The sequence below is a fragment of the Halomonas sp. TH-94 genome (assembly GCF_057473365.1).
In genome coordinates, this window is record NZ_JBYCKL010000013.1 from 1 (window position 1) to 54,814 (window position 54,814).

Here is a 54,814-nt window from a genome sequence, read left to right on the forward strand (position 1 = left end):
ACCTAACACAGCCAGGAATGCCCCAACATCATGCAGCTTCGAATCGACGAACCAAAGCGGTTGATCTAGGTGGAGTGGGGGCAGAGCGCGCGCACCCAGTATCCGGTGTATATCGAGATCAATGCATGGGACCGCTCCGGCCTGCTGCGTGACGTGACCGGCATCCTCAGCAATGAGAAGGTCAACGTCCTGTCGGTCAACACCCTGACCGACACCAGCGATGGCATCGCGCGAATGCGCATTACGGTGGAAGTCGATGGGCTGGAGACCCTGGGCAGGCTTTTCTCACGCATTCAGCAGCTGTCCAACGTGATCGAGGTGCAGCGTCTGCGCACCGGCGCCAAGGGCATGAAACGCAAGGGGAGCGGTTGATGAGCGAAGCTCGCCACGGTATCGAAGATCTACTGACGTTGATGAAAGTGCTGCGCGACCCCGAGCATGGCTGTCCCTGGGATCTCAAGCAGAGCTGGGACAGCATCGTGCCGCACACGCTCGAAGAGGCGTACGAAGTCGCCGATGCCATCGAACGCCAGGCCTGGAACGAACTTCCCGGCGAGCTCGGCGATCTGCTCTTTCAGGTGGTGTACTACAGCCAGTTTGCCGACGAGGAAGAACGCTTCGACTTTCACGACGTCGTGCATGTCCTGACGGCCAAGATGATACGCCGCCACCCCCACGTCTTTCCCGACGGCACGCTGGCGTCGCGCCGGCCACCCGGGGTAAGCGCCGAAGAGGCCGAAATACAGCAGGCTGAACTTGAAAACGTGAGCAGCCGCTGGGAGTCGCTCAAGGCCGAGGAGCGTGCCGACCGGGCCGTAGAGCCGGTATCGGCATCAGTGCTCGACGATGTGCCGCGCACGCTGCCGGCGCTGTTGCGTGCTGCAAAGCTTTCCAAGCGTGCCGCCCGGGTCGGCTTCGACTGGCCCGATACCCATGGCGTCATTGCCAAGATTCGTGAGGAGCTCGACGAGGTCGAGCAAGCCCTGGCCGAAGGTGACCGGCAGCATGCCGCCGAGGAAGTCGGCGACCTGCTGTTCGCGGTGACCAATCTGGCCCGCTCCCTCGAGGCCGATCCCGAACGCTGTCTGCGCGACACCAATGCCAAGTTCGAGCGGCGCTTCAGGCATGTGGAAAAGGCCCTGGCTGAGCGCGGCATGACGACACGTGACGTCGACCTGAACACCATGGAGCGGCATTGGCAGGACGCCAAGCGGCTCGAGAGCACCGTTTCCCCAATGTCTGTCGAACCAACAGAACCGTCTTAAGGAGGAGATCGACCATGAGCGGCGATCTGCATGAGTCTCTACGCGACAACGTACGCATTCTCGGCGACAGCCTGGGCCGCACCATCGCCGATGACCTTGGCCAAGGCTTCGTCGATCGTATCGAGACCATTCGCGGCTTGGCCAAGAGCGGCCGTCAGGGAGACGTCCAGAGCAGTCGCGATCTGATCGAATACCTGCGCAAGCTGCCCGACCGTGACCTGCTGCCGGTCACCCGCGCCTTCAATCAGTTTCTCAATCTGGCCAATATCGCCGAGCAGCACTACCGGGCCCGCTTTCGCCGCGTGGAGGATTACAAGCCCGGCTCCCAGCCGGTGCTCTCGGAGCTCATGAAGCGCGCCCGCGGCGCCGGCCACACGCCACGTAAGCTGGTCGAGAGCCTCGCCGGCATGCGCGTCGAACTGGTTCTCACCGCGCATCCCACCGAGGTCATTCGGCGTACGCTGATTCAGAAGTACGACGCCATCGACGAATGTCTCACCGTCATCGAGTCGTCGCTGGACTATCCCGAGCGGGCCAGCCGCGCTCGCGGACGTCTCGAGGAGCTGATCAGCCAGGCCTGGCACACCGACGAGATTCGCCATGAGCGGCCCACGCCGGTGGACGAGGCGAAGTGGGGCTTTGCGGTCATCGAGAATTCACTGTGGCAGGCGGTGCCGGCGTTCCATCGCGATCTCGACAACCTGCTGCTCGAATCCGCCGGCGAGCGGCTGCCGCTGGATGCCGCGCCGATCGTGTTCGCCTCCTGGATGGGGGGCGACCGTGACGGCAACCCCAACGTGACCTCGAAGGTGACACGGGAAGTGCTGCTGCTGGGCCGCTGGATGGCGGCGGACCTCTACCTTCGCGATCTGGAACAGCTCAAAGCCGAGCTCTCCATGTGGAAGTGCAACAGTGCACTGCGCGCCGAAGTGGGTAACGTCGCCGAACCCTACCGCGAGCTGCTCAAGCGCCTGGTGCAGCGGGTCGAGTCGACTCGCGACTGGGCCAAAGCGCAGCTCGACGGACGCAGCTACGAAGCCGGCCCGATCATCGAGAGCAGCGACCAGCTCTATGCGCCGCTGCTTACCTGCTACCGTTCGCTGTGTGACGTAGGCCTCGACACCATCGCCAACGGGGCGCTGCTCGATACCCTGCGCCGTGTCGCGGTGTTCGGCGTCACCCTGACCAAGCTCGACATCCGCCAAGAGGCGAGTCGTCATGCGATGGTCATGGAGGAGCTGACCCAAACCCTGGGGCTCGGCCACTATCGTGAATGGAGCGAAGAGCAGCGTCAGACCTTCCTGCTGGCCGAGCTCGAGTCGCGCCGACCGCTCATCCCGCGGCGCTGGGAGTGCTCACCCGAGACCCGCGAGGTGCTGGACACCTTCCTGGTGGTTGCCAATGAGCAGTCCGAGGCGCTCGGCACCTACGTCATTTCCATGGCCGGCCAGCCTTCCGACGTGCTCACCGTGGCGCTGCTGATGAAAGAGGTGGGGGGCGTGGTCACGCTGCCCATTGCCCCGCTGTTCGAGACGCTCGACGATCTCAACCGCTCCGGCGACGTCATCGATCGCCTGCTGGCGCTGCCGGGCTACCGCGCCCTGGTCGGCGACCGTCAGGAAGTGATGATCGGTTATTCCGACTCGGCCAAGGATGCCGGTCAGCTGGCGGCGGCCTGGGCGCAGTACCGTGCCCAGGAGCGCCTGGTGGAAGTGTGTCGTAGCCATGGCGTGGACCTGACGTTGTTCCATGGCCGTGGCGGTGCCGTCGGTCGCGGTGGCGGCCCGGCCTACGCGGCCATCCTATCGCAGCCCCCGGGGTCGGTGAACGGCAGTCTACGGGTTACCGAACAGGGGGAGATGATTCGGTTCAAGTTCGGTCAGCCCGATATTGCCCTGCGCTCCATGGAGATCTACGCCTGTGCCGTGCTCGAGGCGAGCCTGCTGCCACCGCCGGCGCCGGAGCCCCACTGGCGAGAGGAGATGGACCGGCTGGCCGGCATCGCTCACAGCGCTTATGTCAATGTGGTGCGAGAGGATCCCGACTTCGTGCCTTATTTCCGCGCGGTGACGCCGGAAGGGGTGCTCGGGCACTTGCCATTGGGTTCGCGCCCGACCAAGCGTCGTCAGGATGGCGGCGTCGAGACCCTGAGGGCGATTCCGTGGATTTTTGCCTGGACCCAAATCCGTCTCATGCTACCGGCCTGGCTGGGGAGCGGGGAGGCTTTCGTCACTCGGCTGGAAGAGGGGGGGGGACTCGAGGTGCTGCGTGAAATGCGCGACCGCTGGCCCTTCTTCGGCACCTATCTCGATATGCTCGAAATGCTGCTGGCCAAGGCCGATGTCGGCATCGCTTCCTACTATGAACAGCGGCTGGTCGACGAACCGGCGCTCAAGGAGCTGGGAGCGCAATTGCGTGAGCGTTTTACGCGTCTGCAATCGGTACTGTTGACCATTCTCGATCAGCCTCAACTGCTGGATCAGACGCCATTGATCCGCCAGGCCATCGAGGTGCGCAATCCCTATATCGATCCGCTGCATGGCCTGCAAGCGGAGCTGCTGCAGCGTAACCGGGATGCCGATGGCGCCATCAGCGGCGAGCTGTCACGTGCCCTGATGGTCACCATGGCGGGTATCGCAGCGGGTCTGCGCAATACGGGTTGAGCGGGTGGTGCTGCCGTGACGCACCGTCGCCTGAAATGGCGGCGGTGGGCGTCGCGGCCGGTACCGGCTCTGCGACATTGGCGAGTAGGAGGAAGCGGGTTAGAAAGTGAAGTGCAGTGACGCCGTGATGAGATTCAGGTGAGCCATGTTGGGTGCGTCGATCTCTTCGAATTCCAATCGACTGACGAAGCGGTTGTGCTGCAGGCGTGCGCCAAAGCCCTGGACTCTTGCGGTACCGGTAGTGGCCATGTACAGCGATTCGCTCTGAGTGACCGGGTCGCCTTCCCACTCGGCAATACCCGACTTGGCATAGAGACCGAGCTGGCCAAGTCGCACCCCGGCTACCAGGCTGCCGCCCAGCGTGGTGGTATTGACCAGCAAAGCCTGATCGGCATGTTGGGTCGGTACCTCATCGCTTTCGCGATAAGTGAACTCGGCGCCAAGGTCTAGCTGCGGCATGTTGGCAGGGGAGAAGCCCGCCGTGACTCGAAAGCCGGTGGTATAGCCATCCGGCGTATGGAGGTCGCTGCCCTCAAGTACCACGCCATTGTCGAGGTACATCAAATCGCTGGTCTTTCCGGCATAGGAAGGGGCCGTCAAGGGAGATAACGTCAAAGAGGCCAGCAGATCTTGTGATGCCTGGGACTAGGCAAGCGGCTGCTCAATGGGAGATATAGGAGACGTGCGTGTTTCGGCCATGGCCGAGAGTGGCAACAGCGTCAGGCTGGCAGCCATGCCGATGACAACACTGAAACACGTTTTCATCCCCTTTCCATAATCCCTTTAGATGGTATTTCGTCAATCAAGCCTAGCAGCATGACCAGCCCATCGCCAGGCCGATCATCAACGCCGGGGCTGCGTGGCGCCGCGTAGATGTTCGTCGAGTTGCCTGAGGCATGGGGCGTCGAGATCATGGCGGCGGGCCGCTGCCAGCAGCGGCGACAGTATCGCCTCGCCTTCCGTGGGCCTTCCCGCCAGCACGTCCTGCAGCATCGAGGCACGATTGTTTGCGGTTCCCTTCACCACCTGCCATACCAAGCCATGCCAGCCAGGAGGGGGTGGAGAAATGCCCTCTTTTTCGAGGATCTCGGCGACTTCATCGACGATACGCTCCACCATGGGGCGAAAGGGAAGGTCGCGTAACTGGCCGTTGCGGATACGAAAGCGTGCCACCAGAGGATTGATTGCGGCGTTGATCGCGACTTTGTGCCATAGCCGCGTCTCGATATCTGCCACCGCCTCGGCAGCCAGGCCTGCCCGGTTCAGTAAATCGGCAATAGCCTGGGAGTCCTCGCCCGCGCGGTCGGTCAGCGGGCCAAGATAGGTCATGCCGCGGCCGGCATGGGTCACGCCGGCATCGTTCTCCAGCCAGGCTCCTTCGGTCGTGGTGGCGCACACCACAGGCCCGGGATGCCGGCGGTCGAGCTCGGGCTGTATCAGGAAACCGTTTTGCCACAGCACCAGCGTGGGTATGGCGCTCAGCCGAGCCATGGCGCTCTCGTAGGCGGCGACGGCGTCATAGGCTTTGGTGGTCAGGTGAAGATACGTTGGCGAGCTCAAGGGCATGTCGGTAAGTGTCGTCACGCTCAACAGCCTGGAGTGCCGTGCTCCTTCCGGAGTCACCAGCGTCTGCTCGCTGGGTAAAGGACGCCTGCCGGCCAGCACGACCGGGGCCATGCCCGCCAGATGAAGGGCCAGAAGCCGGCCCAGGGCGCCGGGGCCGACGATCAGGTGGGTCTGCTCGTTCATGGTACGCCTTGATAGTGGAGTAAGGCAGCATACCGATGCCGTGCCAGTGGGCGCCAGCCTGCAGCTGCTCATGCCTGTGTACGCGGCTTGCGCTGCCTGCTCCTCTTGGTCGTCCGGCTGCGCTGCGGCTTGCGTTGCGGTGAGCGCGCGCTACTTGCGGCCTCACCCTGGGCGGTCGCCATGGCCTGGCGCAACCGGTTCGCATCGGCACTGCCCAGCAGGCCGCGAAGATCGTCGACAAGAGCCGCCAGGAAGGGGGCCGGGTCATCGGCGCGTTCGGCGATGGCGGTCAGCCGCTGTTCCCAGACCGCCGTGCGTTCGGGCCGAGCGGCAGCCTCGGGCAGCGAGGCAATCAGGCCGCTGCCCAGCCGAGTGGCGCGCAACGCCTTGTTCTTTCGCACCAGGTAGCCACGTTCGAGCAACGTCTCGATGATGCCGGCCCGGGTCGCTTCGGTACCCAGACCGTCATGCTCACGCAAGGTGCGCTTGACGTCGGGGTCGTCGACGTAGCGTGCAATGTTCATCATCGCCTTGATAAGGCTGGCATCGGTGAAGGGCTCTGGAGGACGAGTCTCACGGTCTTCCACGGCACTTGCCGTCACGCGACAGCTTTCCCCTTCGCTGAGAGGCGGAAGCGGCGGAGCTTCGTCGCGGGTAGTGAAAAGCGGCTTCCAGCCAGGCTGGAGCAGTTCCTGGCCGCTGGCACGGAAACGCTCGTCCAGAATCGTGAATTCCGCCTTGACCTCGCAAGTGATCAGCGACGGGTAGAACTGCGCCAGTACATTGCGAGCAATCAACCGGTATACGTCGGCCTCTGCACGTTCCAGCCGTTCCAGCTCGGCCGGTTTGCCGGTGGGGGCGAGGGCATGGTGGGCGCCGACTTTCTTGTCGTCCCAAGCCTTGGAGTGCAGCTTGAAATCGGCACCGGCCAGCCAGCCGCGCAGTGTCTCGTCCAGAGCGCAGGCGCTCGTCAGTACGGAGCGCGCCTGGGTCAGGTGCTCTTCGGGCAGGTAACGACAGTCCGAACGCGGGTATGTGATCAGCTTGTGGCGTTCGTATAGACGCTGGCAAATGTCCAGCACCGCTTTGGCGGAGAGGCCGAAGCGTCGGGCGGCATCTACCTGTAGCGCCGAGAGTGAGTAGGGCAGCGGGGCGGCCTGGCGCTTCTGTCGGCTTTCGAGTGACGTCAGCCGCCCCTCGGCGCCCGGCAGGCGTGCCGCCAACGCCTCGGCCGGGGCGCGCTCGAGCAGGCGGCCCTGTTCGTCGAGGCGGTGCTGCTCGCCGGGCTGCCACCAGGCGCGCAGGCTGCCGTTGGCGACCGCCAGATCGGCCCACAGCACGTGAAAGGGGTAGGGCTTGAAGTTACGGATCTCGGCGTCGCGACGTACTACCAGGCCAAGCACCGGGGTCTGCACCCGGCCCACGGACAGGACGCCGTCATGGCCCGCCTGACGGCCGGTCAGGGTCCAGGCGCGGGTGAGGTTGATGCCATACAGCCAATCGGCCCGGGAGCGTGACTCGGCGGCACGATAGAGCGGCTGGTAGCGGGCGTTGTCTTCCAGGCGAGACAAGGCGCGCTGAACGGCGGGGCGGTTGAGATCGTTGATCAGCAGGCGTGATACCGGCCCCTTCCAGCCCAGATGTTCGATTACCTCCTGCACCAGCAGCTGCCCCTCGCGATCCGGGTCGCCGGCGTGGACGACCTCGCGGGCCTGTTTGAGCAGCTTGCGTATGACGGCGAGCTGGCCTCTGGCCTTGGGGCGCGGGGTCAGCCGCCACCGTGTCGGCAGGATGGGCAGGTGGTCCAGTCGCCACTGCTTGTAGGCGGGGTCGTAGGCATCAGGAGGCGCCTGCTCCAGCAAATGGCCCAGGCACCAGGTAACGACGGTGTCGCCGCTTCGCAAGGCGCCATCCTCGCGCTGGGCACCGCCTGGCAACGCGTCGGAAATGGCTCGGGCGAGGCTGGGTTTCTCGGCAATGATCAGACGCATGTGAAGATCTGGCCTTAAGAGATACTGTAATGGATATTCTTACAGTAACGTGCCGACAAGACCAGATCCTGCTGACGGAAAAAGCTGTACAATTCCTGTATCGTGGTAGGCCATGGCGGGCAAGGGAGAGCAGTGACATGCGTGAACGAGGAAGAACGCGACGCCTGTTCGGGCTCGGTGCGCGGACCGGAGGAGCCATGCTTCGCAGCCGTCTTGGCGGTGAGGCCGACTGGCGCGCCCTGGGGGAGGCCTTGTTCGAAGGGCTCTCGGAACTCAAGGGCCCCGCCATGAAGCTGGCGCAGATCGTGGCTCAGTGGGACGATCTGCTGCCCCCCGACCTCGTCGATGAGCTGGCACGCCTGCAGCGCCAGGCCGAACCGATGCCTTGGGAGGGCATTCGTCGCACCCTGGTCGAGCAATATGGCGAGCTGGAACGCCATTTCAGCGAGATCGAGCCCCGTCCCTTCGCCAGCGCCTCCATGGGGCAGGTGCACCGTGCGGTGACCCATGACGGCGTCCCTCTGGTGCTCAAGGTGCAGTATCCGGGCCTTGCCGACACCCTGGAAAGCGATCTGGTACAGCTGCGTCGCATCATGCGCCTGGGGCGCTGGTTCAAGGTGCCTCAGGCGCGCCTGGATGCTCTGTTCGAGGAGCTCGCGGCCAGCTTGCGTAGCGAACTCGACTATCACGCCGAGGCCAGGGCGTTGGCACGCTACCGGTTACGCTATGCGCATCTCGACGACCTGCTTGTGCCGGAACCTTTGCCCGAGCTTTGCGGGCCGCGGGTACTGGCCATGCGCTATGTCGCCGGCACGCCATTGCGTGAGCTGGAAGCAGCCAGCGATGCCGTGCGCCAGCGTGTCGCTGCCACCTTGGCCGACTGGCTCACCGAAGAGCTTTTCACCCATGGTGAATTGCACGCCGACCCCCACGCCGGAAACTTTGCCGTGGATGACGAGGGGCGGCTGGTGGTCTACGACCTGGGCGCCGTGATTCCGGTACCTGAAAGGCATCTCCAGGCGATGATGCAACTGCTCGACGCCACCCTGGCGGGCGATCCGATGGCCATGGACGACGCCATGCGTCGGCTGGGCGGCCGCCAAGGGCAGGGGGCGCCGCTGGCGCTCTATCGTGAATCCGCCGAAGCGGTGGCGCCGCTGTTCGAACCCGGCCCGCGGGATTTCTCCGATGTCAGAGTGCACCGTCGCCTACGCGATCTTTCGCCGAAAGTATGGGCGGCCATGGACCGCCTGCAGCCCCCGGCCGACGTTTTACTGCTCTCCCGCACGCTCAACGGGCACTACTGGAACCTGGTGCGACTGGGCGCCCGCCTGGACATGCACGCTAGAACCAAGCCGTTGCTGGAGGGAGTGCGCCGCTGAGCCCTGACCCACATGCCGAGCGTTCTTGCGCACAACACCAAATCACGCTTCCCTGTTACTATATGCGCCATTTGAACTGGCGGAGAGAGTGAATGCTGGCAGTATGGGTCGAGCAGCTGCTGGGCTTTGCTTCGGGTGCCTTGGCAGCCATCCGAGAGGAAGAGCGCTATCCGGCGTTCATGGCCTGGGCGCGCGACGAGGGAGTCGAGCTGATGGGGGGCGACCTGGCCATGGCCCAGGCGCTGGCGCCCATCCTCTGGAGCCAGACCCCGCTCGAGCGTGCCGGCTTCACCAGTGAGCCCTTGGCGCGTCCCGGCCGCAATGAACCCTGCTGGTGCGATTCCGGCCTCAAGCTGAAGCACTGCTGCGGGGCCGTCTCGATGCCCGCCGAAGTTCCCGATCATCTGATGTGGATGCTCTCGCTGCGTGACTGGAAGGGGCCGACCCTCAAGGGGGCGCTTGAGAGTGGCAATGCCCCCGCCCAGGCCCTGCTCGAGGCCGGCCTTATCGCAGCCGAGACGGGCCAGCGCGGGCGTGCGCAACAGATCCTGGAATCGCTGTTTCAACGAGCCGACTGGTCGCGACTGCCGGTTCAGGCCGAGCCTGCATTCGAACTGCTGATCGATCTGTACCAGGAGCGCGGTTTCATCCGCAAGCGGGCCGAGCTGCTCGACGAGGTGCTCGATCGCGGCCCGCTGTTCCTGCGGGGGGTGGCGCTGGAGCGCCTGTGTCTGATGCACTTGGACAGCGACGATCTGGACAGCGCCCGGGCCGCCTTCGTGCGCGCTCAACAGGCGCTTCCCGACTCGCCGACGCTGGCCTATATCGAAGCCATGCTGCTGCTACACGAAGGGCACGAAGAGGAAGCCGCCGAGCGAGCCCGCTTCTGGTTCCGCCGCCTGTCCCGCAAGGGTGAGCTGGAACCCGATCAGCTACAGTTTCTGGCCGATCTGGCGGAGAACCCCGGGGCTACCCTGGCCGACCAACTGCTCAATGCCGAAGAGGACCTGGCGGAGCCGCTGGCCTCGCTTCAGGCGCTTTTGGCGGAGCTCCCGCCGGCCCCCGGGCTGAACGTGAGCCTGACGGATAGCGGAGAGCTGGAGTATCACAGCAGCGCCAGGGAAGACACTTTGTTTGCCGCCTGGCACAAGCAGTTTCAGGTGGATGTGGACGACGAAAGCGCGCTTGGCCTCAAGGGCGACCCGTGGATGCAGGCCGGCGACTGGCTGCGTGAGCTCTGTGCTCACCCGGAATGGCTTGACTCGCCACGGGTGGTTCAGGCGCTCACCCTGGCTCTGACCAGCCGATTCGGCAGCCTGCCGTGGATGTCGCCCAGCCTGTTCGAACCGCTGTCCAACCGCCTGGAGAGGTGGCTCGAGCGAATTCGTGGCGAGGGCGATGGACCCTTCCTTTGGGACAGCGCCGACAATGCCGTACTGCTGCGTACTGGCCTGGCACTGGTGGTCGGCATGGAGCGGGGCGCCCGCGAACGCTCTCGGCGACTTGCCGAACGGCTGCTGACGCTCGACGACCAGGATAGCCTGGGCCTGCAGGAGCTGGTTCTGGACCAGCTCCTACGCGAAGGGCGCGACCGTGAGGCGCTGGCAGTGACCGAAACCCAGCGCGACGACGGCCCGGTGCTGGGCATTCTGATGGGAAGGGCGCTGGCGCTGTTCCGCCTCGAGCGCATCGACGAGGCCAACGAAGCGCTACGCGACGTGTGCCGCCACAACCCTCATGCGCTTGCCATGCTGTGTGCCGAGCAGACCCGGCCGATCCACGTCGGTGGGGATAACGTCGCCGAGCCCGGCACCCGCGCCGAGGCCTGGCAGTATCGCACGCTGATGCGCGACCAGTGGCGTGCCACATCGGGTGCGCTGAGCTGGCTGCAGAGCCAGATCGATCGCTGACGCGAGGTCACACGGTGCGCGGGGTGGGTGGTGGCACCAGTTCCTTGTCGCGGCTGATCCAGATCGCCAGTGCGATGGCCGGCAGTCCCAGCGCGGTGGCAATGACGAAGAAGGTCGCGTAGCCCTCGGCAGCCACCACTAGCCCGCCGAAGCCGCTCAGGAACTTGCCTGGAAGCGTCATCAACGACGAGAACAGCGCGTACTGGGTCGCGGTATAGGCGCGCGACGTCAGGCTCGACAGGAAAGCGATGAATACCGCGCTGGCCAGGCCATTGGCCAGGTTGTCGCCGACGATGGCCATGATCAGCATCGGCAGGCTCTGGCCCGCCAGCGCAAGCGCGGCGAACAGCAAGTTGGTCAGGGTCGCGGCTGCCGCCCCCAGTACCAGTATCGGGCCGATGCCGTAGCGGGCCACCAGCAGACCGCCGAGAATCCCACCGCTGATGCTCATGGCAATGCCGAAGACGTTGGTCACATTGGCGATGGTGGCCAGCGAGAAGCCCAGGTCGATGTAGAGCGGATTGGCCATCGAGGCCATGGCCAGATCGCTGATTCGGAACACGGCGACGAATACCAGCAGCCACAGTGCCTTGAGCCGATGACGCGAAAGGAAATCGGTGAACGGACACACAACCGCACCGATCAGCCAGGCCCCCAAGCGCCGCAACGCCCGCGGCTTGCCGCGGCTGGCGCGGATGAAAGCGCGCACCTTGGGCTCATGAATCAACTGGGTAGTGAGTGACAGCCTCTCGGGCTCAGGGCGCAGTAGCACGGTAATCACCCCGATGCCGACGAGCAGGGCCATGGTCAGGTAGGCGGCTTGCCAGGAGATCCACGACGCGACGTAGAGCGCCCCGGCGCCGGCGGCCAGCAGGCCACCGCGATAGCCGATGATATAAGTGGAGGCCATGGCGGCCTGAATGTCATCGGGTGCCGACTCGATGCGAAAGGCGTCGATGGCGATATCCTGGGTCGCCGAGCCGAAGGCGACCAGCAGAGCGAAGGCGGCCACCATCGCCAGGTTCTGCTGTGGGTCGAGGGTCGATAACCCCACCAGGCCGCAGGCGATCATGGCCTGGGCCAGCAGCATCCAGCCGCGGCGTTGGCCAAAGGTGCGGGTCAGCACCGGCAGGGCAAGACGGTCGACGATGGGGGCCCAGAAGAACTTGATCGAATAGAGTATGCCGATCCAGGAGAAGAAGCCGATGGCGGCGACTTGAACACCGTCGCTGCGAAGCCAGGCCGACAGGGTCGAAAACACCAGGAGAAAGGGCAGTCCGGCCGAAAAGCCCAGGAACAGCATGGTAATCACGGGGGCTCGCAGATAAATGGCCAGGGCGGCTCCCCAGCTGCGCTGAGCGGTTGGGATGGACATGCGTGGTGTGACTCCTCGATGGTCGATGTCCGAGAGGCGGCTCGGGGCCGGCAACGATGTTAGAATGGCCCCGCAAGGCGCTGGTGGGCGGTCCAGGAGGACCCATCGTCCGGCCGCTCGATTGTTGCAGAGCACCGGCAGCGATGCCAGCAGGTTATTCTCGATCAGGAGGCCTTCATGAGCCACGGCGAACGTCAGCCGTACGAAGACAAGGACGATAACCTGCCACGCTGGTACGTCGTTCAATGCAAGGGCGGTGAGTCCTTTCGCGCCGCGCAGCATCTGGCCAACCAAGGCTATGAACTCTTCCACCCGATACTGCAGGTGCAGAAGAAGCGCGGTGGCAAGCTGGTGTGGATCGATGAGCCGCTGTTTCCCCACTATCTGTTCATTCGGCTCGACCGAATAGCCAGCAACTGGCGACCGATTCGCTCCACTCGAGGCGTGCTCAAAATCGTCACCTTCGGCAACCGTCCGCTGCCGGTAGATGACGAACTGGTTGCGCTGTTGCGTGAGCAGGGCACCGTCGAGCTGGAGAGTGCCGCCAATGTCTATTTTCGCGCCGGGGAAAAGGTCGAGATCACCGAAGGGCCGTTCAAGGATCTTCAAGCCGTTTTTGCCGGCCACAAAGGCGATGAGCGCGCGGTCGTGCTGCTCAATCTTCTCAATCGCCAGCAGCAGCTGGAAATGCCCGTAGCAAGCTTGCGCCCGGGCACATGACTGCTGGCTGCCTCGTCATTCGTTCACGGGAGTTCACATGAACATTGCCCCGCAGCGGGTCGTGACCCTGCATTACGTGCTCAGCGACGCCCAGGGCCAGGTGCTCGACGATTCGCGGGCACGTGCCACGCCCCTCGAGTATTTGCATGGCCATGACAACATCATGACCGGCCTGGAACGTGAGCTGACGGGCCACGTGCCGGGTGACAGGCTGACCGTTACCTTGGCGCCTGCAGATGCCTATGGTGAGCGTAACGAGAACCTGATCCAGTCGTTCGGTCGCAGTGCATTTCCTCAGCGCGATCTGGCACCCGGTATGCGCTTTCAAACGCCGGGAGATGACGGTCCTCAGGTCATTACCGTCATCGAGGTGCGGGATGACTCGGTGATGGTCGATACCAACCACCCCCTGGCTGGGCAAACCCTGAGCTATGCGCTCGAGGTGTTGCAAGTACGCGAGGCAAGTCGTGCCGAGCTGGCCAAAGGCCACCCCCTCCCCGCCGATGTCGCGCCATCTCAGGTGGAAGATCGCAAGCTTCCTTGACCCGGCAGTACATCGAACTCCCCGAAAAACTGACCTGCATCAATTTGCCGAACTCCTTGCAACGGGCCCGAGGCGAAATTTGATGCAGGTCAGTTTTCCCATGTCTTCAACAGGCTAGAGTGAACTCATCGCATCAGGTGACGGGGAGAAACCACTATGTACTGGGATGACGCAGTAATTTTCGGGCTGGTAACCGTCGCGATGATGATCGCATTCATGGCAGGTTGGGTCGGCTTCGTGGTCCGCGACCATCGTCGCAAGCGCAAGCACTGAGCCAGCCTAGCTAGCAAGTCGTCAGGGGAGGGGGGAGTTTTCCCCCCAGTAGCCGGCCCAATTGGGCCGGCATTTTTTCGTGGTAGACTCCGCTTGAAATACTACGTCGATGGTGCAGTCGACACCATAAGAAGAACGAGGGGGTCTTGACCATGCTCAACCTTGGTCACAAGGTGCGTTTCCCTGCTCCAGGGCTACTGCTTACGGGCTTGCTGCTGGGTTCTACCGCCCAGGCCAATCCTGACACACTGCAGCTGCGCGACGGTGACAGAGACATTACGCTCTCGGTCGAAGCGCTGCGAGAGCGAGCGGATGTCGAGTTTCGCTTCTACGAACCTTATCTGACCGAAGACACCGAGATACGGGGGCTGGTCTTCCGCGACTTGCTCATCGAACATTTCGGCCGTGTGCCGCCTCAGCTTCATTTCCAGGCCTGGGATGACTACGACGTGACCCTGGAAGGCTGGGACGACCCCAACTGGATTCTCGTGACCCACCAGAACGGTGAGCCCATCAGCCTGCGCGACCGTGGCCCTCTGCGTCTGGTCGAACGTGATTACGGCAATCGCGACCCCGACAACCTGCGCAACTTCAACGACTGGGTTTGGATGATCCGCAGCATCGAGGCGGTATGGTAGAACCGGGTCGCCCATGGCGGCGTCATGTGCATTGGCTATGGCTCAGCCTGATGAGCTTCACGGCCTTGATGCTGCTGATCGCATATCAGACTCGCTGGGTCTATCCCGAAATACAGGCTTACTTCAGCCAGTCGGGCAACTTGACCGGTCAGCAGTTGGCGACGCGTTCACGTGATTATCTGCAACTGGGGCTCGACCAGCTGTTACAGGCACCGGATGAGCCCGAAACCCGTGAAAGTGCGCACTTTCAGATAAAGCTTGCCTACAGCCTTTTCGATATCGGCCTGTATCGTCGCGAGTACGATTGCACGGTGCCGAGCCTGGCAGCCATCGATGACCTGCTGCTGCGTCTCGAAGGAGCAGCGCCCGTGACAGCATCGCACCTTCGCGAGAGCCTGCTGGCCCCTATGCGTTGTCTCACCAGGATCGAAATGCACCAGTTGGACCGGCGTAGCGCCATCACGGCAGAGTTCGTCGACAAGACGCGGCGTCATCAGGGGCAGGTGCTGGCCGGTAGTCTGGTCATTTTCGTGCTGGGGCTGGGCTTCTGGCTGATGCACGAGCTTCAGCGGCGCCGTGCCGTCCGTTCCGCTCGCGAAAGCCTGGAGTGGATGAGTCGCGCCCTGCGCGATCCTCTGACCGGGGTGGGCAACCGCAGCGCCCTGCATGATGACGTAGTGGCGGCACGGGGTCGCTCCTTGGGCCTGCTGCTCGTCGATATCGATTATTTCAAGCAGTACAACGATAGCCTTGGGCATCCCGCAGGCGATCAACTGCTGCGTCGACTCGTCGAGTTGATCGAATTCAATCACGGCCAGAAGGCGAGCCTCTATCGGCTGGGTGGCGATGAATTTGCCGTGCTGTTCGAGTGCCAGGATGACCAGATCCTGTTCGACAGTTGTCGTCAGCTCGTCGAAGCGCTGCGTTCTGCCGCCATTCCTCATCCCTCCCACCCCCATGCAGACCACGTTACCTTCAGTGTGGGAGCCGCGCGATTCATGGCGGGGCATGCCAGGTTCGAAGCCGGTTATGCCGCCGCCGATGCAGCGCTCTATGAAGTCAAGGCACAGGGGCGTGACGGGTGGCGAGTGGCCAATATGGATACGTCAATCGTCGCTGGCTAGGATGGTAAGAGCGCGTCGGCGCAGCTTGGCGTAAAGATCAACGTGCGAGCCACCAATTGTCGCTCCAGGCCCGCATCACCCGTTCGGGATACCAGGTCTGCCCCAAGCTACCGTTGTAGCGAGCGAGTGCACGGGTGAGGTCGCCGCTTTCCACTGCAAGGTAGTGGGCGAGTATCGTGCAGCCGTAACGCAGGTTGAGCCAAGGGTCCATGAGATCGTCGGCGCTGCGGCCCAGTTCATCGATCCAGAATGGCATGATCTGCATCAGCCCCACGGCACCGGCCGAAGAAACGGCTTGCGCTTGGAAAGCGCTCTCCACCTGAATGACGGCAAGCACGATCTCCGGGGCAAGCCCAGCCAGGCGGGCCTCATGATAGATACGGGTAAGGAGTTCACCGCGCATGGCGTCATCACGCACGAAGCGCGCCAGGCGCGGTTCCATCTCGCTCTTCCAGTGACGCGCTGCCCATACCTGATCCGGAGAAGGCGGTGTGGCCACCAGCGTATCGAGGGTTTGGCGCAATGACGAAGGGATATCGGCCTCCCCCCGCATGCGTTGAGCAGGGGAGGTTTGCAGAGCAACGGGAAGGGCGCCAAGCAAGTGCGCTCGCTCGGCGCTAGCAGGGACGTTCGGGCGCTCTTGGCCCGCTACCGGGGCAGCGAAAAGGCAGGCTGCCGCCAGCATGGCGGCAGCCAGCCGGTGCTCAGGCGTTGATCTGCGCCAGTAGGAATTCGACGATGCTATCGGCCGGAACCATGGTCGCCTCACTGTCACGCCGCCCTTTGTACTCCAGTTTGCCATTGTCCAGTCCCCGGTCTCCCACCACCAGCCGATGAGGAATACCGATCAGTTCCTGATCGGCGAACTTCACCCCCGGGCGCAGGTCGCGGTCGTCCAGCAGCACGTCGATGCCGGCCGCCGTCAGCGCCTGGTAGAGACGCTCTGACTCCTCGCGCACGCGCTGGGACTTGTGAGCGTTCATCGGCACCAGGGCGACCTGGAAGGGGGCGATGGCGTTGGGCCAGATGATGCCGCCAGCGTCATGATTCTGCTCGATGGCGGCGGCTACCACGCGGGTTACGCCGATGCCATAGCAGCCCATCCAGGTGTGGGCGGCCTTGCCGTTATCGTCGAGCACCGTGGCGTTCATTGCCTCGGAGTACTTCTTGCCCAGTTGGAAGACGTGGCCGACCTCGATGCCGCGTTTGATCGAAAGCGTACCCATGCCGTCCGGTGACGGGTCGCCCTCCACCACGTTGCGGATGTCGGCCACCTTGGGCAGCGCCACGTCACGCTCCCAGTTGATCCCGAAATAGTGCTTTCCATCGGTATTGGCACCGGCGCCGAAATCGCTCATCAATGCCACGCTGCGGTCGACGATGATCGGCATGTTCAGCTTCACCGGGCCCAGCGAGCCGGGGCCGGCACCCACCGCGGCACGGATCTCCTCTTCCGTGGCCATGGTGAGAGGAGCGGCTACCTCGGCCAGGTTCTCGGCCTTGATCTCGTTCAGCTCGTGATCGCCGCGCACCAGCAGAGCGATCAGGCCGCCTTCGGTGGCACGCACCATCAGGGTCTTGATGGTCTTTTCGATGGGCAGGCCGTGCTGCTCGACCAGAGCCGCGATGGTCTTGGCGTTGGGCGTGTCGACCAGGCGCAGCTCCTCGCTGGGGGCAGCGCGCTCCAACGAGGCGCCCAGAGGGGCGGGCAGCGCCTCGGCCTTTTCGATATTGGCCGCGTAGTCGGACTCGGTGGAGAAGACGATATCGTCCTCACCGGAATCGGCCAGCACGTGGAATTCATGGGAGCCGGTGCCGCCGATGGCGCCGTTGTCTGCCAGCACCGGGCGAAAATCGAGGCCCAGACGGGTGAAGATGCGTACATAGGCGTCGTACATGGCCTGGTAGGTTTCCTTGAGGGATTCCTGGTCCAGGTGGAAGGAGTAAGCATCCTTCATGATGAACTCGCGTGAGCGCATCACGCCGAAACGCGGGCGGATCTCGTCGCGGAACTTGGTCTGTATCTGGTAGAAATTGGCCGGCAGCTGCTTGTAGCTGGAAAGCTCGCGGCGCATCAGGTCGGTGATCACTTCTTCATGGGTGGGGCCGACGCAGTAGTCGCGCTCATGGCGATCCTTGAGGCGCAGAAGTTCGGGCCCGTACTGCTCCCAGCGGCCGGACTCCTGCCACAGCTCGGCGGGCTGTACTGCCGGCATCAAGACCTCCTGGGCCCCGGCGCGATCCATCTCTTCGCGCACGATACGCTCTACCTTGCGCAGGGTGCGCAGACCGATCGGCAGCCAGGTGTACAAGCCCGAGGTGAGGCGGCGGATCATCCCGGCACGCAGCATCAGCTGGTGGCTGATGACCTCCGCGTCGGACGGAGTTTCCTTGAGAGTGGCGATCAACAGTTGAGTGGCGCGCATGGGTCCGGCGTTTCCTTCCAGCATGGGCTGACATGAGTCGAGGTGCCGCGGCGAGCGGCGTTCGGGGCATTGTACGGCCAACGACGAATTGCAGCAAAAGCGTTGCCAAACGCTGGTATGGCGTTTCCCGACGCCCCTCGTGTGGCAGTTATCTCAATGTCTTCAGCCAGAACACCATCGGCTTGTCGCTCTCCGCCGGCTCGCCGATGTCCTTCCAGCGAAAGGTGGTGGCAAGCTGGGGATGGCGCTCATAACCTTGGGAGCGCCAGAAACCGTGCAGCGGCACGTAGCCTTCGGGTTTCAGCGCATGGTCGTCTGGACGCTCAACGGCACAGAAGGCCACGGTGGAATAGCCATGCTTGGTAGCGTGAGCCTCACGCTTGGCAAGAAACGCCTTGCCGATACCGCGGCCGCGATAGCTCGGCAGCAGTACCGATTCGCCGTAATAGAACACGCTATCGATATCGAAGCCGGCTTCCTCGAAGGGAGCGCGGAATTCCGCCACATCTTCACTTAGCGGCATGCCCGTTGCGGCTCCCACAAGGGCATCGCCATCCTCAGCCAGTACGAACAGGCTGGCGGGGCATTCGGCATAGCGGCGCAGATAGCTGGCTTCGTACTCGAGGCTGCCGTCGTAGAGATAAGGAAAGTCTCGGAAGACGGTGATTCTCAGGTGGGCCAGCTCCTCGAGTCGCGGGGCGATGGCATTGCCCTGACAGGTGTGAAGTGCAATCTCGCTCATGGCCACTCCTTCATTTCTTCCATCCAGCTCGTGACTACCCGCGAGCGCATGGCTGCTTACGTGAGAAATGTAAACGTTCGTATCACTCTGCGCTGTGGTAATCTCCCGCCATTCTCCATGGCGGTGTGCGAGGCGACAATTGCTCGATACCGATACCTCTATCTTAACCGGAGCAACCTTTTCATGAGGACTCGATTCCGTCGTGCCCTGACAGGACTGGTGCTTGGTGTGTCCATCACCGCCCTGGTGGGCTGCGGTACCGTCTTTCACCCCGAACGCAAAGGCCAGATGAGCGGACGCATCGATCCGGCGGTGGCAATTGCCAATGGCGTGGGTCTGCTGTTCTTCATTTTACCGGGCGTTATCGCCTATGCCGTGGACTTCTCCAATGGCACGATCTATCTACCTGGCACCCAGGACCATGCCAGTGTCGACACCCTCTACCTGGAAGAGGGTATGGACGTTGCCACCCTCGAAAAGCTGCTCTCCGAGAAGACCGGCAAGCGGGTCCGTCTGGACAGTGAGCTGCTACGGGTCGAAGAGGTAGAAAGTCTCGACGAAGCTCTGGCGCTGGTGCGCATGGCCGGGATCAACGATCAGGAGCGATTGGCCACCCTGTAATCCCTTCACTGCTCGCTAGGTTGCCGGTTCGGTCGTCGCCTCCGCTAACCGTTCCATTTCATGGGGGCGGTACTTTTCCAGCAATGCCCAGAGAATGGCGGCAGACTCGGTGTCGGGGTTGCCGCGATAGTCGGCGGGCCGGAAGCGCATCTGGAAGGCACGCAGCACGGCACGTGTTTCACGATCCAGCTCGCCCGTTACCTGCTGCGGATACCCCCACGTCTTCAGCGCCTTCTGCAAGGTGGCGAGTGCCGGTGGCTGCATGTCGAATTGAGCCTGCCAGCGTGCCACGGCGTCTTCTTCCGGCCATACGCCGATACCGGCCTCATACAGCTCGCGCCAGGGAAAGCGAGGGCCGGGGTCGACTTTGCGTGAGGGTGCGATGTCGGAGTGGGCTACCACGTCGGTAGGGTGAATGCCGTGGCGCTCGATGATGTCTCGCGACAGCGCGATCAGCGCTTCTATCTGCCCCTGGGGATACGGTGCCCAGTCGATTTCCACCACCGCTTCAGCGTTGCGTTCCAGCAACCGCTCCACCTCGGCGTAAGGGCGGTCGGGACCGAGATTGACTATCTCGATGCCGATCGAAGTGTCGTTGATGTTGGTACGACTCTTCCAGGCGCTGGCACCGGCATGCCAGGCCCGGCGCTCCTCGTCGACCAGTTGGTAGACCCGCGGCGAACCGTGGTGGTCCTGCGGTGGCAGTGGCAGCACGTAATGGGCGCTTACGTGGGGGCCGGTAAGCACGGCCAGCGATTCGGCCTCGTCGATATCGGTGTAGTGAATCACCAGGTGGCGTACCCGGCTATTGTGCGATGGGGCCGGGTATGAGCGATCTACCACATAGCCCTGGCGCCGCTCCAGCGGTTCCGGAGCGGCACAGCCGGCCAGCACGAGAGCAAGGGTGAGTGCGACGATGAACGGATGCCACATTGAATCAATATCCCAACAGCAGTCGTAGAATCAGACCCAGCACCATGGCGGTCGAGACGCTGAGCAGGGTGCCCATCAGCACGTATTCGGTCAGCTTGCGATCCTGTGCGCCCCGTAGTTCACCGAAACGCAGCACCGACTTGGCGGCCAGCAGGAAGCCGATGGCGGTCAACTGATCGAACAGCACCAGGGTCAGTACCAGAATTCGTTCGGCCATGCCGATGCGCGCCCCGGCAGCAATCAGCGTTCCGGGATTGTCGATCTGGGCGCTCCAGCGCTGAATGATCAAGGCAATGACGATGGATAATGGCCGGCTCACGATCAGATAGGCAACGAGGATGCCGAGCACCGACGGTGTGAAAGACCTCTCCCAGAATTCAATCAGCGGCTGCCAGGTACCCAGCCAGGCCAGCCAGATGCCCAGCAGCACCAGTAGATGCAGCATCTGGTCGAGCATGAACCAGCGCAGCCTGGCCGGTGACAGGTAGGATTTTCCCAGATCGATCAGCGCATGGCTCACCGCCACGGCAGCCGCAGCGAGAAGCACCAGCATCCATGACGGCGGGGTGGGATGGGTGAGCGCGGCCGCCCCCAGCACCAGGAAGGCCAGTACGCCGTGTATCGAGGCGTGCAGGTAGAGCTGGGGGGAGTGCACCTTGTCCACGAACCGGGCTTCGACCCAGTGCCTCGGCTGCAGCACGAAGTCGCCAATCAGATGGACCAGCACCAGTCCCAGCAATAGCGAGAGGTCTACGTTCATCACGGATCATCCTTGAGCCGCTGTTCGACATGGCTCAGATAGGCTTCGAGCAGCGGCCAGCGGGCGGCCCTCAGGCGCTTGTGTATGCTGGGCTGGCTGATGCCGAGTCGTTTGGCCAGCGCCTGCTGAGATTCCGAGTACCACAGGCAGAGATAAACGGCTTCGGCAGAATAGCGCGACCAGCCGTCGATCAGGTTGTCGACAAAGCGTGACAGCAGGGTCAAGCATTCGCTCTCGCCTTGCTCGCCCAGGCTCAGACGCAGGTGTTCGGTACCATCGCTCATGGTGTCCAGGGCTTGACCGGAGCGCACGAAGACCTCGCCACTGGACTCGGTCACCTTGTGCTGGGGTTGCCAGCTGCTTTCGCCGATAGCTACCGCGATACGCGCGTCCCAGCGCTGGTGCTCCTCTGAATGGCGAATCAGTGAGGCGCGCAGCAGCACTGCGACGAGCGGTGCCTTGGAGGGGTCGGGCAGGGCAATCTGGAACCCGTCGCCACGGTAACGCTCGCCTTGGCCACCAAAGCGTTCGCTGAGCGCCTCGAGTGCATTGTCGAGCACCGAGAAGAGTCGCTGCGGGTCGTTGGCCTTGCGGGATTCGACAAGGTCGCCCGTGAGTACGGCAATACGCTGCGCCATTGGCCTGTTCTGCAAGAGGGTATGGGAAGAATAATAGCCCCGTAGGGTTATTATTCAAGAAAATAACCAGAAAGGGCTATGCAAGCCGCTCTCTGCCACTACCGCACTGAGCGAGGTCACCTTTGATACTGTTTATATGTACAGTATAGGGAGCCGTAAAGCCCTGGGCAAGTCCATCGCTACCAGAAAAAGCGTTACCGTTGGCTACCTTCGCGCCAGCTCGCGCATGGCATTTTCCAGTCCTGTCAGGGTCATGGGATACATACGGTCATCGATCAACTGGCGAATCAACTGGGTCGAGTGAGTGTATTCCCAAGCACGTGGGGGCATGGGGTTGAGCCAGGCCAGGCGAGGGAATTTGTCGACCAGACGCTTGAGCCATACGGCACCGGCCTCTTCGTTGAAGTGCTCCACGCTGCCGCCGGGATGCGTCACTTCATAGGGCGACATGGCGGCATCGCCGACGATCACCACCTGATAATCGCTGCCGTAGGTGTGCAGGACATCCATAGTGGGCATGCGCTCGCTGGTACGCCGGTGATTGTTGCGCCAGACACCTTCATACAAGCAGTTGTGGAAATAGTAGTGTTCCAGGTGCTTGAACTCGGAGCGAGCGGCGGAGAACAACTCCTCGCAGACGCGAATGTGATCGTCCATGGAACCGCCTACATCGAGGAACAGCAACACCTTTACCGCATTGTGGCGCTCCGGTCGCATGCGCACGTTGAGCAGGCCGGCATCCCGGGCGGTATCGCGGATGGTGGAATCGACGTCGAACTCCTCGGCCGCCCCCTGGCGGGCGAACTTGCGTAGCCGACGCAGCGCCATCTTGATGTTGCGCGTACCCAGCTCGAGCGAATCGTCGTAGTCGCGGAAACGGCGCTCGTCCCACACCTTCACCGCCCGACGGTGGCGCGAACCCACCTGGCCGATTCGAATGCCCTCAGGATTGTAACCGTAAGCGCCGAAGGGGCTGGTTCCGCCGGTGCCAATCCACTTGTTGCCGCCGGCGTGGCGCTCCTTTTGCTCCTCGAGGCGCTGCTTGAAGGTCTCGATCAGCTTCTCCAGTCCGCCCAGCGATTCGATCTGGGCTTTCTCCTCGTCGCTCAGTTGCTTCTCGAATTCGCGGCGCAGCCAGTCGTCGGGAATCAGTGCCTCGATGGCGGCTTCGAGGTTTTCCAGCCCATCGAACCAGGCGGCAAAGGCGCGATCGAAGCGGTCGAAGTGGCGTTCGTCCTTCACCATCACGGTTCGAGCCACTTGATAAAACGCCTCCATATCGGCGAATACCACGCCGCGATCGACCACCGCGTGGAGGTCGAGCAGTTCACGCAGCGACACCGGCACGCCGGCGCGCTTGAGCGTTTCGAACAGGCCGATGAACATGGCTCAGCGCCTCTGGTTGCCTTGGCGGCGCAGCATGAACGCCAACCTTTCCAGTAGATGGGTATCCTGCTCGTTCTTGACCAGCGCACCGGCCAGCGGTGGAATCGCCTTCACCGGGTCACGCTGATAGAGCGCTTCCCGCGCCAGCTCATCGGCCATCAACAGCTTGAGCCAATCGACCAGCTCCGAGGTGGAAGGCTTCTTCTTCAATCCCGGCGCTTGGCGCAGGTCGAAGAATACTTCCAGTGCCTCGCCCACCAGCTTCGGTGCGATGTCGGGGAAATGGACGTCGACGATGGCCTGCATGGTTTCGCGGTCGGGAAACTCGATGTAATGGAAAAAGCAGCGGCGCAGAAAGGCGTCGGGAAGCTCCTTCTCGTTATTGGAAGTGATCACGATGATCGGCCGGTGCCTGGCGGAGACGGTCTCGCCGGTCTCGTAGACGTGGAATTCCATGCGATCCAGCTCCTGGAGCAGGTCGTTGGGGAATTCGATGTCGGCCTTGTCGATCTCGTCGATCAAGAGCACCACCCGCTCGTCGGCGGTGAAGGCTTCCCACAGCTTGCCGGGCTTGATGTAGTTTTCGACGTTCTCCACACCCTCGACGCCTAGCTGGGAGTCGCGCAGGCGGCTCACCGCGTCATATTCGTAGAGCCCCTGGGCGGCCTTGGTAGTGGACTTGATGTGCCAGGTAATGAGCCTGGTATCCAGCGAGCGGGCCAGCTCCTCGGCCAGCAGGGTTTTGCCGGTGCCAGGTTCGCCCTTGATCAGAAGCGGTCGTTGCAGCGTCACGGCGGCATTTACCGCCTGCTTCAAGGCATCGGTAGCCACATAGGAAGAGGTTGAATCGAAAGCCATGGGGTGCCTCGGCAATAGCTCGTGAAGGGGATAATCAAACGAGTGTACGGAAGGGCGGGGCGAGGAACAAATGCCCCCGAGCCTCGCTTCTGCCGTCATGTCCGATGGCGGTAGGTTTCCACCAGCGTCGCCGGGTCATGCTCGGCATGGCCGTGACTGGCGTGGGCACGTATCAGCTGGGCGGCCAGGCCGCTCATCGGGGTGGCACTCCCGGCGCGCTGACTTTGGGCCAGTGCCATGTCGAGATCCTTGAGCAGAGTTCGCAAATGCCAGGCCGGGTTATCGAATTCGCTTGCCGCCATGCGCGGTGTGAGGATCTGAAAGGGCTTGGAGTCGGCAAAGCCGCCCGCCAGCGCTTCGGTCAAGCGCGAGGCATCCACACCGCTGGCTTCGGCCAGGGCTACCATCTCGGCAATGGCTGCGGCCTGACAGCCGACGATCATCTGGTTGCATACCTTGGTGACCTGGCCGGCACCCACCGGCCCCATGTGGGTGACACGCGCCGAGAGCGGCGCGAGCAGGGGGCGCACTGTCTCGACGTCTGCTTCACCGCCGCCGCACATGATCGCCAGGGTGCCGGACTCGGCTCCCATCACGCCACCGGATACCGGTGCATCCACCCAGTGCATGCCGCAGATCTTCATCAGGCGCTCGGCAAACTCCCGCGTTGCGGCTGGATCGCTGCTCGAGAGATCGATCAAGCACTGCCCCTGACGGCCGTGGGCCGCCACGCCATCCTCGCCGAATACGATATCTTCCACCACGTCGGTGTTGGCCAGGCAAAGCATCACCATATCGACACTCTGCACCAGTTGGGCAATGGAAGGGGCCATTCGAGCGCCTGCCTCGTGAAGAGGGCGACATTTCTCCCGGGTACGGTTCCACACGGTGACTTCAAAGCCTGCGTCCAGCAGGCGGCGGGTCATGGGGTCGCCCATCAGGCCGATGCCGATGAAGCCGAGGCGAGGGATTGTCATGTCGTGTCTCCGGTGAGCGAGTGGGAAGAAATTCTAGGCTGCGTGCGAAGCACTTTCCATTCACTGAGAGGAACGTCCAGCGGCGATACAAGCCGGGAAAGTACGGCCAAGGTGCCTGTGCATGGCTACGCTTCATTTCAGGACGAAAAACGGAGCCTGTCATGCCATCGCCAAACGACTCGACAGTACACGAGATCGACCTGACCCAGGCGCAGAAACGCGCCTTTCAGCTCTTCACCGAACGGCTAGCTGACTGGTGGCCTGCGGAATACACCTGGTCGCAGTCGGCGTTGGACACCATCGGCATCGAGCCGCGGCAGGGTGGCCGCTGTACCGAGGTGGGGCCTCACGGCTTCCAGGTGGACTGGGGCCGGGTCCTGGTCTGGGAGCCGCCGGGTCGCTTGCTCATTACCTGGCAGATCGGCCCCAACCGAGTGCCCCAGCCCGATCCTGCGCAAGCAAGCACGGTGGAAGTTCGTTTCCACGAGAACGGGCCAAGTGCTACTCGCTTAATACTGAAACATAGTGACTTGCGAAACCACGGCGATGGGGCCGAGGAGTATCGTGACGCCATGGGCTCCGAATACGGCTGGCCCTATATCCTGGAGTGTTATCGAAAACTGGCCATGAGCCAGCCCTAGAAGGGGAGGGTCTCGATATGTCGAGTATCGCCAAGAACACACGAGCCACGGTGATTCCATGCCTTCGCTACCGTGATGCACCCGCAGCCATCGAATGGCTGTGCGAAGTCTTCGGCTTCGAGAAGCAGTTAGTCGCTGCCAACGAGGATGGGAGCATTGCCCACGCCCAACTGACATTCGGCAATGGCATGATCATGCTGGCATCGGCCACTGACAGTGAGTTCGGCCGCCTGATGAAGCAGCCGGACGAAACCGGCGGTGCCGAAACGCAGTGCGCCTACCTCATCGTCTCGGACGCCGATCTCGTCTACGAGCGTGCCAAAGCGGCAGGTGCCCAGATAGTTATCGAGATCAAGGACGAGGATTACGGCGGCCGAGGCTTTAGTTGCCGTGACCTTGAGGGGCATCTTTGGAACCTCGGTACCTACGATCCCTGGTAGCTTTTGCGCCAGAACCCATGTGCGTAATGCATACAGGACAGGTGCTAATAAATGCCCTTGCCAGACTCTGAGTATGGGAGATGCGGTACTCTGCAGCAAAGATTCTCAAAGACGGAGAAGCAGATGAACCAAGAAGAAATAAAAGCCCTATTTGATCAGCAGGCTGCAAGCTACGATACCCAGTGGGCGAAGACTGCACCGATTCGAAACTGCCTACATCTGCTTCTTGGGTCGATGTTCGCTGAACTGCCCGCAGATGCAAAGGTGCTATGCGTCGGGGTAGGAACGGGGGATGAGCTTCTCTATCTTGCCTCTGAGCATCCTGGGTGGAGCTTTACTGCTGTAGAGCCATCCGGCGCCATGCTTGATATCTGTCGGCAAAGAACAGATAAAGTGGGCGTTGCGTCTCGCTGTACTTTTCACGAGGGCTACCTCGGCTCACTCTCCGTTATAGAGCCGCACGATGCTGCGACCTGCTTCCTGGTGTCCCAGTTCATCTTGGATGAGGGCGAGCGCTCAAGATTTTTCAGTGAAATTGCAGATAGACTCAAGCCGGGTGGGATTCTCGCCAGCTCCGATTTGGCGTCGGATGTGGAGTCACTGGAATATGAAGTATTGCTCCACGCCTGGATGAACATGATGTCCGCGGCAGATGTCTCACCGGAAGCGGTGGAGCGGATGCGCCAAGCCTACGCCAATGATGTTGGCGTTCTTCCTCCGGCTAAGGTTGCCTCTATCGTTGAATCAGGAGGCTTTGAGCTTCCTGTGCAGTTTTTTCAGGCTGGATTGATTCATGCTTGGCTAGCAAGGCGAGCGCACAACAAGGTCGCTTGACCAGACAGTACTTGCCATCAGTCTTTGACTGCTGGGTTAGATGTCGGAGGAAAGAGTGGAAATTCGAATTGACAATCTAGAGGGGCCTGAGGTCATCGCGCTGCTCCGGGAGCATCTCGGCTCAATGGAGCACACCGCACCGGCAGAAAGCCGTCATGCACTGGATTTGAGCGGCCTGCGTAGCCCCGACATTACCTTCTGGAGCATCTGGGACGGTTCGGAGCTGGCAGGATTTGGTGCTCTCAAGCACATGACGGACTCTCATGCTGAAATCAAGTCGATGCGTACTGCCGCCGCCCATCAGCGCAAGGGCGTTGCCTCGAACTTGTTGCGGCACATCATCCAAGAGGCGACCGGCCGAGGCTATTCGAGGCTGAGCCTGGAAACGGGCTCGATGGAATTTTTCCAGGCTGCACGTCGCTTATATACTTCCTTCGGCTTCACCCCCTGTCCGCCTTTCGGAAGCTATCAGCCAGACCCAAACAGCGTATTCATGACGCTGGAAATCAAAGGGTTGGCAGCTGGTCATTCGCTCAACGGGGGCAGAGGTCAGAATAGTGATACGCCATGCGACGGAGCAGGACCTGCCGAGACTTGCGGAAATCTATAATGCCCTTACTCGTGTATGAGGGAAGGGATAATTCGGCGGACCCATCAAGGCCTATCGGAGGCGACTATGGTCGGTGCTAATAGCAATTGGCGGATCGTGCTTTTCTGTTGCTTGCCCTGGCTCTTGCTGGGTTGCTCCCAGCGCGGCATGTACGACAGTCTAAAACACAGCAATGCCCTTGAGTGTCATCAAGTGCCGTCCAGCCAGAGAGAGGAGTGTTTCGAAAGACTTCCACCGGACTATGACACTTACCGCCATCAGCGCGATGCGGTGGTGGGCGAATGAGCGCTATGCGACGTTGAATCAAAGCCCCGATGCCTTAGCGAACCCGGCACCGGGGCGAAGCGAAGGTGCGACGATCAGCCGGTCATTCTACCGCTGAGCTTGTCGCGCAGGCGGTCGACCATCCCTACGCCTGGTCCCACTGTCTTGTGGAACAGTTCGGAGTGAGGGGCGCTGGGGTGGGGGCGGGTCGGTGCGATCTGCTTGGCTTTTTCTACCTTTCTTCCCAGCTCGACGAGATCTTCGTGAGAGATACGCTGGCGTAGCTGGGGAAACTGGTCGTCTTCCTCGTCCTTGGCGTGGTGACGCAGCAGCTCGTCCAGCTTATGCACGCGATCCATGAAGGCCGGCTCGGCGGCGTCGGCATCTTCCAGTTGCTTCATCACCTGCACGATTTCGTCATGTTCCTTCTTGTCGTGCTCGGATTCCTCCTCCCCACCGGGTATACGTTTCTCCATGACCGGGTAGAGGTGCATCTCCTCGGCGACAGCGTGACGCACCACTTCTGCAATCAGCGTGTCGGTAAGGTCGCGGCGCTGCTCGGCGTCCGGCGCACTCTTGATCTGTTCGAGCAGCGCTTCCATTTCGCGGTGATCGCGAGTGAGAATATCGACGACATCATGTTCGGATACACTGTCATGTTGATTCATGAGACTCCCTCCATTGAGTCGTTGCGCCCTTTGCAACAGGCCATCTCAACATAGACCCGAGTTGGCGTCTGAGCCAGACCCCAAAAAATGAGGCAGACATGTTCAAGCTCTACGGCGATCGCCAGTCCGGGAACTGCTACAAGGTGCAGTTGTTGATGAGCCACTTGGATATCGACCACGAGTGGGTCGATATCGACATTCTTGCCGGCGATACGCAAACAGCGGCGTTCCGGGACAAGAATCGCAACGGCAAGATTCCCCTGCTGGAGCTGCCTTCGGGCGGGTATCTGTCCGAGTCCAACGCCATTCTCGACTATCTTGCTCATGGAACTGCCTATCTGCCCAGCGAACCGCTGGCGATGGCGCAGGTGTTGAGCTGGCAATTCTTCGAACAATATAGCCACGAGCCCTATATCGCCGTTGCGCGTTTCATTGCCCGTTACCTAGGCTTGCCCGAGGAGCATCGTGCCGAATACGAAGCCAAGCAGGCGGGTGGCCATAAGGCTCTTGCGGTAATGGAAGAAACGCTGGCGACTTCGCCCTATCTCGTCGGCGAGGAGCCCACCGTGGCGGACATAGCCCTGTATGCCTATACCCATGTGGCAGACGAAGGCGGTTTCTCTCTCGCTGGCTATCCTGCCGTGCAGGCTTGGCTCGCCAGGGTGGCTGCTCATCCACGACATGTTCCAATGGGGTAGAAGAATTCGTGACGCAGCCCAATCAAAGCTAGTACCCATGTGTCCGATTTGGTGCCATAAAGAAAAGGCGTACCCATGGTACGTGGTTGCGCCGTTCCAGCATTGGCAGCGCAGCCTGTCACTACCCTGACAATAACGATACCAACCCATCGACGGCAGGCGGTCTGCGCTGTCCTGTCCTCATGGAGACTCAACATACTCCATCGAGGCCATGGCCGAACCGAAGTTGCCTGCTGAGCACGGGTTCGTGGGAGAACGACAATGGCCGGTGCAATGGCAGACAAGAAAATGGCCCTTATGTGGCTGAAAATCGCGGTGGTATATCTCCTGGTTGGCGTCATCTACGGCATCGTGATGGCTGCCAGTCATCAATATGTCTTCCGAAGCGTGCATGCACATATCAACCTGCTGGGTTGGGCTAGCCTTGCCCTGGCCGGTCTGATGTATCACTTGTATCCGGCTGCCGCGCGCAGCCTTCTCGGGAGACTTCACTTCTATTTGCACAACGGAGGCCTCCCGGTGCTGTTGGTATGCCTGCACTTCTACGCGGGCGGCATGCGGCAACTCGAGCCAGTGGTGGCATTGGCCTCGGTGATCGTTGGCTTGGGCATCCTGGCGTTTGCGGTAAACGTGATGATGAACATGAAGGTGGCGTTGCCGATGGGCAACGTCGATAGCGCCTGAAGCGCCAGGGCTTCCGGTTGAAAGAGGGCTGCCTGAGCCTAATCTGAATGGGTGAACCCGCATCGCTATACTGGCCCAGGCAGCCATCCACCGACAGGAACCTTAGTCTCATGTACATGGCCGTATTGACAATCGAGGTGTCCCTGCCGGGCTGCGGGTCGCTAAAGGAGAAGCGCCAGCGGATGGGCGGGGTTCACGAACGCTTCGGTCGCAATCCGGCGGTCGCGGTGTGCGAGAGCGGGCAACGAGATCGTCTGGAAGCGAGTGAGTGGACCTTCGTCGTGACGGGCAACGAACGCCAGAAAGTGGAGTCGTTGTGTAGCGAGATCGAGGACAAGGTACAGCGCACGGTGGATGGCCGGGTAATGAACGTCGCTCGCGATATGCTGTAAAGCCAAAACAGCGAAGGCGAGGTGAGTGGAATATCATGGCCTGCTGTTTTTGCAGCGCATCAAAATGCAGCGACTAGACGCTTTGTTGGGCTTTGATGGTGCACGATGGGGTGTACTGCGGGGCATGGCACAAAGCCTGCTTGGCTGTTTTTCTTGCAGGTCTTTGTTATTAAATGATTTTATTTTTTTTGGCGCGGCTATCGCATTGTATTTGGCAACGCAGCAGAATCGAGAGTCACTAACCGATCAACGCTTAGGAAGGCTGCAGTTCCACTACCTTCTTGAGCAACGTCGCCAACGGCTGAGAAACAGCAGGCGATATACCGATGTGAGCTGGCGTGCTCCACCTGACCCCCTTCGGGGGGTCTTTTTTATTTCCGTAAGGTTGATCCGTTTACCTTCTCAGAACAATGCGACCTTGGTCGGGAATACCCCTGGTGGCTGCATGAACTACGCATGCGTGTGAGCTAGCCCCCAGGGCCCGACGGAAATGGCGTCACTGAAAAGTCGACGTCACGAGCAGAGCTGTCAGAGCGAACCCTGACAGCTCTTGTCTTTCGACTGTCTCCCGATCGCATGTGCCTTCCCTGGCGCCGGCTCAAGCCGCATTCCGCGCGACGCAACCATCATGTCAGCCGACCATGCGATCGAGCGGCATCTGTGGCCTTAACTCTTGCCGCCCTTGTTGCCGCCCTTGCGGCCAGCCTCGGAGGCTTTCTGCGGATCGTTGGCAAAGTTGCCGCCGCTGTTCCGGCCACCCTTTTGACCGGCTTCAGAGGCACGCTGCGGGTCGTTGGCGAAGTTGCCGCTGCTTTGCTTGCCGCCTTTCTGCCCGGCTTCGGCAGCCTTCTTGGGGTCGTTGGCAAAATTGCCCGGATTCTGGTTTTGCTGTGCCATGTCAAAACTCCTTCTTTCGTATTGCTTGTCAATTGCTTACAAGCAGTGTCGTATTTCCATTTACCCGTTGTCCGGCATGGCGTCTGCCGGCACGTTTAACCTAGGTATTGGTCAGTCTTCCATCAAGGGGAATAGGGTTTTCTAATGCTAAGAATGGTTATCGTTTCTAAGGAAGGATGTCTCGTGGATAATCCAATATAACGGCATGTATAAGCGCTTCGTTTCAACCCTCTGATTTTCCGTTGGTGCACTTTTGCTGCGATGACGAGCGGGCAAACAAGGGGCGAAATTAGCGGCATGAGTGCGAAGGACAGGCGCTTGCTCACCGGCGCACATGAGGCGAGGATGTGTCAGGTAACGGGAAGGAGCCGATCTTGGTTGACACCACATCATCGAATGCCATTCCGGTGGGTATCAGCGCCTGCCTGATGGGAGAGCAGGTGCGCTACAACGGCGGCCACAAGCGCTCTCGCTACTGCCTGGAGGTGCTGCAGGAGTGTTTCGCCTTCGAGCGGTTCTGCCCTGAACTCGAGGCTGGGTTGGGTGTGCCGAGAGAACCGATTCGACTCGTCGGCGCCCCCGGCGAACCACCGCGGGTCAAGGGAACCGTAGACCCCGAGCTCGACGTCACTGAGCGCTTGAGAGAGGTGGCTGAAGCGTTCGTGACACGCCACCGCCATCTGCGTGGCTTCATACTCATGAAGGGGTCGCCGAGCTGTGGGCTCGAGCGGGTCAAGGTCTACCACGAGAACGGCATGCCAAGTCATGCCGACTCCGGCCTTTTCGTGCAGGTCCTACGCGAGCACTTCCCCGAGCTGCCGCTGGAAGAGGAGGCGCGCATGAACGACGCCGTGCTGCGCGAGAACTTCATCACGCGTGTGTTCGCCTTCGATGACTGGAAGCGCAACGTCGAAGGCGCCGTCGGGTTTCATGCCTTGATCCAATTCCACAGCCGTCAGAAATACCTGTTGATGGCCCACCACGTCGAAGCCTACCGTGAACTGGGCCGCTACCTGGGCAGCGACGCCCATGCCTTGCCGCTGGAAGTGGTCAAGACTTCCTACCTGCGGCGTTTCATGGCCGCGCTGTCGCGTCCGGCCACCCGCAAGACGCACACCAATGCGCTGATGCATGTCATGGGCTATCTCAAGCAGGAGCTGGATAGCGAGGTCAAGCAGGACCTGCTGCAAGCGATAGAAGAGTACCGCCTGGGGCACGTGCACCTGGCGGTACCAGTGAGACTGCTAAACCATTACATGAAGCGCCACGGCTCGGACTATATCCGCCAGCAGACCTACCTGGACCCGCATCCCTACGAGCTTGGGCTGCGAAACGCTATCTGAGCCGACATGTCCGTCTAAAGCACGGGATGGTGTCGGCCGAACTGAAGCTCCGCCAGGTGGCGGTAGAGAGGGCTCTTTTCGAGCAGCTCGGCGTGGCGGCCGGCGGCAACGAGCTTCCCTTCATCGAACACCAGCAGGCGGTCGGCGGCGGTCACCGTGGCCAGGCGATGGGCGATGACCAGACTGGTACGCCCGGCCATGAGCCGGTCCAGCGCTTGTTGTACCAGGCGCTCGCTTTCGGCGTCGAGCGCGCTGGTGGCCTCGTCGAGCAGCAGCACACTAGGATCCTTGAGCAGCGCACGGGCGATCGCCAGGCGCTGGCGTTGACCGCCGGAGAGCTGGACGCCGCCGGGCCCGAGCTCGGTATCGAAGCCGGCTGGCAAGGCCTCGACGAAGGCGAGGGCATTGGCGTCCCGGGCGGCAGCGCGAAGCTCCTCCGGCGTGGCGTCTGGCTTGCCGTAGCGCAGATTGTCCGCCACCGTGCCGGTGAAAAGCACCGGCTCCTGCGACACCAGGCCCATGCCTGCGCGCAGCGCCTTCGGATCGAACTCGCGCAGATCGATGCCGTCCAGTGTGACACGGCCCCGGTCGGGGTCGTGAAAGCGCAGCAGCAGCGCGAACAGCGTGCTCTTGCCGGCACCTGAAGGGCCCACCAACGCTACGCGCTCCCCGGATCGAATCTGCAGATCGAGCGTATCCAGGGCCGGGATCTCCCGCCCCGGATAGGCGAAGCTGACCCCTTCAAGGCCGATTTCGCCGCGCAGCGGTGCAGGCAGGGGCGCCGGTTCGGCCGGTGGAGAAATGGCCGGCTCGGCATCGAGCAGCTCGAGCAGGCGTTCGGCAGCGCCGGCAGCACGCTGCACGTCACCGGCCACTTCGGCCAGAGTTGCCACGGCCCCGGCCGCCAGTACCGCATAAAAGACGAAGGCGGAAAGCTCGCCGGCACTTATCTCGCCGGCCAGAACCGCCTGGCCACCTTGCCATAGCATGAGGCCCACGGCGGCGAACACCGCCAGCATGGCGACACCTGTCAGCCAGGCTCGTTGCCGCGTGCGCACCACGGCGGTAGCGAAGGCCTGTTCGGCTCGCTCGCCGTAGTCCCGCCGGTCGAGCGCCTCGTGGGAGAACGCTTGCACGGTACGAATGCCATCCAGGGCCTCGCTGGCGTAGCGCCCCAGTTCGGCCACCTTGTCCTGGCTGTGGCGGGAAAGTCGCCGGACACGTCTGCCGAACCAAACGATGGGCAGCAGTGTGGCAGGGATACCGATCAGTACCAGCGCCGAAAGCCATGGCTGCGTTACCAGCATCAGGGCTACCGTGCCAAGCAGCATGACGAGGTTGCGTAGCGCCAACGAGATCGAGGAGCCGAACAGCGTCTGCAGCACGCTGGTATCGGCCGTCAGCCGCGAGGCAATCTCGGCAGCGCCACGGTCGCGCCGGGTGGCGCTCTCGAAGTAGGCAGGCTCGAGCTCGAGCAGGTGGTCGAATACCTGACGTCTCAGGTCGGCAGCCAGGCGCTCGCCGATCCAGCTCACCTGGTAGTAGCGTAGCGCCGAGGCAGCCGCCAGCACGCTCACCACCCCGAGCATGGCGGCCAAGGTCTGGTTGAGTTGGGTGGCGTCGGCGGCCAGGAAGCCGCGATCGATCACTACGCGCAACCCCTGGCCCAGCAGCAGTACACTGCTGGAGGCCACCAGCAGGGCCAGGGCGGCGATGGCAAGGCGGCCGCGATAAGGGGCGAGTAGCGCCAGCAGGCGTAACAGTACCCGGGGGTCGGGGCGGGTGGTCATGGTTGAGGCATCACTCAAGGCAGGCATGGGAACACGATATCAGCGCTGCGTCATGAGCGCATGAACCAGCCGGGGCTCCCCAAGGGCGCGCCCCGGCAATCCATCATGCCAGTAGCCGGCTCCAACTGCCGTATTCACCGTGGATCGGCCCGCGACGCAGGCTCAGCGCAATCACTGCCACACCGCATACCAGGCTATTGATCATGGCGGCCGTACCGGCTCCGTAGAGGAACGGGATGAGCAGGAGAATGACGGCCAGCGGTATCATCAGCCAGCGCACCGGGCGTGCCGATTCAGCCATGGCGATGACACCCATGGTAATGATCAGCGCCCCTACCAGATGATCCCAGTTGGCCAGGGTGCCCTCGGCGCCGAAGGTGACTCGGGTAAGCATCAGCCAGGCGCCGATCACGATGCACAACGCCAGGTTCCAGGGCAGATTGACACCGGTGCCCAGTGCATCGCGGACGATAGTCATGGGTTTGCGCTGGAAATTCTCGTCCGGCGACTCGCTGGGGCCTTCGTCGGTGTCGCCGGTGAAGAAGATCTTGAGCACGGGGGCACCGACCTTGTGGCGCCGTTTGAGGAATTCGCCGGTGGCGACGAATTCATTGAAGGCATAGGCGATCTGCAGCAGCATCGCACCGGCCTGAATCAGGCACAGCGTGCACCAGGTGCCGATCAGGATCGGTTGGATGATGATGAACGTCACCGATACCACGCCGAGCGGTACGATCAGGACGCCGAACGAGGCCACCACCCAGGGCATGGTGCGCCAGCGGTTGGCCGCGCCCATCAAGCCGAGCATGATCTCGAGCATGTAGACCATGCCACCCAGACCGGCATCGGGCACCGGCCACGCTTCCGAGGCCTCCGAAGTGATGATGTCCTCGGTGCCGTTGAGGCCTTCCCGCGTGCCGGCGAAGAAGGGGTCCCATACCGCATCGATGTGGCCGAGCTGATAGGCGGCGAGGTAGCGCGAGACGAAGAAGCCGACGAAGGCGAGCGCGATGATCGGCATGCGCTGAAACCAGCTTGAAGGGTTATTGTTCCAGCCCGGCGGCGTGGTGGGGCCGGTCATCGCCGCTGCAGGCGAGATACCGGGGGCGGGACGCACTACCGCGGCGAAGCCGATGGCCAAGGTCCCGATGAGTGTGCCGTTGAGGTAGGCCGCAGCACTATCGCTCCAGAACACCAGCGGGGCGAACAGCACCCATAGGCCGATCGCGGCGCACACCCAGCGCGCCCAGATTAGCTTCATCGACAGCGAAAGCGCGCCGAACAGAGCGAGCAAGAGGCCCGAGGCCATATCGCTGTAGGCCAAGGCGCCGTCATAGCCCAGCGTGGCGGGGGAGACCACCAGCCAGGCGCCGAGCGCAATGTTGAAGAAGTGCGCCCACAGGAAGCGATAGTGTTCGCGCTGGGTATGATCCTGATGGTCTTCCAGCACGCGCTCCGCATTCACCCCCTTCTCTTCGGCTTCCTCGATCCAGTCCGGCGGGGTGATACCGTTGGCCTCGTACCACTCGTGGGGGTCGCTGAGCAGGTGGTCGACCATGGCTTCCAGGGTATCGAAGACCTCATGGCGTGGCGCCCAGCCGAGCTGCTCCCGAGCTCGCCGGATGTCGAGCTCGTAGTGATCGTCGGCCATGTCGATCATGAAAGGCCGGATGAAGGGCTTTTCACCCTTGTCGAAGTCGTCCGGCACCAGCGGTTCGCTTTTTTCCTCCAGTAGCGCACCGGTTTTGGCCAGCGCCTTGGGCATGACCACGGTTTTCCATTTCTTCTTGCCGTGAATCAGTTCGCCCAGGCGGTTCTGCAGCGCTTCATAGCTGACGGCGTGCTCCTCGCCGATGAGAATTTCGTTCTTCTCGGGCAGTTCGCCACGCCGGTCGATGGTGCGACGGAATGCATCTATCATGTCCTCCTTGTGGACACAGGCCTGGCCGGCGTTGGTGTTGCCCGAGTAAAAGTGACTCTTGAAGGTGTGCTCGTAGATGCGCGCAATCTGGTGCGCCAGGGTGGGTACGCTGGTCTTTTCGTCATACATCCCGGCTAGCCGAAGCAGCGTGTAGGGCATGCTGGCATGCTCGCGAATCACCTCCTCGGTACGCGCCTTGGACTTGGGGTAGGCCCATGTCGGGCCGATAGGCGTCTGCTCGTCGATTCGATGCCCCGGCACCTGGGGTTCGTGCACGAGCATGGTGCTGGAGTAGATGAAGCGCTCCACGTTCATCTCCGCAAGCGCTTCGAGCAGGTTCTGCGTGCCCTGCTCGTTGACCTTTTCATAGAGCGGCGACTCTTCGCCGGTGAAGTCGAAATAGGCGGCAAGATGAACGACCGCGGCGATATCGCGCCCGTGCCGCTCGGCGATCTTCTCCATCGTCTGCTTGATGGAGTCGGCATCGGTGAGGTCGAACTCGTAGCTCTCGTCGGCCTCTTCCCCCGCGCTTCTGTCCAGCCCGATGATGAAGTAATCGTTCTTGAGGCTGTGGGACAGTGCCGTGCCGACTCCGCCCGATGCCCCCGTGATCACGACCAGCGGTTTCTCCTGGTTTGCCACTTCCTTGTCCTGCATGACCGGGCTCCCTTGTCACGACTCCATTGAAGCGCTTCGCGCTCCTGCACATTCAAGCTAGTCCGCTTTTCGGCATCACGGCAACCGCACGGGTTCCTTCCACCATGCTCGATTGGCTATGCTGCCAGGGTGGTTTCTTTCGCTTGCAGGCCGTCAGTACAGGAAAAGGAGTTTCTTGCGCATGAAGAGTGTCGTTGCCATCCGTCACGTCGCCTTCGAGGATCTGGGTATCTTCGAACCGATTCTCGAGGAGTTCGGCTATCGGATCCGCTATCTCGACCCGGGCCTGCTGGGGCCGGATGCGCTGGAAGCGCTGGATGTCGACAGCCCCGAGCTGATGGTGATACTTGGGGGGCCGATCGGGGCCAACGACGATGCGCTCTATCCCTTCCTCGGCGCTGAACTCGATGCCATTCGTCACCGGCTCGATTCGGGGCGCCCGCTGCTAGGCATCTGTCTGGGGGCGCAGCTCATCGCTCGTGCCATGGGGGGGCGGGTCTTCCCCATGCCGGAGAAGGAGATCGGCTTTGCCGACGTCTACCTGACTCGTGAAGGGCAGGAAGGGCCGCTGCGGCACATCGGCAATCCCGATCTTGTCCTGCACTGGCACGGCGACATGTTCGAAACCCCACCCGGCGCTACGCGGCTGGCGTACAGCCACCCCTGTTCCCATCAGGCCTTTTCGGTCGGTGCTCGGGTGTTGGGCCTGCAGTTTCATCTCGAAGTGGATCCGGCCCGGATCGAGCCCTGGTTGATCGGCCATGCTGCCGAGCTTGCCGAGGCAGAGGTCGATCCGGTCGAGCTACGCGAACAGGCGCTGCGCCATGGTGCGGATCTTACCCGCCGCGGCCAGCAGGTCTTTCGTGAATGGCTGACCAATGCCGAGGCCGCTTTCGGTATCGAGTAGCTGGAGTGAAGGTTACTCCTTGCGCTGTTTCAACTGCTCCCTGAGCTGCTTCGGGACCTGCTTGATGATCAGCCGGTCCTGGCTCTCGTCGTACTCGATGCTCGAACCGAGCAGATGCGAGTCGAAGCTGATCGAGACGCCACCGGCACGACCGGTAAAGCGACGAAACTGCCTGAGCGTGCGCTTGTCCGGCGGAATTTCGGGCGAGAGGCCGTAATCTGCGTTGCGGATGTGGTCGTAGAACGCTTTGGGCTGCTGCTCATCGAGCAGCTCGGAGAGCTCTTCGAGGGTGATCGGCTCACCGCGGCTGGCCTGTTCGTTGGCGTAGTCGATGAGAACCTCGGTTTTTTCCCGGCTCTGCTCTTCACCGATGTCCTCCTGCTCCACGTAATCGCTGAAGGCCTTGAGCAGGGTACGGGTCTCGCCGGTGGCGTCGATGCCCTCGGCAGCACCCAGCAGGGCAGCGAGGTCTTCCGAGAGCTTCCTGCCACCGCGGTCGTGAATCCAGGAGACGTAATGGCGCGAGGCTTCACCGCTACGCCACTGCGTGAGGTTGATGCGCAGGCCCAGGCTCATGCGTGCCAGGTTGAGCTGGGCGGCAGGCACCACCTTGAGGGCATTATCGATGCCGAAACCCTCACGCTGATGCAGAAGAGCGAGCCCCAGGTAGTGAGTCTCCCCCTGGCGGTAGTCGATACACAGCAGGTGACCGGAAGTTGAGAGGTGGGCATCGACCAGCGTCAGCAAGCGCTCGGCGACGCTCCGGCTGAAGGCAACGAAATCGAGCCGGCCGTCCAGATAATCGGCCAGCCCAGCGGCGAAGGTGGGGGTCGAGTCGGTCTCGTCGGCCTCTTGCGTGAGGAAATGACCCCAAGCCTTGGTCTTGGCATGGTAAGCATCGTTGAAGCCCGACAGCAGCTCTTCCAGCAGTGCCGATGCGCCCAGTTCAGCGTTTGCCGCTCTCAGGCTTGCCGGCTGCTCGCCGCTGGCCTTGTCGATGTCGTGAACGATGCAGTGCTGTATCGGCATGGCCGTCTCCGCCTTCAGGGGCGCTATATCGAGCGCTGGGTGAGCTGTGGCAAGAGGCGAATCATACCGGGGCCGCCGCCGAGTTCAACCCACGGCTTCGTAGGGCACATGCGAGGTTGAGCAACGGCCTGATTGCGCCGCTCATGCTCTGGCGGTCATGGCGGAGGGAGCCTCTTCTGCGACGACCACGCAGTTTCGCCCGCGGGACTTGCCGACGTAGAGCGCCTCGTCGGCCCGCTGGAGAGCCGGTTCGAGTCTCATTTCCCCCGGGGCAACCCGGCTGATGCCCACCGTTACCGAGAGCCGATGGCCAGCAGGGAGCATTGGCAGCTGCAGCGAACTCACCTTGTGGCGCAGGCGCTCGGCAATGTCCAGTGCGGTTTCGGGATCGGCCTGAGGAAGAGCGATGACGAACTCCTCGCCGCCATAGCGTCCGATGAGGTCCGTCTCGCGCAGCACCGAGGCGCAGCAGGAAGCTACGGTCGTCAGTACCAGGTCGCCAACGGCATGACCGTGATGATCGTTGAGCATCTTGAACAGGTCGATGTCGACCATGCAGAGGGACAGCGGCGTGAGCTCCCGGTCGGCGCGAAGGACCTCGCGCTCCGCCAGTTCGAAGAAATGTCGCCTGTTGGCAATGCCGGTCAACGGGTCGGTACTGGCCATGTGGCGCAGCTGAGCCTCCAGCAACCGTCGCTCCTCGATCTCGCTCTGCAGCTTGCGATTGACATCCCGCTCATCCATCAGCAGGGCGAACTGCTTGCGCTGCAGCCGGTTCAACCGGCTGTAGGTAAGCCAGCCCATCAGGTTGGAGAAAAGCAGGATGATCAAGGTGCTGGCAAGCATTCCGGGAGGCAGGGACTTCCATAGCAGCGATACCATGACGAAGCCGAACGACAGGTAGCCGGTCCAGGCGAGGATCCACGGCAATCGGTTGGGTAGCAGCAGGTAGATGGTAAGGCTCGATACCACGATGATGGAAACATGCAAGCCGATACTGCCGGGATGAAAGTAGATCGTCACCAACAGGCCGGTGATGGTCGTAAAGCATACCAGGTTGAGAGGTAGCGGCTGATGGGCCTGGGCGGGGTGCCGGCCGATGAAGCGTGCCAATGCCAGGCAGCAGAGCGTCACGAAAGTACGAATGGCCGCCAGGATCACGAACTCGCTATCCTCGCCAAGCAGAGCGTAGTCCGCCACGATGAACATCAGGAAAACGGCAGCGACCAGCCACAACACATAGCGTAGTTGGTGTGCGTCCTGTAGCCGCATGGTGCGGCGATAAAGCGCTTCCAGCGCGGCGTCGTCGAATTCGGCGCGCCAATTGAGCGAAGCCCCCTCCCTGGCCTCGTTCTTGCCAGCAGCCATTTGCAGTTCCCTTGTGATGAGTCGCCAGGAGCGGCGGGCGGTGGTTCACCCGTGTTCTAGGTATTCTCGATTCCTGCTCATCCAATCAGTACGTCGCGTACTCCTTTTGCCGTGCGCGCTGTCGCAAACGCGCGTGACTTGAAGAATGGTCAAGAAAGTTGGGAAGCGCCAGTCGCAACTGTGCCGTGGCGCTAATACTGCAACTGGCCCGACTGATACTACTTTTCATCTCGGGCTGAGACTTCGCTCAGGGCTTGAGCCGATAACCGGTGCGGAAAATTTTGTTGATCACCGCCAGCGCGAGGCCGAGGAAAAGTACGATGGTGGCAAGGCTGGCCCAGATACTGACGTCGCCGGTACCGTAGAAGCTCCAACGAAAACCGCTGACGAGATAGACCACTGGGTTGAGCAGCGTGACGGCCTGCCAGAAGGGCGGCAGCATGTCGATGGAGTAGAAGGTACCGCCGAGAAAGGTCAGCGGCGTCACGATCAGCAGCGGTACCAGCTGCAGCTTCTCGAAGCCGTCGGCCCATATGCCGATGATGAACCCGAGCAGGCTGAAGGTCACGGCGGTGAGCATCAGAAACAGCAGCATCATCAAGGGGTACTGGATGGTAAAGGGTACGAACAGTCGTGCCGTAGCCAGTACGATCAAGCCCAGGATGATCGACTTGGTAGCCGCTGCGCCGACATAGCCGAGCACGATCTCGAAATAAGATATCGGTGCCGAGAGAATCTCGTAGATGGCTCCCGAAAAGCGTGGGAAGAAGATACCGAACGAGGCGGTCGACACGCTCTGAGTCAAGAGCATCAGCATGATCAGCCCGGGTACGATGAAGGCGCCGTAGCTCACGCCGTCCACTTCGCTGATGCGCGAGCCGATGGCGGCGCCGAACACCACGAAATAGAGAGAAGTGGAGACTACCGGCGAGACGATGCTCTGCAGAACGGTGCGCAGGCTGCGGGACATTTCGGCCAGATAGATGGTTTTCACCGATTGCAGGTTCATGCGCTCTCCCTGACCAGGTTGACGAAGATCTCCTCTAGCGAGCTCTGGCGCGTATGCAGATCCTTGACCCTGATTCCCGTGGCTTCGAGATCCGCCAGCAGCCCGGCGATGCCGGTCCCTTCGTCCTGGCGGGTGACGTCGTAGGTATAGACCAGTGCATGCCCCTCCTCTCCCAGAACGAGATCGTGGCCCGCCAGTGCGGTGGGAACGCTTTCAAGAGGGGTATCGAGGTGCAGGGTCAGCTCCTTGCGTCCGAGTTGCTGCATCAGGGTGGCCTTGTCTTCTACCAGCACCAATTCGCCGCGGCGAATCACGCCGATACGGTCGGCCATCTCCTCGGCTTCTTCGATGTAGTGGGTGGTGAGAATGATGGTCACCCCCTGGTCGCGCAGGCCACGCACCACTTCCCACATCTCGCGTCGCAGCTCCACGTCGACCCCCGCCGTGGGTTCGTCGAGAAACAGTACCTGGGGCTGGTGCGACAGTGCCTTGGCAATCAGCACCCGCCGCTTCATGCCGCCGGAAAGCTCCAGCAGCCTGTTGTTGCGCTTTTCCCATAGGGTCAGCGCACGCAGCACGTTCTCGATATGGGCGGGGTCGCTGGGCTTGCCGAACAGGCCGCGGCTGAAGCTGACCGTGTCCCATACCGTGGTGAATGCCTCGTTGGTCAGCTCCTGGGGAACCAGACCGATACGCTCACGGGCTTCACGATAGGCGCTGACGTTGTCGAATCCGTCGACCCTGACATGGCCGGACGTGGCATTGACCAGCCCGCATATCACGCTGATCAGCGTAGTCTTGCCGGCGCCGTTGGGGCCCAACAGGGCGAAGATCTCCCCGCGGCGAATGGTCAGGTTCACCTCCTTGAGCGCCTGAAAGCCGCCGCCATAGGTCTTGGAGAGCCCTTCGACCTGGATGATCGGCGCGCCGGCCTCGCCGCCGCTACCTGAGGCGCTGCCGTGTTCGGCCATGGTGAGAGGCAAGGGGGGGATTGAAAGGGTCATGCAGCGTCCTTCTTGGCAAGCATGCGTAACGAAAAAGCCGCCGTGGCAGGCACGAGCGGCTTATCCTGCCGGGCGACGATGCGCTGACGCCCGGTCGGCTGGCCTCAGCTGCGGCTGGTGATTTCCAGCAGGTGATAGCCGAACTGTGTCTTCACCGGGCCATGGACCTTGTTCAGCTCGCCCGAGAACACCACTTCGTCGAACTCACGCACCATTTGACCGGGGCCGAAGCTGCCCAGGTCGCCGCCCTGGCGGCTGGACGGGCAAGAAGAGTGCTCGCGTGCCACTTCGGCAAAGTCGCGGCCGCCCTCGATCTCGGCCTTGAGGGCCTCACACTTCTCTTCGCTGCTTACCAGAATATGCCGCGCAGTTGCCTTGGCCATGTCGTGCTCCTTTCATGATGGTGGGCGTAATGTCGTACCGGCGAGTACGGCATCGTTCGCCGATAAAACGCGAATCATACCATGTGGCTCGCCTGTGCCGAAGGCTAGGCCTGGTAGGCGGCAAGGTCGACCTGGGCTGCCGAGTCGCGCAGCGGTACCAGGGCCTGGTACTCGGGCGAGGCGTGCCACTGCTCCGCGGCTGCCCGGTCGGGAAACTTGATCACCACGATGTTGGGATGGCCCGGCTCGCCTGCCAGCATGTCCGTGCGTTGTCCACGCAACACCACTTCGCCGCCCCATGGCGCGAGAGTATCGGGCACGCGTTCGACGTACTCCATCCAGCGCTCGGGGTCGTGCACGGTCACTTGACCGATGACATAGGCACTGCACATGCGTCTGCACCTCCTGTTTCATCCACCCTGTTCGATCGATTCGTTTCAACCACCCACGCCAAACCTTAGCCGCAGGTTCTGCAGGCCGTCGAGTTCCAGGCGTACCTCGTCGGAGAATACCGGGTGGCCGTGAAGACGAACGGTGACGGTGGCATCGGCACCGCGGTAGCCGACCTCGGCGCGAATGGTGGCCTGGGTGCTCAGCGGTGCCAGCGGGGCGTACTCGATGCGCTGTACTTCCACTGCGGAGAGACCGCGTGCCTCCAGCTGCTGGTCGATGGCCTGTCTGACGACATGGCCGTAATAAAGATAGAGGCCGCCATAGGCCATGGCGGCGATGAATAGCAGCGAGATGATTCGACTCAAGTCAGTCTCCTTTACGTTCGTCGCGTGTCGATGCCAGCAGAACCCGGTCCATGCCGCGTGTGGTGAGCAGGCGTTTGAGGAAGCCGAACAGGTGAGTGGGCAAGGTGACATGATAGCGTGCCTTCGGGCGACGGCTCTCCAGCGCGTGGATCAGCTTGTCGACCACGGCGTCCGGGCCAAGGGTGAAGGCGCCGCCGGAGGAATCGCCCTGGCCTGCCAGTCGCGCCTCGACCGTACGGTAAATGGAGCGATGATAGCTGCTCTCGGTATCGATGTGCTCGCGAAAGGCACGGTAGGCGTTTTCACGGAAGCGGCTGGCGATCGGGCCGGGTTCGATCAGGCTGACGTGGATGCCGCTGCCGTGCAGTTCCTGGCGCAGCGTATCGGTGAGCCCTTCCAGAGCGAACTTGGAGCACACGTAGGCGCCGCGATACGGCAGGGCAGCGAAACCGAGCACCGAGCTGTTCTGCACGATGCGCCCGAAGCCCTGTTCGCGCATGATGGGAATGATGCGCGTCGTGAGTTCGTGGGTACCGAACAGGTTGACTTCCAACTGGGCGCGCAGTGCTGTGCGGGTCAAGTCCTCCACGGCGCCGGGTTGGCCATAGGCGGCGTTGTTGAACAGTGCATCCAGACGGCCGCCGGTGTGATCCAGCAGCCGAGTCACACAGGCGTCGATGGAGGCGCTCGAGGTCAGCTCCAGCGGCAGCGGCACGAGCCCCACCTCATGCAGGCGGGCCAGGTCCTCCTCACGGCGTGCGGTGGCAAACACTTGCCAGCCCCGCTGGGCCAGGGCGAGGGCGGCGGCATGACCGATCCCGCTGGAGCATCCCGTCACCAGCACGCTGCGTGTTGCCGCCCCCTGGGGGCTCGTCCTGTCTTGCTGACTCATGGAAGAGGAATCTCGTTGACCTTCTTCGGTACGTGGTAGCCGCGCTGCACTGCTGGGCGCCCGGCAATCTCGAGATACCAGCGCCTCACGTGGGGGTAGTCTGCCAGCTCGATGCGCTGCCACTCGTAGCGTGACACCCAGGGCCAGCAAGCCATGTCGGCAATGGTGTATTCGGCGCCGGCCAGGTAGGCATTGTCGGCCAGGCGGGCGTCCAGCACACGGTAGAGGCGTTCGGCCTCGGCATGAAAGCGCTGTTCGGCATAGGGCGCCTGACCGGCGTTGAACCTCAGAAAATGGTGGGCCTGGCCAAGAATGGGGCCTAGCCCGCCCATCTGCCACATCAGCCATTCCAGGGTGCGGTAGCGCTGTTCCGGGTCACTGGGGAGAAAACGACCTGCTTTCTCGGCCAGGTAGATCAGAATCGCCCCCGACTCCATCAGGACGGTGTCGGTCTCGTCGTCACGTATGGCGGGAATCTTGTTGTTGGGGCTTATCTCGAGGAAGGCAGGCTCGAACTGCTCCCCCTGGGTGATATCCACGCTGTGGACACGGTAGGGAAGGCCGAGCTCCTCCAGCAGGATGGAGACTTTACGGCCGTTGGGGGTCGTCCAGGTCCAGAAGTCGATCATGGTGTTCTCCATTCACCTGAGAAACAGGCCGGATGTTCGGGCGTTGGGCTGACCATACCACTACGTCGCTTGCCGGGGTAACGCTCGGCTACATGCCTGGCTCGACGGTTCCGTGCGTCGCCAAGCCAGCTATGCTGAGGTAGCCCGCTGGAATTCCTGCGAGCCGTTGGCATGGTCTGCCCGTGCCCGGAGAGATGGATGCGCGGGGCTTGTCAGCCAGCCGGGGTGCCGGGAGAATGAGCCGGCTGCCAAAGTGCCGAAGCCACGGCAAGGGGGAACAATGCGCAGGAAAGTGACGCTGCCGTTCTGGCGATGGCCATTGGCTCTGCTGGCCCTGTCCGGTCTGGCGCATGGCCAGGAGCCAGCGGAGATGGTGGGCAACATGATTGGCGTGCTCGATGGCCAGGACCAGGAGTGGTTCATCCTGAGCCAGGGTGCCGACTCCAACGCCACCTTTACTGTAGCGGGCGACCGGACCGTGATCGACCTTGTCGGTTTCATCGAACCGGATAGCTGGCGAGTCCGCGACTCCCTCTCTCTCAGCATTACCCTCATTGAGGGAGAGGTCGTCGATTTCGACCTGCTGCACCCCATCGGAGCCAGTGCCATGCCGCCCGTCTTCACCTCTGACGAGGCCGATGTTTCCCTCGTGCTGGACACTTTCGAAGTGACAGGGGGCAAGGCCCATGTGGCGGGCAGGGTAGAGGGCACTTTGGCCCTGCAGCAGGCGCTAGGTGAGGAGGCAACGTTGGAAGAGGGCATCCGGATAGCGGTGGAGTTCGATGCCGAAGCATCCCGCATCGAATATTGATACGCGCTTCGAACGCCTTACCGCCCTGCTGGCCGAATGGCAGCCTGTCTGGCGTTCCTCTCCGTTCATTCATCGGCGAGCGCCCCTGAACGCTGTCTCTTCCGAATTGACCGATACGCTGCTCGGGCTGAGCGAAGCGCAGTTGGAGAGCCTGCAGAGCAACCCCTGGCAAGACTCGCCCCTTACCGGTTGGCTGCCGGTAGCCGAGCTTGCCGAGCTGGTGTCGCTGCCGACCCTGCCGCTAGAGCCCGTTGCGCTGCCGCCGGCGTGGGCTCAACATGTGGGCGGTCGCAAGTGGCAGCAGATCGAGGCCTTCGTGCGGCATCTGAAGGTGACGCCGCGGGAGACACTGCTGGAGTGGTGTGCCGGTAAGGGGCATCTGTCACGAGCCCTTGCGCGCTGGCATGGCCGCGAGGTTACCGCCTTGGAGTGGCAGGCCGTCCTGTGCCAGGAAGGAGAGCACTTGGCCACGGTGCAGCAGGCCCCGGTGAGGCTGCATCAGCAGGACGTACTGGCCCCGAACGTGGGCCGCTTTCTTACAGCGCAGTCTCACGTCGTAGCACTGCATGCCTGTGGTGACCTTCATCTGAGTCTGATCGAGCAGGCCGTGGCATCGGGCAGCAGCGTCTCCCTGGCGCCATGTTGCTATCACCGCACCGAGGCGGCCGACTATCGGCCCGTGTCGCAGTGCGGCCGTGCGCTTTGCCGCAGCCACGCTTTCTCGCTCGTTCGCAGCGACCTGACGCTGGCGGTTCAGGAGACGGTAACGGCGCCACGGGGAGTGCGGCGCCGACGCGAGCAGGCCAACGCCTGGCGGCTGGGCTTCGATGAGCTCCAGCGCGAACTGAGGGGTGTCGACAGCTACCTCCCCGTTCCCAGCCTGGCTTATGGGCAGCTGCCCGAGCGCTTTTCGGATTTCTGTACCTGGGCGGCCCGCAAGAAGGGGCTGGACTTGCCGTCATCGCTCGATTACGCCCGCCATGAAGCCGCAGGCTGGCACAGGCTGTGGGAAGTTGAGCGTCTGGAGCTGGTTCGCCATCTGTTTCGTCGCCCGCTGGAGATATGGCTGGCGCTGGATCGCGCGAAGCGCTTGCAGGAGGCCGGCTTCAGCGTGGAAATCGGCACCTTCTGTGACCATCAATTGACCCCGCGCAATCTGTTCATCCACGCCAGGAAGTCATAATCTCGTCGTAGTAGGCGGACTAAGGATCTCAGCTTAGGCTGAAGCTGCCGATATGTTGGTACGACCATTATTATAATGGCGCCTGCTCGTGTTCGGGCCAAGGCGTCGATACGCAAGGGCTCACCTTTGACCAGTGACGATCACGCTTCCTTCTATGAGCAGCTGTTCAATACCAATCCGGCCGTCAAGTTGCTGATCGATCCCAGCGATGGGCGCATTGCCGATGCCAATGCCGCTGCCGTGGCTTTCTACGGCTATCCCGCCGAAGTACTCAAGCAGCTGAAGATCACCGACATCAACTGCCTCGAGCCCGAAGCGGTAGTTGCCAGCATGGCCAAGGCAGAGGCCTGCCAGCAGCTCTTCTTCGAATTCCGCCATCGCCTTGCCAGCGGCGAGATTCGCGATGTTCACGTCTACTCCGGGCCGGTGATGCTGGATGGACATGAGTTTCTCAGCTCAATCATCATCGATGTCACCGACGAGAAGCGATATCGCGCCCAGCTTGAAACCTACAACGGCCTGTTTCACAACCTCCCCGTCGGGGTTTACCGCAATAGCGCGGAGCCAGGCGGGCGTTTCACGGCACTCAACCCCGCCATGGTGAGAATCTTCGAGGCCGAGTCGCGAGAGGCCCTGTTCGAGGTGAAGCCCTCCTCGCTGTATGACTCCGCCGATGAGCTCAAGGCGCTTCTCACGGATCTGGAGCGAGACGGCGTTGTGACTCGGCGTCCATTACGTCTGCGTACCATGAGGGGAGCGCTGATACATGCGGAGGTGACATCACTGCGCCAAGTCGCTGCCGATGGCACCGTCGAATTCAGCGGCATCATCGAGGACGTGACGGCTCGCCATGCAGCCCAAATGAATCAGGACAGGTTGACCCACCTGCTGGATGCCTCGCCCGATATCGTCGCCATTGCCGATGATCAGCGCCGTGTGGTCTATCTCAACAAGGCGGGTCGCGACCTGCTGGGGGTGCTGCCCGAGAACATGCTGGATGCACTGGCCTGTGCGCACCCACCCCAGGTACGTCGGTTGATCGAGGAGGAGGGTATACCCTGTGCGGTTGAGCAAGGGTACTGGTATGCGGAAACAAGCGTGCTGGGGCGTAACGGTGAAATTCCCGTCTCGCAGTTGATCGTGGCGCGTCGAACCGAGAGTGGAGAAGTCGACAGCATTGCCACCATCATGCGCGATATCAGCGAGGCCAAGCGGCACCAGGCGGAGCTTGAATATCATGCCGGCCACGACCCTCTCACCGGAGCGGTAAATCGCAACCGCTTTCTCGACCTGTTGGCCAATGAGCGAAAAAGAGCCCGCCGTAACGGTCAGCCCCTTAGCCTGATCATGTTCGATCTCGACCACTTCAAGCAGATCAACGATACCTTTGGTCACAGCGTCGGGGATATGGTGCTGGGCAAGCTGGTACAAACGAGCCGTCAACAGCTGCGGGAGATCGATGTGCTGGCGCGCTGGGGCGGTGAGGAGTTCATGCTGCTGTTGCCCGGCACGCCGCTGGAGGGCGCAGCCAAACTGGCGGAGAGGCTGAGACTAGCCATCGCCCAGGCGGCTTTCACGCCCGCCGGCATGATCACGAGCAGCTTTGGCGTTGCCGAGCTGGGGCGCGACGAATCCGAAGCGCAGTGTTACAAGCGCCTCGACGCAGCGCTCTACCGCGCCAAGGCCGGCGGGCGCAACCGGGTTTGCGTGGCCGAGAGCGATGCCGGCGCTATCGGCTCATAGGCCCTGGGCTCCTCGACGCAGCCAGTCGTGCACGAAGGTCAGCTTGCGCAGTGCCACCTCGGAAAGTACGAAGGGATAAAGGTCCGAGTACCCCATTGAGCGATTGATGTGGTTGACCCCCATGGCAAGCACCGCTGCGACATGGATCAAACGCTCGGCATCCGCTTCCATATAGGGATCCCAGCCATCGTGCGGCACCTCACGCGAGGTCAGGCCGGCGGCAACGAAGCTATCGGTGATATCGGTCAGATGGAGCAAATGGGCGGATGTTTCTGCCCAGTCCTCGTGGGGGTGGGCGGAGGCATAGGTGGTAATGAAATGCGAACGCCAGTCGGAAGGGGGGCCTTCGCGATAATGCTGCTGCAAGGCATCGGGATAATCCTCACGTTCATCGCCGAACATGGCCCTGAAGGCATCCAGAAAATCCTCTCTTTGGCTGAGTCTCCACCAGAGCATGTGCGAAATTTCGTGGCGCATGTGGCCGATCATCGTGCGATATGGCTCTTCGAGCGCCTCACGCCGGGTGGTACTCAGCACCGGATCCGCTTCCGCCACGCTGATGGTCACCACACCCCCCGCATGCCCCATGGCGACGGGCGTCGGCCCTTCAGCCAGCATGTTGAAGGTCGGTGGGGCGCCGGGGTCTTCCGGTCTAAACCAGTTCCATCGGCCAAGGTTGTCGATCACCCAGCGCTTGGCAGCTTCAGTCTTGGCCCAGTGGGGGATGGCATTGGCAATGCTGGGATCCGGTGCGAGTGCCGTCATGGCACAGGAACGGCAGAAGGCGCCCGGTTCGGGGGCGATCCAGTTGCAGCTGATGACATCTCGATTGATGCAGTAAGGTGACGTGGCCAGAAAAGCCCTGGCCTGCGGGTCATAGGCAACAGGCGTGCCGTTGGCAGTGGCAAGATTGTCGAACCAGAGCGAGCCAGGACCGACCGGATTGGCAAAAACACGCATGACAGTGGCTCCTTGGCGACACCAGAGCGCAGCGCCCGGGGTACGACGGCAGCTGAATGCTGACGTTCCTCTCGTCACTGTAGCAGCATGAGTCCAGTTACCCAGGGTGGCCCAAAAAGAAAACACAAGCGGGTTCCCTTTGCCTGCCGGCAGGGTATCGCCCTTTTCACCGACGGGGGGTAGACCTATCTTGAGCAGGTCAGAGATGATTCCAGGGAAGGGGAGAACCAGCATGAAAGACGGCAGCGAACATCATCGTCTCGTCCATCAGGGCGCCGGGCGTGACCTCACATGAGGCAAAAGCGAATATCGTTTATTACCGTGGTGGGTGTCCTCGGACTACTGATGACGATGTTGCTGGGAGGTGGGTACTGGTTGATGCTGCACATGCCCGGGGCCTCCTTTCGCGACGAGCCGTCTCCCCTGGGAGAGCAGGGCGAAATGCTCAGCGGACGGCTGCACCGACACGTGGCGGTCCTGGCCGACGACATCGGCGAACGCCATTACTGGCGGCCGGAAGCGCTGCACGCGGCGGGTGACTACATCGAACATGCCTTTCAGGAAGCGGGGCATCGGCCACGCCGTCATGACGTACCCACCGGCAACCGGGTCTTCCACAACATTGAAGTCGTTCTACCCGGTGGCCTCCTGGCCGACGAAGTGCTCGTGGTAGGCGCCCATTACGATACGGTGCGCGGCAGTCCGGGCGCCGACGACAACGCATCCGGCGTCGCCGTGTTGATCGAGCTGGCGCGTCAGTTGCGGGAGGTCGAGCTCGACCGAACCCTGCGCCTGGTGGCCTTCGTCAATGAGGAGGCGCCCTTCTTCGGCAGCCATGCCATGGGCAGCCTGCGCTATGCGCGGCAAGCCAAGGCCGAAGAGTGGAACATCGTCGGCATGATCTCGCTGGAGATGCTGGGCTACTACAGCGACGAGCCCGGGTCCCAGCACTATCCCTTTCCCCTCGATCTGTTCTATCCGGATACCGGGAATTTCCTCGCCTTCGTCAGCAATCTGGAGTCGCGTGGCTTGCTGCATCAGGCAATCGGCGCCTTTCGCCGCCATGCTGAAGTTCCCTCCGAAGGCATGGCAGCGCCCCCTCAACTGGGCGACATCAACCGCTCGGATCATTGGGCCTTCTGGGAAATGGGTTTTCACGCCATGATGCTTACGGACACGGCCAATTTCCGCAATCCTTACTACCATGGACCCGGCGACACTCCAGAGCGCCTCGACTATGTCACCATGGCCAGGCTGACCGAGGCCCTGGCGGCAATGCTCGAAAGCATGGCCCGGCACTAATTCGAGACACGACGAAGGAGCCCGAGTGTCGTTCACCAATGACTCGCTGGACCCTCAGCATCTGCCGGCCCTCGCGGATGCGCGACTCGTCCCCGTTTCTACTCGCCTGGCGCCTTGCCAGGCAGTGCTGCGCGCCTTGCATTGGCTGTTCCTCACGGCCTTGGCGGCCGCGTTACCCTTTCTGCACGAAGATTTCGCCGCCTGGCAGCCCTGGCCGGCTCTTGGCGTTGCCGCTCTGGGTACGATAGCCATTGTCCAGGGGTGGTGGGAGGCGCGGCGTCGGGCCTATGGCTTGCGTCAGCATGACGTAATCTATCGGCGCGGCCTGCTGGTTCAGCGCACCCAGGTGCTGCCATTGGCGCGTTTGCAGCATATCGAAACCTTGAGCAATCCCGTCGAACGTGCCTTCGGGTTGGTGCGCCTGGTTTGCTTCACGGCGGGTGGCAGGGGGGCGGACATGGTATTGGAGGGAATGACGGCCGCCCAGGCCGGTGCGATTCGTCAGCATCTCCTGGCCCATTTGGAGAATACCGCCTCCGAGCGGATAGAGTTGGACCTGCCATGAGCGAAGCATTGCGGCCAAGCAGGAAGGACGAACGAAAGCAGGCCGGGTGGCAGAGGCTTTCCCCCTGGGCGGTGCTCCTGCTGTTGCTCAGCGGTGGTGTCACTCTGGTACGCCAGCACTTGCCCCTGGTGCTCGGTGCCGGGGCGGGGCTGACGATGTTGGAGCGCCTGGGATTGCGGGAGCTGGCGCTGGGGGGCGCGACACTGATAACTCTGGCGGTGTTGTGTAGCCTGCTGTACTACCGTCGGTTTCGCTATCGCTGCGACGGTGATGTACTCATCGTGCAAAAAGGGCTGCTGGAGCATCGTGAGTTCAAGGTGGCGGCCCGCCACGTGCAGAGTATCGTTACCCATCAGCCGGTTTATATGCGTCCTTTCGGGCTGGTGCTATGGGAAGTGGAGACCCAGGCCGGCGAGGCCTCCCGCATTGCCTTGCCCGGTATTCGGCGTGAATGCGCCGAAGCCCTCGAGCGTGAGCTTCGCTCATCCTCAGATCTGGCTCCGTCGTTACAGGGGCCGCGCAGTGCCACACCGGCCGAGGACAGGGCTAGTGCGAGGCGCTCGGCGCCGCTTTTTTCTCTCAGCGGCAAGGCGATCGTACTTCACGGCCTGGCCAGCCGTTCGATCTTCGTCATTGCGGCCATGTTGTCGCCCTTGGTTCGGCCGCTGGAACGCTGGGTGCATGACGTTCTGCCCCAGTTCGACCTTGCTGCCTGGCAGCCGGCTTCACCCTGGGTAACCATCGCGCTAGGCATCCTGCTCGTGGTGGCTAGCTTGAGCGTGTTGGCCATTCTGGCCGCCTGGTGGCGCTTTCATGGCTACGAGTTGTTCGATGAGGGGGATCGCCAGGTACAGCGTAGCGGCTTGGTCCATCGTCAGGAGCAGACGCTGAGCCTGTCTCGCTTGCAGGTGGTGGAGTGGGTGCAGACGGGGCTCGGCCGGCTGCTTGGGCGAGGCTATCTGGTGTGTCATCAGTATGGTGCATCGGGCGGCGATGCCGCCGAGTCGCGTCGCTTCCTGGTGCCGGGGCTTACCCTGGAACAGTATGAATGGCTCACGGCGCGATTCTGGCCGGGCTACGCTGCGGGCCAATCGTTGCAGCGAGTGGATTCGAGCTATCGGCGCGTCCTGCTGCTGCGCCATGGGCTGATGTCTGCCGGGGCGGGCGTGCTAGTGGCAGTGCTGGCGCCTGGCCAGCTGTCGCCATTGGCTTGGGGTGGTCTGGCGGGGGGGCTCCTGCTCCTGTCCGCTGCGCTGGCCCAGTGGCGCTGGATGGCGACAGGCTGGGCCAAAGAGAATAGCTACCTGCGTATTCGCCGCGGGATCCTGGGGCAGCGCACCGGTGTCTTCCCTCTGCAGCACCTGATTTCGTTACGCGTTCAGCAGAGCTGGCTGCAACGCCGACGAGGCGTTGCCACGCTGCACCTCGAGCTGGCCAACGGTCGCCAGACCCTGCCGTATCTGAACGCGAAGGAGGCACACCGGCTGGCAGATGCGCTGTTGTTCAGCGCCGAAAACGCTCAGCTGGCCTGACCGACCTGGCCGAAATGACGATGCAGCCATGCGTTGATCGTATCGGACTCATACATCCACTCTTCACGTCCGTCTTCGTGCTTTATCAGCAGGCAGGGCACCTTTACTCGGCCGCCACCTTCTTCCAGTTCTCGACGGCGATCGGGGTCGAGCTGGGCGTCGCGAATCTCGATCTTCAGCCCCAGTCGAGCCATTTCCTTGCGCACTTTGATACAAAAAGGACAGGAGCGAAACTGGTAGAGCGCGAGCTTGCGGCAAGCTTCATCGACGCGTGCCTGCTCCTCGTCGCTGCGCTCGATGCTCTGTGGCGTCGAGAGTTTTTCGGCAACCAGCATGACCGGCGACAGCACCAGCCGAACGCCCCGAAAGAAATAGCGCAACACGATTCTCATGGTGACCCCAAGGGTGGATGAGTTTGCAGGGGCCTCATGATGCCGTGCCCGGCGCCGAGTTCCAAGGTGGAAAACATGCCGCCACCCCTTGGCTGGCGGCAGCAGTCGTTTTAGGTCAGGCTTATGAAACCGTAAAGTCGGTAGATATGGCGATGACAACGAAGCAGAAGCGAAACGGCATCATGGCGGGGCTGGCCTTGCTTGGGCTCGCGGCCTGTTCGGGCCAGGAAAATGACGTGCGTGACGTCACCTTGGCGGTGCTGGTCAATCAGGCCGAACAGCTCGACGGTTCCAGCGTGGCGACCCAGGGGGCGGTCAGGCACTTCGAGGACCCGCTGCATTACTGGATCGAGGATGAGGATCTCAACCGGGTTGAGATATTTCCCCACGCGATGATCGCGCCACACCTGGGTGAGACGGTGCGCGTCGTTGGCGACTTCGAGTACTCTCCCACCGAAGGGCGTCGCTTGACGCTCGCCAGCGTGGAGCCAGTCGTACGACCCTAGGCTTCGTCTGAATAGCGTAGAGCGAGGGAATCGCCATGATCAGGCTAAGCCAGACGCCCCAGCTGCCATCCCTGCCCGCCAGGGTGGACGCCATCGATCTCGCCCGCGGCATTGCCATCGCCCTGATGATCCTCAGTCATACCGTCAGTGGTCTGCTGGGCATTCGTCAGGTGCCCGAATGGGGCATGGTGCCGATCCATTTGATAACCAAGTTCTCCTCATCGCTGTTCATCCTCGTGTTCGGCATCGCCCTGGCGGTCGCTTTCCTGCCGAAGGTAGGGTCCGCCGACTGGCCGCAGCGAAGGCTGAAGCTGATGCTGCGCGGTCTGGAAGTGCTGTTCTGGTACAAGGCCCTGACCATCGTCGAGATGTTGCCGATGTTCACGACCCAGGACATCCTCGACGCGCTGCTTTACCAGCGCTTCGCCATCTGGGTCGAAATTCTCGGATTCTATGCGCTGGCGCTGCTGTGGATCCCTTGGGTGCTTCCGCTTTGGTGTCGCATGCCGCTCTGGTCGCGACTGCTGGCACCGGTCGCGGTCGGCGTACTGTCGGTGATGCTTGAACGCCATTTTCACTTCTGGGGCAGCGAGATCCTCAAGGCGCTGCTGGTGGAGGATGCGGACCATTACACCTGGGGGCAGCTGGCTCGGCTGCCGCTGGTGATGCTGGGCTTGCTGATCGGTGAAGCCACCCTGCGCTGGTATGGCGAGCCGCTCACGCAGCGCCGGTTGATCCTGGCCCTGGCCGGGATGGGCATGCTGTTCATGCTCGGTTTCGTGGCGCTCTCGCTGCCCGAACTCGATGCAGCAATGATGGCCGTGGCCTGGAACGTCGGCAAGCATCCGCCTGAAGTGCCCTTCATGGCGTTCAGCGTCGGCGGTGCGCTGATGATCCTTGCGCTCTGCCTGCTGGGGGGGCGTTCGGCTGCCACCTGGCTCAAGCCGCTTAGCGTAATCGGCACCGACGCTCTGCGTGCCTTCATTTTCCATATCGTGGCCATCTTTCTGGTGCTGCGCTTGCTGTG

The 54,814-nt window shown here is 62.1% G+C and carries 56 protein-coding genes and 1 pseudogene (1 of these 57 cut by a window edge); 29 read left to right on the forward strand and 28 right to left on the reverse strand.

The annotated features are described in order from the left end of the window. Positions 1-6: 6 nt before the first annotated feature. From AC2VNO_RS02340 to ppc, 3 genes and pseudogenes are all read left to right on the forward strand, one after another. Positions 7-372: pseudogene (locus AC2VNO_RS02340) on the forward strand (ACT domain-containing protein); the annotation flags it as partial. Further along, entirely contained in the window at positions 372-1,265 is an 894-nt protein-coding gene (mazG, locus tag AC2VNO_RS02345) for a nucleoside triphosphate pyrophosphohydrolase (protein ID WP_486932628.1), read from the forward strand. The pseudogene AC2VNO_RS02340 and the gene mazG, both read left to right, overlap by 1 nt. Positions 1,266-1,279: 14 nt before the next feature. Beyond that, on the forward strand, positions 1,280-3,928 hold the full coding sequence (gene ppc, locus AC2VNO_RS02350; RefSeq protein ID WP_486932629.1) for a phosphoenolpyruvate carboxylase: 2,649 nt from the start codon (positions 1,280-1,282) through the stop codon (positions 3,926-3,928). A gap of 99 nt (positions 3,929-4,027) precedes the next feature. Here ppc and AC2VNO_RS02355 read toward each other — a convergent pair whose 3' ends face one another. The 3 genes from AC2VNO_RS02355 to AC2VNO_RS02365 form a co-directional block, all read right to left on the reverse strand. Next, on the reverse strand, positions 4,028-4,528 hold the full coding sequence (locus AC2VNO_RS02355; protein WP_486932630.1) for a hypothetical protein: 501 nt from the start codon (positions 4,526-4,528) through the stop codon (positions 4,028-4,030). Positions 4,529-4,771: 243 nt separating this feature from the next. Next, positions 4,772-5,677 carry a ketopantoate reductase family protein gene (locus AC2VNO_RS02360; protein WP_486932631.1) on the reverse strand — a complete coding sequence of 302 codons (906 nt, stop codon included), beginning with the start codon at positions 5,675-5,677 and terminating at the stop codon, positions 4,772-4,774. Between the two features lie 68 nt (positions 5,678-5,745). Next, positions 5,746-7,668, reverse strand: a complete 1,923-nt coding sequence (locus AC2VNO_RS02365; protein WP_486932632.1) for a DNA topoisomerase III — start codon at positions 7,666-7,668, stop codon at positions 5,746-5,748. A 137-nt stretch (positions 7,669-7,805) separates the two neighbouring features. Between AC2VNO_RS02365 and AC2VNO_RS02370 the strand changes: the two genes are divergently transcribed. Continuing rightward, the gene (locus tag AC2VNO_RS02370; protein WP_486932633.1) at positions 7,806-9,050 is read left to right on the forward strand and encodes an ABC1 kinase family protein; all 1,245 of its coding nucleotides are present in this window, start codon (positions 7,806-7,808) and stop codon (positions 9,048-9,050) included. Between the two features lie 92 nt (positions 9,051-9,142). Next, complete coding sequence (locus tag AC2VNO_RS02375; RefSeq protein ID WP_486932634.1) at positions 9,143-10,960, forward strand: SEC-C metal-binding domain-containing protein; 1,818 nt, start codon at positions 9,143-9,145, stop codon at positions 10,958-10,960. A 7-nt stretch (positions 10,961-10,967) separates the two neighbouring features. Here AC2VNO_RS02375 and AC2VNO_RS02380 read toward each other — a convergent pair whose 3' ends face one another. Further along, the gene (locus AC2VNO_RS02380; RefSeq protein ID WP_486932635.1) at positions 10,968-12,335 is read right to left on the reverse strand and encodes an AmpG family muropeptide MFS transporter; all 1,368 of its coding nucleotides are present in this window, start codon (positions 12,333-12,335) and stop codon (positions 10,968-10,970) included. Positions 12,336-12,512: 177 nt separating this feature from the next. On the opposite strand from AC2VNO_RS02380, the gene rfaH reads away from it, so the two are divergent. From rfaH to AC2VNO_RS02405, 5 genes are all read left to right on the forward strand, one after another. After that, positions 12,513-13,055, forward strand: a complete 543-nt coding sequence (rfaH, locus tag AC2VNO_RS02385) for a transcription/translation regulatory transformer protein RfaH (protein ID WP_486932636.1) — start codon at positions 12,513-12,515, stop codon at positions 13,053-13,055. A gap of 37 nt (positions 13,056-13,092) precedes the next feature. Next, positions 13,093-13,599 carry an FKBP-type peptidyl-prolyl cis-trans isomerase gene (locus tag AC2VNO_RS02390; protein ID WP_486932637.1) on the forward strand — a complete coding sequence of 169 codons (507 nt, stop codon included), beginning with the start codon at positions 13,093-13,095 and terminating at the stop codon, positions 13,597-13,599. Positions 13,600-13,755: 156 nt separating this feature from the next. Beyond that, positions 13,756-13,872 (forward strand): cytochrome c oxidase subunit CcoM, encoded by a 117-nt coding sequence (ccoM, locus tag AC2VNO_RS02395; protein ID WP_486932638.1) that lies wholly within the window; start codon positions 13,756-13,758, stop codon positions 13,870-13,872. 152 nt (positions 13,873-14,024) lie between these two features. Then, complete coding sequence (locus AC2VNO_RS02400) at positions 14,025-14,510, forward strand: hypothetical protein (protein ID WP_486932700.1); 486 nt, start codon at positions 14,025-14,027, stop codon at positions 14,508-14,510. Further along, a complete protein-coding gene (locus tag AC2VNO_RS02405) occupies positions 14,504-15,634 on the forward strand; it encodes a GGDEF domain-containing protein (protein ID WP_486932639.1) in 1,131 nt (376 codons plus the stop codon). Before AC2VNO_RS02400 ends, AC2VNO_RS02405 begins: the two co-directional genes overlap by 7 nt. Positions 15,635-15,671: 37 nt before the next feature. Here the strand turns inward: AC2VNO_RS02405 and AC2VNO_RS02410 are convergent, their stop codons facing one another. From AC2VNO_RS02410 to AC2VNO_RS02420, 3 genes are all read right to left on the reverse strand, one after another. Continuing rightward, positions 15,672-16,157 carry a lytic transglycosylase domain-containing protein gene (locus AC2VNO_RS02410; protein ID WP_486932640.1) on the reverse strand — a complete coding sequence of 162 codons (486 nt, stop codon included), beginning with the start codon at positions 16,155-16,157 and terminating at the stop codon, positions 15,672-15,674. Between the two features lie 181 nt (positions 16,158-16,338). Next, a complete protein-coding gene (locus AC2VNO_RS02415) occupies positions 16,339-18,060 on the reverse strand; it encodes a proline--tRNA ligase (RefSeq protein WP_486932641.1) in 1,722 nt (573 codons plus the stop codon). Between the two features lie 148 nt (positions 18,061-18,208). Further along, on the reverse strand, positions 18,209-18,802 hold the full coding sequence (locus tag AC2VNO_RS02420; protein WP_486932642.1) for a GNAT family N-acetyltransferase: 594 nt from the start codon (positions 18,800-18,802) through the stop codon (positions 18,209-18,211). A 183-nt stretch (positions 18,803-18,985) separates the two neighbouring features. On the opposite strand from AC2VNO_RS02420, the gene AC2VNO_RS02425 reads away from it, so the two are divergent. Beyond that, positions 18,986-19,423 (forward strand): hypothetical protein, encoded by a 438-nt coding sequence (locus AC2VNO_RS02425; RefSeq protein WP_486932643.1) that lies wholly within the window; start codon positions 18,986-18,988, stop codon positions 19,421-19,423. Positions 19,424-19,438: 15 nt separating this feature from the next. Here the strand turns inward: AC2VNO_RS02425 and AC2VNO_RS02430 are convergent, their stop codons facing one another. From AC2VNO_RS02430 to AC2VNO_RS02455, 6 genes are all read right to left on the reverse strand, one after another. Beyond that, positions 19,439-20,356 carry an N-acetylmuramoyl-L-alanine amidase gene (locus AC2VNO_RS02430; RefSeq protein WP_486932644.1) on the reverse strand — a complete coding sequence of 306 codons (918 nt, stop codon included), beginning with the start codon at positions 20,354-20,356 and terminating at the stop codon, positions 19,439-19,441. A 4-nt stretch (positions 20,357-20,360) separates the two neighbouring features. After that, positions 20,361-21,116 carry a DUF3307 domain-containing protein gene (locus AC2VNO_RS02435; RefSeq protein WP_486932701.1) on the reverse strand — a complete coding sequence of 252 codons (756 nt, stop codon included), beginning with the start codon at positions 21,114-21,116 and terminating at the stop codon, positions 20,361-20,363. Further along, positions 21,116-21,754, reverse strand: a complete 639-nt coding sequence (locus tag AC2VNO_RS02440) for a hypothetical protein (RefSeq protein WP_486932645.1) — start codon at positions 21,752-21,754, stop codon at positions 21,116-21,118. The genes AC2VNO_RS02435 and AC2VNO_RS02440 overlap by 1 nt, the downstream gene beginning before the upstream one ends. Positions 21,755-21,958: 204 nt before the next feature. Further along, positions 21,959-23,140 (reverse strand): vWA domain-containing protein, encoded by a 1,182-nt coding sequence (locus AC2VNO_RS02445; RefSeq protein ID WP_486932646.1) that lies wholly within the window; start codon positions 23,138-23,140, stop codon positions 21,959-21,961. A 3-nt stretch (positions 23,141-23,143) separates the two neighbouring features. After that, positions 23,144-23,998: an AAA family ATPase gene (locus AC2VNO_RS02450; RefSeq protein ID WP_228577400.1), complete on the reverse strand. Its 855-nt coding sequence runs from the start codon at positions 23,996-23,998 to the stop codon at positions 23,144-23,146. A gap of 95 nt (positions 23,999-24,093) precedes the next feature. After that, positions 24,094-24,975, reverse strand: coding sequence for an NAD(P)-dependent oxidoreductase (locus tag AC2VNO_RS02455; protein WP_486932647.1), 882 nt, complete (start codon positions 24,973-24,975; stop codon positions 24,094-24,096). A 161-nt stretch (positions 24,976-25,136) separates the two neighbouring features. On the opposite strand from AC2VNO_RS02455, the gene AC2VNO_RS02460 reads away from it, so the two are divergent. From AC2VNO_RS02460 to AC2VNO_RS02475, 4 genes are all read left to right on the forward strand, one after another. Next, positions 25,137-25,616 (forward strand): SRPBCC family protein, encoded by a 480-nt coding sequence (locus AC2VNO_RS02460; RefSeq protein ID WP_486932648.1) that lies wholly within the window; start codon positions 25,137-25,139, stop codon positions 25,614-25,616. Positions 25,617-25,633: 17 nt separating this feature from the next. Continuing rightward, positions 25,634-26,056, forward strand: coding sequence for a VOC family protein (locus AC2VNO_RS02465; protein WP_486932649.1), 423 nt, complete (start codon positions 25,634-25,636; stop codon positions 26,054-26,056). A 123-nt stretch (positions 26,057-26,179) separates the two neighbouring features. Then, positions 26,180-26,890, forward strand: coding sequence for a class I SAM-dependent methyltransferase (locus AC2VNO_RS02470; protein ID WP_486932650.1), 711 nt, complete (start codon positions 26,180-26,182; stop codon positions 26,888-26,890). Positions 26,891-26,945: 55 nt separating this feature from the next. Next, complete coding sequence (locus tag AC2VNO_RS02475) at positions 26,946-27,500, forward strand: GNAT family N-acetyltransferase (protein ID WP_486932651.1); 555 nt, start codon at positions 26,946-26,948, stop codon at positions 27,498-27,500. Positions 27,501-27,859: 359 nt separating this feature from the next. Here AC2VNO_RS02475 and AC2VNO_RS02480 read toward each other — a convergent pair whose 3' ends face one another. Then, positions 27,860-28,432: a hemerythrin domain-containing protein gene (locus AC2VNO_RS02480; RefSeq protein WP_486932652.1), complete on the reverse strand. Its 573-nt coding sequence runs from the start codon at positions 28,430-28,432 to the stop codon at positions 27,860-27,862. Positions 28,433-28,530: 98 nt separating this feature from the next. On the opposite strand from AC2VNO_RS02480, the gene AC2VNO_RS02485 reads away from it, so the two are divergent. The 4 genes from AC2VNO_RS02485 (at position 28,531) to AC2VNO_RS02500 (ending at position 30,672) form a co-directional block, all read left to right on the forward strand. After that, positions 28,531-29,130: a glutathione S-transferase family protein gene (locus AC2VNO_RS02485; protein WP_486932653.1), complete on the forward strand. Its 600-nt coding sequence runs from the start codon at positions 28,531-28,533 to the stop codon at positions 29,128-29,130. Positions 29,131-29,391: 261 nt separating this feature from the next. Further along, positions 29,392-29,814, forward strand: a complete 423-nt coding sequence (locus tag AC2VNO_RS02490; protein ID WP_228577412.1) for a heme-copper oxidase family protein — start codon at positions 29,392-29,394, stop codon at positions 29,812-29,814. 110 nt (positions 29,815-29,924) lie between these two features. Beyond that, a complete protein-coding gene (locus AC2VNO_RS02495; RefSeq protein ID WP_486932654.1) occupies positions 29,925-30,206 on the forward strand; it encodes a DUF503 domain-containing protein in 282 nt (93 codons plus the stop codon). 25 nt (positions 30,207-30,231) lie between these two features. Continuing rightward, entirely contained in the window at positions 30,232-30,672 is a 441-nt protein-coding gene (locus AC2VNO_RS02500; protein ID WP_486932655.1) for a hypothetical protein, read from the forward strand. Between the two features lie 200 nt (positions 30,673-30,872). Here the strand turns inward: AC2VNO_RS02500 and AC2VNO_RS02505 are convergent, their stop codons facing one another. Next, a complete protein-coding gene (locus tag AC2VNO_RS02505) occupies positions 30,873-31,103 on the reverse strand; it encodes a con-10 family general stress protein (protein WP_486932656.1) in 231 nt (76 codons plus the stop codon). 374 nt (positions 31,104-31,477) lie between these two features. Here AC2VNO_RS02505 and AC2VNO_RS02510 point away from each other — a divergent pair, with 374 nt between their 5' ends. Continuing rightward, positions 31,478-32,446 carry a YbgA family protein gene (locus tag AC2VNO_RS02510; RefSeq protein ID WP_486932657.1) on the forward strand — a complete coding sequence of 323 codons (969 nt, stop codon included), beginning with the start codon at positions 31,478-31,480 and terminating at the stop codon, positions 32,444-32,446. A gap of 14 nt (positions 32,447-32,460) precedes the next feature. Here AC2VNO_RS02510 and AC2VNO_RS02515 read toward each other — a convergent pair whose 3' ends face one another. Together AC2VNO_RS02515 and AC2VNO_RS02520 are read right to left on the reverse strand one after the other, a co-directional pair. Continuing rightward, entirely contained in the window at positions 32,461-34,236 is a 1,776-nt protein-coding gene (locus AC2VNO_RS02515; protein WP_486932658.1) for an ABC transporter transmembrane domain-containing protein, read from the reverse strand. A 103-nt stretch (positions 34,237-34,339) separates the two neighbouring features. Next, positions 34,340-36,814, reverse strand: coding sequence for a vitamin K epoxide reductase family protein (locus AC2VNO_RS02520; RefSeq protein WP_486932659.1), 2,475 nt, complete (start codon positions 36,812-36,814; stop codon positions 34,340-34,342). Positions 36,815-36,995: 181 nt separating this feature from the next. Between AC2VNO_RS02520 and AC2VNO_RS02525 the strand changes: the two genes are divergently transcribed. Next, on the forward strand, positions 36,996-37,721 hold the full coding sequence (locus tag AC2VNO_RS02525; RefSeq protein ID WP_486932660.1) for a glutamine amidotransferase: 726 nt from the start codon (positions 36,996-36,998) through the stop codon (positions 37,719-37,721). A gap of 12 nt (positions 37,722-37,733) precedes the next feature. Here the strand turns inward: AC2VNO_RS02525 and yejK are convergent, their stop codons facing one another. The 9 genes from yejK to AC2VNO_RS02570 form a co-directional block, all read right to left on the reverse strand. Beyond that, entirely contained in the window at positions 37,734-38,750 is a 1,017-nt protein-coding gene (gene yejK / locus AC2VNO_RS02530) for a nucleoid-associated protein YejK (RefSeq protein WP_486932661.1), read from the reverse strand. 141 nt (positions 38,751-38,891) lie between these two features. After that, a complete protein-coding gene (locus AC2VNO_RS02535; protein WP_486932662.1) occupies positions 38,892-40,118 on the reverse strand; it encodes a GGDEF domain-containing protein in 1,227 nt (408 codons plus the stop codon). Positions 40,119-40,365: 247 nt separating this feature from the next. Next, the gene (locus AC2VNO_RS02540; protein WP_486932663.1) at positions 40,366-41,127 is read right to left on the reverse strand and encodes an ABC transporter permease; all 762 of its coding nucleotides are present in this window, start codon (positions 41,125-41,127) and stop codon (positions 40,366-40,368) included. Next, entirely contained in the window at positions 41,124-42,098 is a 975-nt protein-coding gene (locus AC2VNO_RS02545; protein ID WP_486932702.1) for an ABC transporter ATP-binding protein, read from the reverse strand. The genes AC2VNO_RS02540 and AC2VNO_RS02545 overlap by 4 nt, the downstream gene beginning before the upstream one ends. Positions 42,099-42,235: 137 nt before the next feature. Further along, the gene (locus AC2VNO_RS02550) at positions 42,236-42,514 is read right to left on the reverse strand and encodes a peptidylprolyl isomerase (protein ID WP_228577441.1); all 279 of its coding nucleotides are present in this window, start codon (positions 42,512-42,514) and stop codon (positions 42,236-42,238) included. 104 nt (positions 42,515-42,618) lie between these two features. Further along, on the reverse strand, positions 42,619-42,906 hold the full coding sequence (locus AC2VNO_RS02555) for a DUF1330 domain-containing protein (RefSeq protein WP_486932664.1): 288 nt from the start codon (positions 42,904-42,906) through the stop codon (positions 42,619-42,621). Between the two features lie 45 nt (positions 42,907-42,951). Then, positions 42,952-43,272, reverse strand: coding sequence for a hypothetical protein (locus AC2VNO_RS02560; RefSeq protein ID WP_486932665.1), 321 nt, complete (start codon positions 43,270-43,272; stop codon positions 42,952-42,954). A gap of 1 nt (position 43,273) precedes the next feature. Beyond that, positions 43,274-44,164: an SDR family NAD(P)-dependent oxidoreductase gene (locus AC2VNO_RS02565; protein WP_486932666.1), complete on the reverse strand. Its 891-nt coding sequence runs from the start codon at positions 44,162-44,164 to the stop codon at positions 43,274-43,276. Then, a complete protein-coding gene (locus tag AC2VNO_RS02570) occupies positions 44,161-44,793 on the reverse strand; it encodes a glutathione S-transferase family protein (protein WP_486932667.1) in 633 nt (210 codons plus the stop codon). The genes AC2VNO_RS02565 and AC2VNO_RS02570 overlap by 4 nt, the downstream gene beginning before the upstream one ends. A gap of 280 nt (positions 44,794-45,073) precedes the next feature. On the opposite strand from AC2VNO_RS02570, the gene AC2VNO_RS02575 reads away from it, so the two are divergent. The 3 genes from AC2VNO_RS02575 (at position 45,074) to AC2VNO_RS02585 (ending at position 48,530) form a co-directional block, all read left to right on the forward strand. Then, positions 45,074-45,604 (forward strand): hypothetical protein, encoded by a 531-nt coding sequence (locus AC2VNO_RS02575; protein ID WP_486932668.1) that lies wholly within the window; start codon positions 45,074-45,076, stop codon positions 45,602-45,604. Continuing rightward, entirely contained in the window at positions 45,576-46,787 is a 1,212-nt protein-coding gene (locus tag AC2VNO_RS02580) for a methyltransferase (protein WP_486932669.1), read from the forward strand. Before AC2VNO_RS02575 ends, AC2VNO_RS02580 begins: the two co-directional genes overlap by 29 nt. A 75-nt stretch (positions 46,788-46,862) precedes the next feature. Continuing rightward, positions 46,863-48,530, forward strand: a complete 1,668-nt coding sequence (locus AC2VNO_RS02585; RefSeq protein WP_486932670.1) for a sensor domain-containing diguanylate cyclase — start codon at positions 46,863-46,865, stop codon at positions 48,528-48,530. On the opposite strand, the gene AC2VNO_RS02590 is transcribed toward AC2VNO_RS02585, so the two are convergent. Next, complete coding sequence (locus tag AC2VNO_RS02590) at positions 48,525-49,490, reverse strand: zinc-binding metallopeptidase family protein (protein ID WP_486932671.1); 966 nt, start codon at positions 49,488-49,490, stop codon at positions 48,525-48,527. The genes AC2VNO_RS02585 and AC2VNO_RS02590 overlap by 6 nt on opposite strands. A gap of 345 nt (positions 49,491-49,835) precedes the next feature. Between AC2VNO_RS02590 and AC2VNO_RS02595 the strand changes: the two genes are divergently transcribed. From AC2VNO_RS02595 to AC2VNO_RS02605, 3 genes are read left to right on the forward strand one after another with little or no spacing between them, the layout of a single operon-like run. Next, positions 49,836-50,792 (forward strand): M28 family peptidase, encoded by a 957-nt coding sequence (locus AC2VNO_RS02595; protein ID WP_486932672.1) that lies wholly within the window; start codon positions 49,836-49,838, stop codon positions 50,790-50,792. Between the two features lie 25 nt (positions 50,793-50,817). After that, positions 50,818-51,357, forward strand: coding sequence for a PH domain-containing protein (locus tag AC2VNO_RS02600; RefSeq protein WP_486932673.1), 540 nt, complete (start codon positions 50,818-50,820; stop codon positions 51,355-51,357). After that, a complete protein-coding gene (locus AC2VNO_RS02605; protein ID WP_486932674.1) occupies positions 51,354-52,889 on the forward strand; it encodes a PH domain-containing protein in 1,536 nt (511 codons plus the stop codon). Before AC2VNO_RS02600 ends, AC2VNO_RS02605 begins: the two co-directional genes overlap by 4 nt. On the opposite strand, the gene AC2VNO_RS02610 is transcribed toward AC2VNO_RS02605, so the two are convergent. After that, positions 52,877-53,281: a glutaredoxin family protein gene (locus AC2VNO_RS02610; RefSeq protein WP_486932675.1), complete on the reverse strand. Its 405-nt coding sequence runs from the start codon at positions 53,279-53,281 to the stop codon at positions 52,877-52,879. The genes AC2VNO_RS02605 and AC2VNO_RS02610 overlap by 13 nt on opposite strands. 152 nt (positions 53,282-53,433) lie before the next feature. Here AC2VNO_RS02610 and AC2VNO_RS02615 point away from each other — a divergent pair, with 152 nt between their 5' ends. Together AC2VNO_RS02615 and AC2VNO_RS02620 are read left to right on the forward strand one after the other, a co-directional pair. Beyond that, positions 53,434-53,787, forward strand: coding sequence for a hypothetical protein (locus AC2VNO_RS02615; RefSeq protein ID WP_486932676.1), 354 nt, complete (start codon positions 53,434-53,436; stop codon positions 53,785-53,787). Positions 53,788-53,822: 35 nt separating this feature from the next. After that, on the forward strand, positions 53,823-54,814 hold the 5' portion of the coding sequence (locus AC2VNO_RS02620) for a heparan-alpha-glucosaminide N-acetyltransferase domain-containing protein (RefSeq protein WP_486932677.1). It continues 115 nt past the right edge of the window; the window shows 992 of its 1,107 coding nt (coding positions 1-992); it begins with the start codon at positions 53,823-53,825; its stop codon lies off the right edge, out of view.

Excerpts from the sequence above, each read along its gene's own strand:
- AC2VNO_RS02555 (WP_486932664.1), bottom strand. The coding sequence starts at position 42,906 with ATGTGCAGTGCCTATGTCATCGGTCAAGTGACCGTGCACGACCCCGAG.
- AC2VNO_RS02550 (WP_228577441.1), bottom strand. The coding sequence starts at position 42,514 with ATGGCCAAGGCAACTGCGCGGCATATTCTGGTAAGCAGCGAAGAGAAG.
- AC2VNO_RS02615 (WP_486932676.1), top strand. The coding sequence starts at position 53,434 with ATGACAACGAAGCAGAAGCGAAACGGCATCATGGCGGGGCTGGCCTTG.
- AC2VNO_RS02375 (WP_486932634.1), top strand. The coding sequence starts at position 9,143 with ATGCTGGCAGTATGGGTCGAGCAGCTGCTGGGCTTTGCTTCGGGTGCC.
- AC2VNO_RS02420 (WP_486932642.1), bottom strand. The coding sequence starts at position 18,802 with ATGAGCGAGATTGCACTTCACACCTGTCAGGGCAATGCCATCGCCCCG.
- AC2VNO_RS02440 (WP_486932645.1), bottom strand. The coding sequence starts at position 21,754 with ATGGCGCAGCGTATTGCCGTACTCACGGGCGACCTTGTCGAATCCCGC.
- AC2VNO_RS02575 (WP_486932668.1), top strand. The coding sequence starts at position 45,074 with ATGCGCAGGAAAGTGACGCTGCCGTTCTGGCGATGGCCATTGGCTCTG.
- AC2VNO_RS02365 (WP_486932632.1), bottom strand. The coding sequence starts at position 7,668 with ATGCGTCTGATCATTGCCGAGAAACCCAGCCTCGCCCGAGCCATTTCC.
- AC2VNO_RS02465 (WP_486932649.1), top strand. The coding sequence starts at position 25,634 with ATGTCGAGTATCGCCAAGAACACACGAGCCACGGTGATTCCATGCCTT.
- AC2VNO_RS02565 (WP_486932666.1), bottom strand. The coding sequence starts at position 44,164 with ATGAGTCAGCAAGACAGGACGAGCCCCCAGGGGGCGGCAACACGCAGC.
- AC2VNO_RS02430 (WP_486932644.1), bottom strand. The coding sequence starts at position 20,356 with ATGTGGCATCCGTTCATCGTCGCACTCACCCTTGCTCTCGTGCTGGCC.
- rfaH (WP_486932636.1), top strand. The coding sequence starts at position 12,513 with ATGAGCCACGGCGAACGTCAGCCGTACGAAGACAAGGACGATAACCTG.
- AC2VNO_RS02535 (WP_486932662.1), bottom strand. The coding sequence starts at position 40,118 with ATGGCTGCTGGCAAGAACGAGGCCAGGGAGGGGGCTTCGCTCAATTGG.
- AC2VNO_RS02415 (WP_486932641.1), bottom strand. The coding sequence starts at position 18,060 with ATGCGCGCCACTCAACTGTTGATCGCCACTCTCAAGGAAACTCCGTCC.
- AC2VNO_RS02505 (WP_486932656.1), bottom strand. The coding sequence starts at position 31,103 with ATGGCACAGCAAAACCAGAATCCGGGCAATTTTGCCAACGACCCCAAG.
- AC2VNO_RS02495 (WP_486932654.1), top strand. The coding sequence starts at position 29,925 with ATGTACATGGCCGTATTGACAATCGAGGTGTCCCTGCCGGGCTGCGGG.
- AC2VNO_RS02540 (WP_486932663.1), bottom strand. The coding sequence starts at position 41,127 with ATGAACCTGCAATCGGTGAAAACCATCTATCTGGCCGAAATGTCCCGC.
- AC2VNO_RS02405 (WP_486932639.1), top strand. The coding sequence starts at position 14,504 with ATGGTAGAACCGGGTCGCCCATGGCGGCGTCATGTGCATTGGCTATGG.
- AC2VNO_RS02490 (WP_228577412.1), top strand. The coding sequence starts at position 29,392 with ATGGCCGGTGCAATGGCAGACAAGAAAATGGCCCTTATGTGGCTGAAA.
- AC2VNO_RS02595 (WP_486932672.1), top strand. The coding sequence starts at position 49,836 with ATGACGATGTTGCTGGGAGGTGGGTACTGGTTGATGCTGCACATGCCC.
- ppc (WP_486932629.1), top strand. The coding sequence starts at position 1,280 with ATGAGCGGCGATCTGCATGAGTCTCTACGCGACAACGTACGCATTCTC.
- mazG (WP_486932628.1), top strand. The coding sequence starts at position 372 with ATGAGCGAAGCTCGCCACGGTATCGAAGATCTACTGACGTTGATGAAA.
- AC2VNO_RS02400 (WP_486932700.1), top strand. The coding sequence starts at position 14,025 with ATGCTCAACCTTGGTCACAAGGTGCGTTTCCCTGCTCCAGGGCTACTG.
- AC2VNO_RS02380 (WP_486932635.1), bottom strand. The coding sequence starts at position 12,335 with ATGTCCATCCCAACCGCTCAGCGCAGCTGGGGAGCCGCCCTGGCCATT.
- AC2VNO_RS02460 (WP_486932648.1), top strand. The coding sequence starts at position 25,137 with ATGCCATCGCCAAACGACTCGACAGTACACGAGATCGACCTGACCCAG.
- AC2VNO_RS02585 (WP_486932670.1), top strand. The coding sequence starts at position 46,863 with ATGGCGCCTGCTCGTGTTCGGGCCAAGGCGTCGATACGCAAGGGCTCA.
- AC2VNO_RS02435 (WP_486932701.1), bottom strand. The coding sequence starts at position 21,116 with ATGAACGTAGACCTCTCGCTATTGCTGGGACTGGTGCTGGTCCATCTG.
- AC2VNO_RS02570 (WP_486932667.1), bottom strand. The coding sequence starts at position 44,793 with ATGATCGACTTCTGGACCTGGACGACCCCCAACGGCCGTAAAGTCTCC.
- AC2VNO_RS02360 (WP_486932631.1), bottom strand. The coding sequence starts at position 5,677 with ATGAACGAGCAGACCCACCTGATCGTCGGCCCCGGCGCCCTGGGCCGG.
- AC2VNO_RS02590 (WP_486932671.1), bottom strand. The coding sequence starts at position 49,490 with ATGCGTGTTTTTGCCAATCCGGTCGGTCCTGGCTCGCTCTGGTTCGAC.
- AC2VNO_RS02520 (WP_486932659.1), bottom strand. The coding sequence starts at position 36,814 with ATGCAGGACAAGGAAGTGGCAAACCAGGAGAAACCGCTGGTCGTGATC.
- AC2VNO_RS02480 (WP_486932652.1), bottom strand. The coding sequence starts at position 28,432 with ATGAATCAACATGACAGTGTATCCGAACATGATGTCGTCGATATTCTC.
- AC2VNO_RS02370 (WP_486932633.1), top strand. The coding sequence starts at position 7,806 with ATGCGTGAACGAGGAAGAACGCGACGCCTGTTCGGGCTCGGTGCGCGG.
- AC2VNO_RS02450 (WP_228577400.1), bottom strand. The coding sequence starts at position 23,998 with ATGGCTTTCGATTCAACCTCTTCCTATGTGGCTACCGATGCCTTGAAG.
- AC2VNO_RS02545 (WP_486932702.1), bottom strand. The coding sequence starts at position 42,098 with ATGGCCGAACACGGCAGCGCCTCAGGTAGCGGCGGCGAGGCCGGCGCG.
- AC2VNO_RS02470 (WP_486932650.1), top strand. The coding sequence starts at position 26,180 with ATGAACCAAGAAGAAATAAAAGCCCTATTTGATCAGCAGGCTGCAAGC.
- AC2VNO_RS02580 (WP_486932669.1), top strand. The coding sequence starts at position 45,576 with ATGCCGAAGCATCCCGCATCGAATATTGATACGCGCTTCGAACGCCTT.
- ccoM (WP_486932638.1), top strand. The coding sequence starts at position 13,756 with ATGTACTGGGATGACGCAGTAATTTTCGGGCTGGTAACCGTCGCGATG.
- AC2VNO_RS02610 (WP_486932675.1), bottom strand. The coding sequence starts at position 53,281 with ATGAGAATCGTGTTGCGCTATTTCTTTCGGGGCGTTCGGCTGGTGCTG.
- AC2VNO_RS02485 (WP_486932653.1), top strand. The coding sequence starts at position 28,531 with ATGTTCAAGCTCTACGGCGATCGCCAGTCCGGGAACTGCTACAAGGTG.
- AC2VNO_RS02445 (WP_486932646.1), bottom strand. The coding sequence starts at position 23,140 with ATGTTCATCGGCCTGTTCGAAACGCTCAAGCGCGCCGGCGTGCCGGTG.
- AC2VNO_RS02390 (WP_486932637.1), top strand. The coding sequence starts at position 13,093 with ATGAACATTGCCCCGCAGCGGGTCGTGACCCTGCATTACGTGCTCAGC.
- AC2VNO_RS02425 (WP_486932643.1), top strand. The coding sequence starts at position 18,986 with ATGAGGACTCGATTCCGTCGTGCCCTGACAGGACTGGTGCTTGGTGTG.
- AC2VNO_RS02605 (WP_486932674.1), top strand. The coding sequence starts at position 51,354 with ATGAGCGAAGCATTGCGGCCAAGCAGGAAGGACGAACGAAAGCAGGCC.
- AC2VNO_RS02525 (WP_486932660.1), top strand. The coding sequence starts at position 36,996 with ATGAAGAGTGTCGTTGCCATCCGTCACGTCGCCTTCGAGGATCTGGGT.
- yejK (WP_486932661.1), bottom strand. The coding sequence starts at position 38,750 with ATGCCGATACAGCACTGCATCGTTCACGACATCGACAAGGCCAGCGGC.
- AC2VNO_RS02455 (WP_486932647.1), bottom strand. The coding sequence starts at position 24,975 with ATGACAATCCCTCGCCTCGGCTTCATCGGCATCGGCCTGATGGGCGAC.
- AC2VNO_RS02515 (WP_486932658.1), bottom strand. The coding sequence starts at position 34,236 with ATGACCACCCGCCCCGACCCCCGGGTACTGTTACGCCTGCTGGCGCTA.